53 protein-coding genes and 2 tRNA genes (2 of these 55 only partly in view) are annotated in these 57,671 nt (G+C 39.9%); 31 read left to right on the top strand and 24 right to left on the bottom strand.

Features of this window, described 5'->3' with window-relative positions:
* The 3 genes from ACMX3D_RS28465 to gmk form a co-directional block, all read left to right on the top strand.
* Nucleotides 1-546, top strand: the 3' end of a protein-coding gene (locus ACMX3D_RS28465) for a transglutaminase TgpA family protein (RefSeq protein WP_482749116.1). It extends 1,767 nt beyond the left edge of the window; the window shows 546 of its 2,313 coding nt (coding positions 1,768-2,313); its start codon lies beyond the left edge, outside the window; its stop codon occupies nucleotides 544-546.
* A gap of 284 nt (nucleotides 547-830) precedes the next feature.
* Complete coding sequence (gene remA, locus ACMX3D_RS28460; protein WP_193883334.1) at nucleotides 831-1,097, top strand: extracellular matrix/biofilm regulator RemA; 267 nt, start codon at nucleotides 831-833, stop codon at nucleotides 1,095-1,097.
* A gap of 165 nt (nucleotides 1,098-1,262) precedes the next feature.
* Complete coding sequence (gmk, locus tag ACMX3D_RS28455) at nucleotides 1,263-1,862, top strand: guanylate kinase (RefSeq protein ID WP_482749115.1); 600 nt, start codon at nucleotides 1,263-1,265, stop codon at nucleotides 1,860-1,862.
* A gap of 256 nt (nucleotides 1,863-2,118) precedes the next feature.
* Here the strand turns inward: gmk and ACMX3D_RS28450 are convergent, their stop codons facing one another.
* Genes ACMX3D_RS28450 through ACMX3D_RS28440 form a run of 3 tightly spaced genes read right to left on the bottom strand, consistent with a single transcriptional unit; the run spans nucleotide 2,119 to nucleotide 3,376 of the window.
* Nucleotides 2,119-2,637 (bottom strand): photosystem I reaction center protein subunit XI, encoded by a 519-nt coding sequence (locus ACMX3D_RS28450; RefSeq protein WP_482749114.1) that lies wholly within the window; start codon nucleotides 2,635-2,637, stop codon nucleotides 2,119-2,121.
* A gap of 56 nt (nucleotides 2,638-2,693) precedes the next feature.
* A complete protein-coding gene (gene psaJ / locus ACMX3D_RS28445) occupies nucleotides 2,694-2,843 on the bottom strand; it encodes a photosystem I reaction center subunit IX (RefSeq protein WP_015112405.1) in 150 nt (49 codons plus the stop codon).
* 38 nt (nucleotides 2,844-2,881) lie between these two features.
* The gene (locus tag ACMX3D_RS28440; protein ID WP_482749113.1) at nucleotides 2,882-3,376 is read right to left on the bottom strand and encodes a Photosystem I reaction center subunit III; all 495 of its coding nucleotides are present in this window, start codon (nucleotides 3,374-3,376) and stop codon (nucleotides 2,882-2,884) included.
* A 176-nt stretch (nucleotides 3,377-3,552) separates the two neighbouring features.
* On the opposite strand from ACMX3D_RS28440, the gene tsaD reads away from it, so the two are divergent.
* Nucleotides 3,553-4,599 (top strand): tRNA (adenosine(37)-N6)-threonylcarbamoyltransferase complex transferase subunit TsaD, encoded by a 1,047-nt coding sequence (gene tsaD / locus ACMX3D_RS28435; RefSeq protein ID WP_482749112.1) that lies wholly within the window; start codon nucleotides 3,553-3,555, stop codon nucleotides 4,597-4,599.
* Between the two features lie 73 nt (nucleotides 4,600-4,672).
* On the opposite strand, the gene ACMX3D_RS28430 is transcribed toward tsaD, so the two are convergent.
* Together ACMX3D_RS28430 and ACMX3D_RS28425 are read right to left on the bottom strand one after the other, a co-directional pair.
* Nucleotides 4,673-5,605: an alpha/beta fold hydrolase gene (locus ACMX3D_RS28430; RefSeq protein WP_482749111.1), complete on the bottom strand. Its 933-nt coding sequence runs from the start codon at nucleotides 5,603-5,605 to the stop codon at nucleotides 4,673-4,675.
* A 146-nt stretch (nucleotides 5,606-5,751) separates the two neighbouring features.
* On the bottom strand, nucleotides 5,752-6,471 hold the full coding sequence (locus ACMX3D_RS28425) for a hypothetical protein (RefSeq protein ID WP_062296711.1): 720 nt from the start codon (nucleotides 6,469-6,471) through the stop codon (nucleotides 5,752-5,754).
* A gap of 345 nt (nucleotides 6,472-6,816) precedes the next feature.
* Here ACMX3D_RS28425 and ACMX3D_RS28420 point away from each other — a divergent pair, with 345 nt between their 5' ends.
* The 7 genes from ACMX3D_RS28420 to ACMX3D_RS28390 all read left to right on the top strand — a co-directional run bounded on the left by ACMX3D_RS28420 (nucleotide 6,817) and on the right by ACMX3D_RS28390 (nucleotide 11,803).
* Nucleotides 6,817-7,362: a GNAT family N-acetyltransferase gene (locus tag ACMX3D_RS28420; RefSeq protein ID WP_482749110.1), complete on the top strand. Its 546-nt coding sequence runs from the start codon at nucleotides 6,817-6,819 to the stop codon at nucleotides 7,360-7,362.
* A gap of 342 nt (nucleotides 7,363-7,704) precedes the next feature.
* Nucleotides 7,705-7,778 (top strand) — tRNA-Pro (locus ACMX3D_RS28415).
* 178 nt (nucleotides 7,779-7,956) lie between these two features.
* Nucleotides 7,957-8,118, top strand: a complete 162-nt coding sequence (locus ACMX3D_RS28410; RefSeq protein WP_482749109.1) for a hypothetical protein — start codon at nucleotides 7,957-7,959, stop codon at nucleotides 8,116-8,118.
* A gap of 313 nt (nucleotides 8,119-8,431) precedes the next feature.
* Entirely contained in the window at nucleotides 8,432-9,241 is an 810-nt protein-coding gene (locus tag ACMX3D_RS28405) for a Tic22 family protein (protein WP_482749108.1), read from the top strand.
* Between the two features lie 3 nt (nucleotides 9,242-9,244).
* Nucleotides 9,245-10,165, top strand: coding sequence for a peptide chain release factor N(5)-glutamine methyltransferase (gene prmC, locus ACMX3D_RS28400; RefSeq protein WP_482749107.1), 921 nt, complete (start codon nucleotides 9,245-9,247; stop codon nucleotides 10,163-10,165).
* Between the two features lie 85 nt (nucleotides 10,166-10,250).
* Nucleotides 10,251-10,838 carry an L-threonylcarbamoyladenylate synthase gene (locus tag ACMX3D_RS28395; RefSeq protein WP_482749106.1) on the top strand — a complete coding sequence of 196 codons (588 nt, stop codon included), beginning with the start codon at nucleotides 10,251-10,253 and terminating at the stop codon, nucleotides 10,836-10,838.
* Nucleotides 10,839-10,903: 65 nt separating this feature from the next.
* On the top strand, nucleotides 10,904-11,803 hold the full coding sequence (locus ACMX3D_RS28390; RefSeq protein WP_482749105.1) for a sensor histidine kinase: 900 nt from the start codon (nucleotides 10,904-10,906) through the stop codon (nucleotides 11,801-11,803).
* 29 nt (nucleotides 11,804-11,832) lie between these two features.
* Here the strand turns inward: ACMX3D_RS28390 and ACMX3D_RS28385 are convergent, their stop codons facing one another.
* The 6 genes from ACMX3D_RS28385 to ACMX3D_RS28360 all read right to left on the bottom strand — a co-directional run bounded on the left by ACMX3D_RS28385 (nucleotide 11,833) and on the right by ACMX3D_RS28360 (nucleotide 16,650).
* On the bottom strand, nucleotides 11,833-11,979 hold the full coding sequence (locus ACMX3D_RS28385; RefSeq protein ID WP_482749104.1) for a hypothetical protein: 147 nt from the start codon (nucleotides 11,977-11,979) through the stop codon (nucleotides 11,833-11,835).
* 76 nt (nucleotides 11,980-12,055) lie between these two features.
* The gene (locus tag ACMX3D_RS28380; RefSeq protein ID WP_482749103.1) at nucleotides 12,056-12,517 is read right to left on the bottom strand and encodes a GNAT family N-acetyltransferase; all 462 of its coding nucleotides are present in this window, start codon (nucleotides 12,515-12,517) and stop codon (nucleotides 12,056-12,058) included.
* A gap of 121 nt (nucleotides 12,518-12,638) precedes the next feature.
* Entirely contained in the window at nucleotides 12,639-13,031 is a 393-nt protein-coding gene (locus ACMX3D_RS28375; protein WP_482749102.1) for a hypothetical protein, read from the bottom strand.
* Nucleotides 13,032-13,106: 75 nt separating this feature from the next.
* Complete coding sequence (gene secF, locus ACMX3D_RS28370) at nucleotides 13,107-14,093, bottom strand: protein translocase subunit SecF (protein ID WP_482749101.1); 987 nt, start codon at nucleotides 14,091-14,093, stop codon at nucleotides 13,107-13,109.
* On the bottom strand, nucleotides 14,090-15,514 hold the full coding sequence (gene secD / locus ACMX3D_RS28365; protein WP_482749100.1) for a protein translocase subunit SecD: 1,425 nt from the start codon (nucleotides 15,512-15,514) through the stop codon (nucleotides 14,090-14,092). Before secD ends, secF begins: the two co-directional genes overlap by 4 nt.
* A 152-nt stretch (nucleotides 15,515-15,666) precedes the next feature.
* On the bottom strand, nucleotides 15,667-16,650 hold the full coding sequence (locus tag ACMX3D_RS28360) for a pyruvate dehydrogenase complex E1 component subunit beta (protein ID WP_482749099.1): 984 nt from the start codon (nucleotides 16,648-16,650) through the stop codon (nucleotides 15,667-15,669).
* 285 nt (nucleotides 16,651-16,935) lie between these two features.
* Here ACMX3D_RS28360 and ACMX3D_RS28355 point away from each other — a divergent pair, with 285 nt between their 5' ends.
* Nucleotides 16,936-17,082, top strand: a complete 147-nt coding sequence (locus ACMX3D_RS28355; RefSeq protein WP_482749098.1) for a hypothetical protein — start codon at nucleotides 16,936-16,938, stop codon at nucleotides 17,080-17,082.
* Between the two features lie 147 nt (nucleotides 17,083-17,229).
* On the opposite strand, the gene ACMX3D_RS28350 is transcribed toward ACMX3D_RS28355, so the two are convergent.
* Nucleotides 17,230-17,520, bottom strand: a complete 291-nt coding sequence (locus ACMX3D_RS28350; protein WP_482749097.1) for a helix-turn-helix domain-containing protein — start codon at nucleotides 17,518-17,520, stop codon at nucleotides 17,230-17,232.
* Between the two features lie 169 nt (nucleotides 17,521-17,689).
* Nucleotides 17,690-18,640, bottom strand: coding sequence for a hypothetical protein (locus ACMX3D_RS28345; RefSeq protein WP_482749096.1), 951 nt, complete (start codon nucleotides 18,638-18,640; stop codon nucleotides 17,690-17,692).
* A 155-nt stretch (nucleotides 18,641-18,795) separates the two neighbouring features.
* Between ACMX3D_RS28345 and ACMX3D_RS28340 the strand changes: the two genes are divergently transcribed.
* The 3 genes from ACMX3D_RS28340 to ACMX3D_RS28330 all read left to right on the top strand — a co-directional run bounded on the left by ACMX3D_RS28340 (nucleotide 18,796) and on the right by ACMX3D_RS28330 (nucleotide 21,840).
* Entirely contained in the window at nucleotides 18,796-19,698 is a 903-nt protein-coding gene (locus ACMX3D_RS28340) for a metallophosphoesterase family protein (protein ID WP_482749095.1), read from the top strand.
* Nucleotides 19,699-19,804: 106 nt separating this feature from the next.
* Complete coding sequence (locus ACMX3D_RS28335; RefSeq protein ID WP_482749094.1) at nucleotides 19,805-21,178, top strand: AAA family ATPase; 1,374 nt, start codon at nucleotides 19,805-19,807, stop codon at nucleotides 21,176-21,178.
* Nucleotides 21,175-21,840 (top strand): retron system putative HNH endonuclease, encoded by a 666-nt coding sequence (locus tag ACMX3D_RS28330; RefSeq protein ID WP_482749093.1) that lies wholly within the window; start codon nucleotides 21,175-21,177, stop codon nucleotides 21,838-21,840. Before ACMX3D_RS28335 ends, ACMX3D_RS28330 begins: the two co-directional genes overlap by 4 nt.
* A gap of 98 nt (nucleotides 21,841-21,938) precedes the next feature.
* Here ACMX3D_RS28330 and ACMX3D_RS28325 read toward each other — a convergent pair whose 3' ends face one another.
* A complete protein-coding gene (locus ACMX3D_RS28325) occupies nucleotides 21,939-22,349 on the bottom strand; it encodes a HetP family heterocyst commitment protein (RefSeq protein WP_482752447.1) in 411 nt (136 codons plus the stop codon).
* Nucleotides 22,350-22,748: 399 nt separating this feature from the next.
* The gene (locus tag ACMX3D_RS28320; RefSeq protein ID WP_482749092.1) at nucleotides 22,749-25,862 is read right to left on the bottom strand and encodes a cysteine peptidase family C39 domain-containing protein; all 3,114 of its coding nucleotides are present in this window, start codon (nucleotides 25,860-25,862) and stop codon (nucleotides 22,749-22,751) included.
* A gap of 656 nt (nucleotides 25,863-26,518) precedes the next feature.
* On the opposite strand from ACMX3D_RS28320, the gene ACMX3D_RS28315 reads away from it, so the two are divergent.
* On the top strand, nucleotides 26,519-26,848 hold the full coding sequence (locus ACMX3D_RS28315) for a hypothetical protein (protein ID WP_482749091.1): 330 nt from the start codon (nucleotides 26,519-26,521) through the stop codon (nucleotides 26,846-26,848).
* 550 nt (nucleotides 26,849-27,398) lie between these two features.
* Nucleotides 27,399-28,226 carry a hypothetical protein gene (locus ACMX3D_RS28310; protein WP_482749090.1) on the top strand — a complete coding sequence of 276 codons (828 nt, stop codon included), beginning with the start codon at nucleotides 27,399-27,401 and terminating at the stop codon, nucleotides 28,224-28,226.
* A 68-nt stretch (nucleotides 28,227-28,294) separates the two neighbouring features.
* On the opposite strand, the gene ACMX3D_RS28305 is transcribed toward ACMX3D_RS28310, so the two are convergent.
* Together ACMX3D_RS28305 and ACMX3D_RS28300 are read right to left on the bottom strand one after the other, a co-directional pair.
* The gene (locus tag ACMX3D_RS28305) at nucleotides 28,295-29,026 is read right to left on the bottom strand and encodes a peptidylprolyl isomerase (RefSeq protein WP_482749089.1); all 732 of its coding nucleotides are present in this window, start codon (nucleotides 29,024-29,026) and stop codon (nucleotides 28,295-28,297) included.
* Nucleotides 29,027-29,268: 242 nt separating this feature from the next.
* Nucleotides 29,269-30,834 carry a beta-barrel domain-containing protein gene (locus tag ACMX3D_RS28300; protein WP_482749088.1) on the bottom strand — a complete coding sequence of 522 codons (1,566 nt, stop codon included), beginning with the start codon at nucleotides 30,832-30,834 and terminating at the stop codon, nucleotides 29,269-29,271.
* 615 nt (nucleotides 30,835-31,449) lie between these two features.
* Here ACMX3D_RS28300 and ACMX3D_RS28295 point away from each other — a divergent pair.
* The 3 genes from ACMX3D_RS28295 to ACMX3D_RS28285 all read left to right on the top strand — a co-directional run bounded on the left by ACMX3D_RS28295 (nucleotide 31,450) and on the right by ACMX3D_RS28285 (nucleotide 37,318).
* Nucleotides 31,450-33,861 (top strand): sucrose synthase, encoded by a 2,412-nt coding sequence (locus tag ACMX3D_RS28295; protein WP_482749087.1) that lies wholly within the window; start codon nucleotides 31,450-31,452, stop codon nucleotides 33,859-33,861.
* Nucleotides 33,862-33,930: 69 nt separating this feature from the next.
* The gene (gene pgmB / locus ACMX3D_RS28290) at nucleotides 33,931-36,843 is read left to right on the top strand and encodes a beta-phosphoglucomutase (protein WP_482749086.1); all 2,913 of its coding nucleotides are present in this window, start codon (nucleotides 33,931-33,933) and stop codon (nucleotides 36,841-36,843) included.
* 247 nt (nucleotides 36,844-37,090) lie between these two features.
* Entirely contained in the window at nucleotides 37,091-37,318 is a 228-nt protein-coding gene (locus ACMX3D_RS28285; protein WP_482749085.1) for a hypothetical protein, read from the top strand.
* Nucleotides 37,319-37,412: 94 nt separating this feature from the next.
* Here the strand turns inward: ACMX3D_RS28285 and ACMX3D_RS28280 are convergent, their stop codons facing one another.
* The 4 genes from ACMX3D_RS28280 to ACMX3D_RS28265 form a co-directional block, all read right to left on the bottom strand.
* Complete coding sequence (locus ACMX3D_RS28280; RefSeq protein WP_482749084.1) at nucleotides 37,413-37,655, bottom strand: DUF7219 family protein; 243 nt, start codon at nucleotides 37,653-37,655, stop codon at nucleotides 37,413-37,415.
* 627 nt (nucleotides 37,656-38,282) lie between these two features.
* Complete coding sequence (locus ACMX3D_RS28275) at nucleotides 38,283-39,053, bottom strand: SDR family NAD(P)-dependent oxidoreductase (protein ID WP_482749083.1); 771 nt, start codon at nucleotides 39,051-39,053, stop codon at nucleotides 38,283-38,285.
* A 239-nt stretch (nucleotides 39,054-39,292) separates the two neighbouring features.
* Nucleotides 39,293-40,687, bottom strand: coding sequence for a tRNA uridine-5-carboxymethylaminomethyl(34) synthesis GTPase MnmE (mnmE, locus tag ACMX3D_RS28270; protein WP_482749082.1), 1,395 nt, complete (start codon nucleotides 40,685-40,687; stop codon nucleotides 39,293-39,295).
* A gap of 96 nt (nucleotides 40,688-40,783) precedes the next feature.
* Entirely contained in the window at nucleotides 40,784-41,446 is a 663-nt protein-coding gene (locus tag ACMX3D_RS28265; protein WP_482749081.1) for a class I SAM-dependent methyltransferase, read from the bottom strand.
* Between the two features lie 524 nt (nucleotides 41,447-41,970).
* On the opposite strand from ACMX3D_RS28265, the gene ACMX3D_RS28260 reads away from it, so the two are divergent.
* Nucleotides 41,971-42,837, top strand: coding sequence for an SDR family oxidoreductase (locus ACMX3D_RS28260; RefSeq protein ID WP_482749080.1), 867 nt, complete (start codon nucleotides 41,971-41,973; stop codon nucleotides 42,835-42,837).
* A gap of 585 nt (nucleotides 42,838-43,422) precedes the next feature.
* Here ACMX3D_RS28260 and ACMX3D_RS28255 read toward each other — a convergent pair.
* A complete protein-coding gene (locus ACMX3D_RS28255) occupies nucleotides 43,423-44,604 on the bottom strand; it encodes an RtcB family protein (protein WP_482749079.1) in 1,182 nt (393 codons plus the stop codon).
* Between the two features lie 398 nt (nucleotides 44,605-45,002).
* Between ACMX3D_RS28255 and ACMX3D_RS28250 the strand changes: the two genes are divergently transcribed.
* The 4 genes from ACMX3D_RS28250 (at nucleotide 45,003) to ACMX3D_RS28235 (ending at nucleotide 46,580) form a co-directional block, all read left to right on the top strand.
* Complete coding sequence (locus tag ACMX3D_RS28250) at nucleotides 45,003-45,755, top strand: HAD family hydrolase (RefSeq protein ID WP_482749078.1); 753 nt, start codon at nucleotides 45,003-45,005, stop codon at nucleotides 45,753-45,755.
* Nucleotides 45,756-45,842: 87 nt separating this feature from the next.
* A tRNA-Ala gene (locus tag ACMX3D_RS28245) sits at nucleotides 45,843-45,915 on the top strand.
* Between the two features lie 167 nt (nucleotides 45,916-46,082).
* Nucleotides 46,083-46,235, top strand: coding sequence for a ribbon-helix-helix domain-containing protein (locus tag ACMX3D_RS28240; RefSeq protein ID WP_482749077.1), 153 nt, complete (start codon nucleotides 46,083-46,085; stop codon nucleotides 46,233-46,235).
* 93 nt (nucleotides 46,236-46,328) lie between these two features.
* Nucleotides 46,329-46,580, top strand: coding sequence for a hypothetical protein (locus tag ACMX3D_RS28235; protein WP_482749076.1), 252 nt, complete (start codon nucleotides 46,329-46,331; stop codon nucleotides 46,578-46,580).
* A gap of 269 nt (nucleotides 46,581-46,849) precedes the next feature.
* Here the strand turns inward: ACMX3D_RS28235 and ACMX3D_RS28230 are convergent, their stop codons facing one another.
* Nucleotides 46,850-47,983 (bottom strand): ISAs1 family transposase, encoded by a 1,134-nt coding sequence (locus ACMX3D_RS28230; RefSeq protein WP_482747696.1) that lies wholly within the window; start codon nucleotides 47,981-47,983, stop codon nucleotides 46,850-46,852.
* A gap of 167 nt (nucleotides 47,984-48,150) precedes the next feature.
* Nucleotides 48,151-48,609 carry a helix-turn-helix domain-containing protein gene (locus ACMX3D_RS28225; RefSeq protein ID WP_482749075.1) on the bottom strand — a complete coding sequence of 153 codons (459 nt, stop codon included), beginning with the start codon at nucleotides 48,607-48,609 and terminating at the stop codon, nucleotides 48,151-48,153.
* Nucleotides 48,610-48,876: 267 nt separating this feature from the next.
* Here ACMX3D_RS28225 and ACMX3D_RS28220 point away from each other — a divergent pair, with 267 nt between their 5' ends.
* The 6 genes from ACMX3D_RS28220 to ACMX3D_RS28195 form a co-directional block, all read left to right on the top strand.
* Nucleotides 48,877-49,446 carry a hypothetical protein gene (locus ACMX3D_RS28220; protein WP_482749074.1) on the top strand — a complete coding sequence of 190 codons (570 nt, stop codon included), beginning with the start codon at nucleotides 48,877-48,879 and terminating at the stop codon, nucleotides 49,444-49,446.
* A gap of 396 nt (nucleotides 49,447-49,842) precedes the next feature.
* Nucleotides 49,843-51,666, top strand: coding sequence for a response regulator (locus ACMX3D_RS28215; protein ID WP_482749073.1), 1,824 nt, complete (start codon nucleotides 49,843-49,845; stop codon nucleotides 51,664-51,666).
* 17 nt (nucleotides 51,667-51,683) lie between these two features.
* On the top strand, nucleotides 51,684-55,610 hold the full coding sequence (locus ACMX3D_RS28210) for a PAS domain S-box protein (RefSeq protein ID WP_482749072.1): 3,927 nt from the start codon (nucleotides 51,684-51,686) through the stop codon (nucleotides 55,608-55,610).
* Complete coding sequence (locus ACMX3D_RS28205; RefSeq protein ID WP_482749071.1) at nucleotides 55,607-55,984, top strand: response regulator; 378 nt, start codon at nucleotides 55,607-55,609, stop codon at nucleotides 55,982-55,984. Before ACMX3D_RS28210 ends, ACMX3D_RS28205 begins: the two co-directional genes overlap by 4 nt.
* Nucleotides 55,985-56,133: 149 nt before the next feature.
* Entirely contained in the window at nucleotides 56,134-56,538 is a 405-nt protein-coding gene (locus tag ACMX3D_RS28200; RefSeq protein ID WP_482749070.1) for a response regulator, read from the top strand.
* Between the two features lie 231 nt (nucleotides 56,539-56,769).
* On the top strand, nucleotides 56,770-57,671 hold the 5' portion of the coding sequence (locus ACMX3D_RS28195) for an AAA-like domain-containing protein (RefSeq protein ID WP_482752446.1). The gene runs 496 nt beyond the window's last position; the window shows 902 of its 1,398 coding nt (coding positions 1-902); it begins with the start codon at nucleotides 56,770-56,772; its stop codon lies beyond the right edge, outside the window.

Below are 57,671 nucleotides of genomic sequence, written 5' to 3'. Positions count from 1 at the left end.
CCCAATCATCCTTTAATTCCGCCTTCAATTGAAGACTCGCAAACTTTTAGTGTTTTGCGCCAATTTTGGAATTGGGTGGCTGGATGGCTACCTTCCCCTGTGACTGGGTTATTTAACAATGTATTTGGCACAATATTTAGTTGGATAACAAGAGCGATCGCTTGGTTTTTTGCTTTATTCGCTCAAGGTTGGCTAGGTGTACTAACTGGTTTAACTTTAGGCACTACAATTGCTTTCTTTGGTTGGTTCGGTTGGGTACAGTGGCGCGGCTGGTTAAAGCGTCGGTGGTTGAATAAATTACCACCGATGGAAAGGCTTTATCAACAAATGCTGCAATGGACTGCGACAAAAGGTTTAGGTAAGCATCCAGCACAAACACCCTTAGAGTATGCCAAAGTTTCATATCAACATCATCCTCCAACCACAGCGCAAGTAATCGATGAAATTAGTCAAGCTTATGTTAGCTGGCGTTATGGTGGACATACTCCCAATTTGCAACAATTACGGCAAAAATGGCAGGAATTAAAGAAAGTCAATAGTCAATAGTCAATAGTCAATAGTCAAAAGGCAGGAGGTATAGGGATGAAATTTCATACTTCATACTTCACACTTCATACTTCCTACCGACACTAGATTACATTCTCTCAGTTCTGCATATCTCTTTGGGAAGATTTTCAGTATATTTGGCAGATAAATAGCTAAAAAAAGCATTTGCTGTCTAAAAACTAAAGCAAGCTAGATGTGATGCGTTGTAACTCCAATTTTTTAGGGATAACATGGAAATAAAATCCTTACTGGATTCTCGTGCCACATTTAATGTCAGTTAATTTATGGAAATTCAATTAATCAATATCGGTTTCGGCAACATTGTGTCAGCTAACCGAGTAGTTGCGATCGTTAGTCCAGAGTCTGCCCCAATTAAGCGGATCATCACCGATGCGCGGGACAGAGGTCAGTTGATTGATGCAACTTACGGTCGTCGGACAAGGGCTGTAATTATTACTGATTCCAGCCACGTAATCCTTTCAGCAATTCAACCAGAAACGGTAGCAAATCGTTTCGTGATTTCTCGCGATCATCATGCTGTAGATAATTAACTAAGGATAGTTGACAAACGACTATTCTATTTGCACCATATCGGCAGTACCATGTGAATTAGACTGGTTTTCTGTCACCAGTGCTACAAATTCGTTAGTCGAGGTCGCCCTGGCAACGAACACACTTACGAATCATGTTTATTGATTAATTCACAGGTTGAACGGATGATGCAAGTTTTACCCATCCAGGCTAGTGCTATTACCAAAGAATGCCCATCGACTGGCAAGTTAATTGTTTTAACTGGCCCCAGTGGAGTAGGCAAAGGCACCTTATTGCGAGCGCTATTGCAGCGTCATCCGCAACTTTATTATTCTGTATCCGTGACAACTCGTTCTCCGCGTCCGGGAGAAATCGATGGCAAAAATTATTACTTTATTAGCCGTAGTAAGTTTGAACAACTGGTTGCTCAAGGTGAGTTCTTAGAGTGGGCGGAATTTGCTGGTAATTATTACGGCACTCCGCGTGAAGCTGTGGTAAATCAAATTCAGTCTGGTAAGTTAGTTGTGCTGGAAATTGAGTTAGAAGGGGCAAGACAAATTCGCGCTTCCTTTCCTAATGCCCTCAGCATTTTCATTTTGCCACCGTCCTTTGATGAATTAGAAAAACGGATACGTGGTCGTGGACAAGACTCACAAGAAGCGATCGCTCGTCGCCTAGACCGTGCTAAAGCAGAAATTCAAGCAGCCGATGAATTTGATATTCAAATTGTGAATGATGATTTTGAAACGGCACTTGAAGCGATCGAAGCGGCCTTATTTGAATAATCAAATCCAAGCATTTTTATCACCAAATCATAAAGGACACATATTCCTATGTGTCCTTCAAATGTTTTTGTTGTGAGAATACATTTTTAATTGCTCAAAGCTTGGATTTAACAAGGCTATACTCAGCACTTTGCCATACATATTGGTAAGTGGTAATCAGTAATTAGAAAGTTATAATCTAAAGTTTTTTGGTCAAAAATAAACTTATGATTGCCAACTTTAACTAATCACTAATTACCAATTACCAGAAACCAAATTAGCCGATTAGACCTTGAATAAGCGCGATGTTGCTAGTCAAGAAATAAGCAACTACTGCACCACCAATGCCACCAATTAAGAAAGCACTGGCAAAATTATTCCAACCTTCTTTAGATTGAAAAGCATCTGGAGGGTTGGGTACAGTCACACTAGCCAGGGCTTTTGGAGGATTGCTATTGGCATATAAAGATAAAGCACCTGTCAGCAGAATTACTAGGCCGATAGCTGCTAGTAAGCCTGCTAGGTTAGCGTTTTCTGCATTACGCAGGGGGCCATATTTAGCGAAGGGGCCAAATATCCAGTAGCCATGTGCCATACCAACTTCTAGCCCGCGTCTGAAAGGAGTTAGACCTGGACGATAAGCTGGTAAGTTATTGATGAACCACTTGACCAAAGGAGAAGAATTAATTGGAGTTTCGAGATTGCCCACTTGAGGATCGCGTCCTGCGGGAAATACTACTTCCCGGTTTCTAGGATCACTGGGCAGATTCTTGGATGCATCTACTGCTTGCGCCATAATTTTATGTTCGCCTCTCAATTACACATGCAACAGTCTTAAATCCCAATGCTTACTTATGGCAGTGGGTGGAACAGTAGGTCGGGGAAAAAGCGGTTAAACTCAATCAAAATGCCTGCTGTAATTGTCAGCCAGATGGTAGCTGCCACTGGTGCTGTGGAAATAAATTTAATCAAATAGGATGATTGATCGCTTTTTTCAGCCATGTATTTAATCTCCAAAACAATGAATCAGTTGAGCTGAACTAACGAGGAGAAACGGGGATCTCTGAATCCTTAGCAGTTAATTCGCCAGAAAGAAATTCTTTCAAAGCAGCTGCTGGCCAAGCAAAACCTGAAGCCATGATTGGTAATGCTGTACCTAAATCAATTTGGATTTCTTTTTGTTCGGAGTCAGATTCTTTTCTAACTGCGATTAGGTAAGCACGACCTACCCAACCAATCCAACCTGCAATATAGAGAAACAGAATGCTGGGAATCAAAAAGTCACCAGCACGGTCTAGACGACCATCAACAATCAAGTGAGGATAACCTTCAGGGCCGCAAAGTGCTTGAGAATAACGCTCAAATCTCTTTTGACCGGATTGAGGATCAGCAGTAGTATTCCGAGCATTTTTGGCTAGTGCTTGAAATGCGGGGTTTTCTGCGCAAGGTGTAAGATTAGCTCCGAGAGCTTTCGCTGGCGGAGCAAAATTGAACCAAAGGCAGATCGCTAAAATCAAAGCAAACAATCGTCGCATGGAGTTGTTTCCTTTTATTACAAAAGAAAAAGTTTTTTGTACAAAACGAAGCGGCTTGTACATTCTTTATTTGGCTAACTAGCAAGTCATCATACTCTTGCCTGGGAACCGAGTAAAGTTTAAGTAAATAAAAGTTAAAGCTTCTCAAACAAATCGTTATTTTGCAGAACCCTCAGATGGCAACCGTTTTAGCAATCGAAACCAGTTGTGATGAAACTGCCGTCGCAATTGTAAACAATCGTCAAGTTCGCAGTAGCATTATCGCTTCTCAAATCCCAGTCCATCAGCAATATGGTGGAGTTGTACCAGAAGTGGCATCTCGCCAGCATTTGGAAACGATCAACGAGGCGATCGCTCAAGCTCTAGAACAAGCTCATTTAGACTGGTCAAAAATCGACGGCATCGCGGCCACCTGCGCTCCTGGTCTTGTGGGAGCGTTGTTGGTGGGATTAACTGCTGCCAAAACTTTAGCGATCATACACAATAAACCATTTTTGGGAGTTCATCACCTCGAAGGCCACATTTACGCGACTTACTTGAGTGAGCCAACTTTAGATCCCCCTTTTCTTAGCTTACTGGTTTCAGGCGGACATACAAGCTTGATTTATGTTAAAGACTGTGGTATTTACGAAACCCTGGGAGAAACTCGTGATGATGCTGCCGGGGAAGCTTTTGATAAGGTGGCACGGTTGTTAAATCTAGGTTATCCAGGCGGCCCAGTGATTGACAAGTTAGCACAGCAAGGTGATCCCCAAGCTTTTACCTTGCCAGAAGGCAAAGTTTCGCTTCCTGGTGGAGGGTTTCATCGCTATGATGGCAGTTTTAGTGGCTTAAAGACAGCCGTACTCAGGTTGGTACAGCAATTAGAGAAAGATGGTGGGCAAATCCCTGTGGCAGATGTAGCAGCAAGTTTTCAGGCAACTGTAGCCAAAGCACTAACCAAACGTGCGATCGCCTGCGCCCTTGACTACGGTCTCAATACCATTGCTGTTGGTGGCGGGGTAGCTGCAAATAGCGGGTTAAGACAACACTTACAGGCCGCAGCCAGTGAACATAATCTGCGTGTTTTATTCCCACCCCTGAAATTTTGTACCGATAACGCCGCTATGATTGCTTGCGCCGCAGCTGACCATTTATCTCGCGGTCATATTTCGCCATTGACTTTAGGTGTTGAGTCACGGCTATCACTGAGCCAGGTGATGAAGTTATATCAAACCGTGTAATGGTCAATAGTCATTTGTCCTTTGTCATTCGCCATTTGTGATTGATTCAAAACTATTGACCATTGACCAATGACTATTGACTAATAACAATTGACTCATGACTTTTGACTATTGACTGGATATGATTAGCAACTGCATCTGGTTGTTCTAACATTGCCAAATGACCACAATCAGGAATTTCAATCACATTGTCGCCACAGTATTGAAACAGTCGATGAAAGCTGGCTAAATGGCGAACATACTTGGGTTCCATCACCTTGTCATCGGCACCAGCTAAAAAGTAAACTGGCTGCTTCAACTGCGAGACTAATTGGGGTAATCGGTTAACTTCCTCTTCAGTTGTGGATTCTAAGAGTGATCCCAAAGCAGCTTCTGGGTCAGCAACCACGAAATCTATTACCCGTTGACGCGCCCAATGACGGTCTAAGGGGCGGGATACACTAGCTCTAGTGAATAGCAAATCAATCAAAGGTAGCTGTGATAGCCAGCGCGGACGAACTTGTAAAAAACGTTGACCTGCTGAACGAAATTGTTCAAAAGCTTCTTTGAGATAAATACCACCACCAGCGTTAATACAGATCACACCTTGAACACGTTCAGGCATAAGGGCAGCAGCCCAAAGAGCGATCGTACCCCCCAAAGAGTGTCCAATCAGCCAAGCGCTGGTAATATTTAGCTCTTGTAACAATGCTGCTAAGTCTTGAGCATAAGCAGTTGGTGTATACAGAGAATCAAATTGTGAGCTAGACCTATCAAGCAAATGGGATGTCAGACCAACAGTAGTTTGTATATGATTTACATCAGTTTCGGGCTGGGACTGAGACTCACCAAAACCTCGCAAATCATAGGATAGACACTGTAAATCTACAGACAGACGGGAAATCACAGGTTGCCAGTATCCACGGCTATTTAGCCAACCGTGGATGAACACCAAAGCGTGGGGGCAGGACGTGGGAGCGGTTAACTCGTATGCGTGTGGAACGCCCAAGATTTCTATGGTTGCCATACTTATATCGTACCCTTAAGGATGGGTACGACTAAATACAGAGTACAAAAGGTAAAAAATAGAGACGCTTAGCCTAGATCTGAGGAACTAGTTTTTTACTCAGCATCTAGCACATTCAAGTCAAAAGGCAGAAAAAAATTTCATATTTATTTACCTAACAATCGCTGGCGAACTCCTTCAGCAATTTTGTGTCCTAAATATTCAGGAATCAAGCTTTCATTCGGCCCCAACAAATAAAGAATCAGGCGCGTTCGTCCCCGCCAAACTAGCAAATTAGCATTGACCACTAGCAAATCTTCCTGCCAGATGGCGTACATCACTTTGTAAAATAATCCTGGTTGGTTATCCGCTTCAATGACCAGCGCTGGCAGATGAAATACTGGATCAACATAAAATTCAGTTTGTACTTGTTCTAAGCCAGCATCTAAATTAAATTCTACAGCCAGCATTTCTTCTACTTCAAAGCGCCCTCCTAAAGCCTCCCGAATAGCCCGACAGACATTTTCTGCGGTTTTCTCTGTTAAAGCTTTACTACCACGAGATACCAAAAGTTTGATGAAAACTAACATTGGAGGTCGGATTTGACCGTACAGACTAAGGCCGTGAATAGTCAAACCGTAAGCTGCCAACACACCAAAAATATCACTAAGGAGAAATGACTGGTTGCGGTAGGCAAAGTGCAGAGCGCTTTTGCTACCTTCCGGCTTCAACTCTATAACGGCGCGTCTGGTTTTATATAGACGGTAAGCTAATCGGAGATTTTGCAGTTGAATCTCACTACTGACAAATTGCTCATAAAACTGGGGAAACGCTCGATTAAAGCGCTTTAGGAGTTCCAGTGTCGAAGATTTTAAACCAGAAGCCATTGTTGGGGTAAGACTCGCTTGCTGTTGTCACCTGGGGACTGAGGACTAGGTACTAGTAAACATTATTCCCAATACCCAGTACTTAATACCCAATCTCCATATATACAATTGACTCTCAAAACTTTGTCTTTTGGGAAATTTCTCCTAGGCTTTACAACAAAATGCTAAAGTTGAAAATGATTGGTATAAAACACGCAATCAAAAGCTGTTGCCATTGACTATCCCGACAACATCCGAAAAAAAATCAGTATGTAGGGTATAAAATGGTGTTAGCTTGATAAAACGTGCATCATCACTCAAAAAGAGTGGTAGCCAATTCAGTTATACTACCCGAACCGCGTTGGCATGGGTTTTTGGAAAACTTGGTTTAGTACTCCTGAATCTGTAGCGACAAGTAAAACAACCTCCTTTGAAGAGCATACAGGAGAAATTGGTGGCTCAAGTGCCAGTGGCGATGCTGCGGCGCGAAACGCGGAACGCATCGTTTTTAGCACAGAGCGAGATATTGACCTGTATGAATTAGAAGAACTGTGTGATGCAGTGGGTTGGTCGCGTCGTCCCTTGAGAAAAGTAAAAAAAGCTATTGAGCATAGTTTTCTCGTCGCCTCGATGTGGCAAGTGCGAGGGAACCAAAGGCGGCTCATTGGTTTTGCCCGTGCTACTTCAGATCATGCGTTTAATGCCACGATTTGGGATGTAGTAGTTCATCCAGACTTTCAAGGTAAAGGACTGGGTAAAGCCTTGATGAAATACGTACTCAAAAAACTCAGAAGCGAAGAAATTAGTAATGTAACTCTCTTTGCTGATCCCCATGTGGTAGATTTCTACCGGAGTATGGGTTTTATGGCAGATCCTGAAGGCATTAAAGGAATGTTTTGGTATCCTCACTAAAATGCTGTGAACAAAATAACCAAAATCAAAGCGAGTCTTTTTAATTGGAACAGTTAAGTAGATATTGAGGCTCAGCACTCAGCACTTTCAGAGCAGGAGGCAAAAGCTAAAAACATTACTGTTCCTAATATTCGCTCTTTTACAATCTCCTAACCTATATGCTTTTGGCTAGAAAATATAGAATTTAGTTGGCAAATCTATGTTAAGCCTGCTATAATAATAAAGCTGGTGTGTTAAGATGATTATCTTGGAATACTCAAGCTAATCATAAATTGCTGTTATTCTTGGTTTAAGTTTTGTACAAACCAAAAAGCAGAATCAGCAAAAGTTAACTGAAGTATCCGGGATGTAGCGCAGCTTGGTAGCGCGCCTGCTTTGGGAGCAGGATGCCGCAGGTTCAAATCCTGTCATCCCGACTTAAATTAATGATTTGCGAAATATCCTATCTGTTCGTAATTAATAGATAGGATATTTTTTTATATTGTGAAGTAGCAATTAGAATTTACTATCGTTGAACTTTGTTGGGAATAGGATTGGTGTAGTAAGTTTGACAATTAAATTTTCAATACTACAGGAAAAAATCATTTCATTTGTTTGGTGTCGTCAAAGGTTGAGGAATTATCTACTGAATTGTGGAATCAGCCGGCAAGCATTCTATGTATTGATTTAGGCAGTAATCAACTCAATGGAACAATGGAACGAATTATTTTGCGATCGCGTCACCAGTTTTTGAGAAAGACAATAAAATGGCATTAATCGTCTCGACGGTCGGCAAAATTTTTCATTCTTTGAGATCTGTCTATAATAGGCATCTATAATTTTTGTGCAGGAATCAGGCAAAGCGAAATAAAAAAATCAGGTTGCGGCACAATTGACTGTGAAAAAATCCCGTAGGAGTTCTCAAGAATTTAGAAATATCCCATTTTGTGAGTTGATTGTGACCATTTAACAGCCATTATGGCTTTTTTACATCTCAAATGGATTGCTATATAACTAAAACAAGTTAGTGCTGTGCAAATCCAACCAATTAGTCTGATTTAATTAAAAACCATTGACACGAGGAGTAGTCATGAAAGCATTAGTTCGCTGGGGCGCAACATTGGGTTTAGTCGGGAGTACTCTGCTAGGCACAGTTTTTATCGGCAACGTCCCAGTGCTGGCATTGTCAGAACAACAAATCAAAGAAAAACTAGACTCTGTACCCGTATATCTAATTACCAATGAAAAAGGATTACCCTTGAGTCGTCCTTTACCAGAAGGTCAAAACGGTCAAAAAGCTGGTGGTTCAGTTACAGGTGTTTACCTCAGCCGCCAGGAAGCTCAAGCCTTTATCAACCAACTGCGGAGTACAAACAACAAAGATCCCAAAATGGCCGAAATTGTCAAAAGTCTACAGGTAACAGCTGTACCTTTGGGAATCATTTATCAGCAGTTGCAAGAAACCAAAAACCAGCCAAACCGTTTGGTATTTGCATTTAAACCAGTAGATCAGGATGTTAAAGGAGCGCTGGAATTACTTAACCAAAGTGGTCAAAAAGTAGAACAGTTCCGCAGCGTGCCAATTTTTGCAGTTAGATTCGCACCTGATCAAGGCTATGTATCCATCAAATCGGCAAACGGTAAAGACCAACTTGTACCTCTGTTTGTTAGTAAACAAGACGCACAAGGTTTGTTAAGCCAAGTAAAACCAAAGTTTCCCAAGGCTGATATTCAAGTTATAGATATAGATGGTGTGATCAAAACTCTACAAGACAAAAACGAAGATTGGCTAAAACAAGTTGTTTTAGTGCCATCCCGAGAATCAAGAGAGTATATTCAGACTCTACCAAAGAATTCAGCTAGTGGTAATAATGCACAGCCTGCAAAGCCAAAACGTTAAAGCATGGCGAATCAACAGCCACAAGTAGTTTCTGGTTTACAACTTTGGCAGTGGCGCAACCAAGCAATGCAAACTGCGATCGCCACTGCTGTGCCACCATATGAAGTTGACTGGCTGCTACAAGAAATCGCTGGTTTAGACCGCTTGGCACTGCGTTTAGAGTTTTTCAAAGACTGGTCTGAAATACCAATGGCAATGTCTTTGGCAGATTTAGAGCAGCTTTGGCAGAGACGATTGCACGATCGCTTACCAGTGCAATACATCGCCGGAGTTACACCTTGGCGAAAATTTAAGCTGGTGGTGTCGAGTGCGGTGCTAATTCCTCGACCAGAGACAGAGTGCTTAATTGATTTAGCAGTAGCAGCTATCTCTCAAAGTCAGACCATACCTCCTTTAGACCAAGGACATTGGGTAGACTTGGGGACTGGGAGTGGTGCGATCGCTATTGGACTGGCAGACGCGTTGCCAAAAGCCACAATTCATGCTGTTGATTACAGTGCCGCCGCCTTGCAAATTGCCCAAGCCAACGCCCAAAATCTGGGATTTGCCGACCGGATTCATTTTTATCAAGGTTCTTGGTGGGAACCATTAACACCTTTGAAAGGCCAATTCAGCGGTATGGTTTCCAACCCGCCATATATTCCGACTGAGACTGTGGCTACCTTAGAACCAGAAGTGATGCAGCATGAACCACATTTGGCATTAGATGGTGGTGCTGATGGTTTAGAGGACATTCGCCATTTAATTGAAGTCTCGCCTAGTTATTTGCGACCTGGTGGCGTGTTGCTGATTGAAATGATGGCAGGACAAGCGGGTGCAGTGCGAGAACTTTTACAAAATCAAGGTAGCTATTGCAATATTCAAATTCATACTGATTTAGAGGGAATTGAACGTTTTGCCTTAGCTTTCCTGAGTGGAGAGTAAGGGCAACAATACACCCTTACAGGAGTTATGAGTGAAAATACAAAAATTACACGTTTTCATTCATAACTTCTCATTCCTATTCAATATGCCTCAAGTTTCTCTAGAAGTCCTTATAGCTGGCGCACAGGCTGGTTGCTTAGTGAGTTTTCCGACTGATACTGTGCCAGCATTGGCAACTTTACCAGAAAAAGCCGGGTTAATTTTTGCAGCCAAGCAGCGCAGTCAGGATAAACCTTTGATTTTGATGGGTGCTAGTGCTGAGGATTTATGGCCTTATGTCAAAGGTAGCGCACAGGAGTATGAACTTTGGCAACAAGTAGTCAATAAATATTGGCCAGGAGCGCTAACCTTAGTGTTACCAGCCAGCGATCGCTTGCCGCCAGAGATGAACCCTACTGACCCAACCACAATTGGCATCCGAGTGCCTGATAATGCGATCGCTCGTTCTATTTTGGCGAAAACAGGCCCCTTAGCAACAACCAGTGCTAATTTTTCTGGTCAGCCGCCTTTACAAACAATGGCAGAAATTACGATGCAATTTCCTGAGGCTTTAACCTTGGCAACTACAGAACTTCTTAGCGAAGTTTCTGGGGTTGGTGTACCTTCCACCGTTGCCAAGTGGACAGGAACAAACTGGCAAATTTTGCGCCAAGGAAAAATCACACTGGATTGATCAGGAAATCCGTAAATTAGTTTTTTACCATTGTGGTCAATTAAAAAGTTAATAATTGCCAAATTATGAATTGGAGCAACTGGGCATATCTCGGAGCGGGAATAATATTAGGAATAAGTTTTCGTTGGTTATTTGCCAAGTCGGCAAACACCAACGCTAACTTATCTCTAGTAGGGTCAGAAGAGCCAGAAAATCTGCCAAAACTGCTGCAAGAGATCAAGAAAACGCAACTGGCGTACCAAATGGCACAGGAAATGAGCCAGTTTAAAGCGGGTTTTTTAGCGCGGACTACCCATGAATTGCGATCGCCACTGAATAGTGTAATTGGCTTGCATCAATTAATTTTGTCAGACTTGTGTGAAAACCCTGAAGAAGAACGAGAATTTATTGCCCAAGCTCACGAAAAAGCGTTGAAATTGCTCAATTTAATGGATGAAATTCTCAGCATCTCCAGAACTGAATACGGTACGAACAAATTAGATATTCAACCCCGCTCTTTAGACACGGTTTTTCAAGAAGTTAAAGACTTAACTTATATGCTGGCGGCGAATCGCAATTTTTCGTTGCAGGTGTTACCAATAAACCCAGAAATTCATGTGTTGGCAGATCACCGCTGGCTGCGCCAAGTATTAGTAAATTTAGTAGACACTGCAATCCTGCAAATGCAGGAAGGTAGCATCTGTGTTTCTGCTAGTGTCTCCGATACTACTAATAAGGCTCATATTTATCTGGATGTTCCTTCCCATGCGCTACCTGAAAGTGAGCCGATAGATTTAATTAAACATAATAATCAGCCTCCTCAAATTCACGATGAGAAGGCCAATCTTTCTCCAGGAATGAAATTATTACTCAATCAAACATTGTTAGAAGTAATGGGAGCGAAACTAGAAATCCTCCCCAATTCAACAATATCGGAATCAACTGAACCGCTAACTAGGCTTCAAATTTCCATTCCCTTAGCTTGAAACAGTTATGAGTTAATCAATTTTGGATTTTAAATTTTGCGAAAAGTTGAGCCAGTGCGTTGGGGAGACAGTGCGTTGCGGAGGTTCCCTCCGTTGTAGCAACTGTCGTCGGGTTTCCCGGCTTGAAGCATCTGGCGTTGCGTGGGCGGGTTTCCCGACTTGAGCAAACTTTTCAAGACGGATTTTAGATTAGGAAAATCTTTCAATCTAAAATCGGCAATCTAAAATCTAAAATTTTTTAGTCCCTAGCCTTTATTGCTGAAATTGTAGTTCCGCTGCGGATAGAGAATCGAGGTGTTCAGATTGGTTATGTAGCACCATAGTCGTGGTGGTATTGGGGGTGAAACCAATTTTTTTGTAGAATCCCTGCTGATGAGTGGTCATTAAATATACTCGCTCAACCAACTTCATCCGGGGATGGCTCAAAACAGTTTCGACCAACTTGCTGCCGAGTCCAGTGCCTTGGTAGTCTCGGTGAATTACCACATCCCAGATTGTAGCGCGATAGATTCCATCAGAAGTTGCTCTAGCAAAGCCAATAAGTTTTGTGTCATCCCACAGAGAAATTACTGGGTCACTGTTGGTAACAGCTATGCTTAAATCCTCAATACTACGTCCTTTTGCCCAAAAAGCTGAAATATTAAATAACTCTTGGAGTTGGTAAAGGTCGACATCAGAATGGCGATCGCTAAATCTAATCTGAGGATAGTTCATGTGTAGGACTCAATTACAGCAATAAGTATCTTTGCTTTTATTTAGTCATATTGTGCTAGAAATTTCTCCATACGTATACCTACCTGCAACTATATCCAAATTTATTTATCTAAGCTTAAACTTACTGACAAATTAATTTCCACAGTGGATGAGTTGGCCCTTGCTTGCGGATGCGACAAACTTGTTTTTCTAAACGTTCCTTTTCTTGCTGTGGTAACCCCATCAAAATATTCCGGCTTTGCCAAACTAAAACTGAAACAGTCATGGCAATACAAAAACTTAAACCTAGGGTAGACAGTGGATGGTATATAAGTCCATATCGCACTGCTACCCAGGTAAAGTATTGTTGCCACAAAGCAATTTCTGAGCGTAAATCCCACAGACAAACAGGTGAAATGAGCAGCCATAAACAGCTCACAAACAACCATCTGCCATATACAGTTAGCTGATGTAGTTTCTGAACTTGTTGGGCAAACAATGGGTCAGTGATGGACGGCTGTTCAGATTGATCCATATTCAAGATGAGAAGCAGAAAATGAGGGAATAGGGAGAGTAAAAAAGACAAGGAGAAGCTACTATTGCCTCTTGACTAATTCTCCGCAGTTGTGTCTATTGCTTCGTTGCTTGTTACTAGGGTAGATTGAGCTTTACGTTCTCGCCACCAAGTCAGGAGAGTACTAGCAATAAAAATACTGGAGTAAGCTCCTGCTGCAAAGCCAAGAATGAGAGCTAAGGCAAAGTTTTTTAGAGTTTCTCCCCCAAACAAAAAGATAGCAATTAAAGTTAACAAAGTTGTTAATGTAGTGTTGATTGATCTAGCCAAGGTTTGATTGACCGCATCATCTACAATCTCAGCTATTGGGCGGTTGGGATTAATTTTGAGGGTTTCTCGAATGCGATCATAGATGACCACTGTATCGTTGACTGAAAATCCTGTAATTGTCAGCAAAGCAACAATGAACAGGCTATCGACTTCAGTTCCCAAAACCAGACCCAAGATTGAGAATATGCCTACTGTAATCAGTACATCGTGAAACAGAGCGATGATCGCAAAGATGGCATAGTCCAACTGGAACCGGAAGCTCAAGTACAAGACAATCCCCGCAAAGGATACAATCAGGGCGACCATCCCAGAGGTAAATAACTCTTGTCCCAAGGTTGGGCCAACAGTGTCAATTTGGTTTTTCTGTTGGTCAAAAGTCCCGACTTTTTCGCTTAAAGCATTTTGCAACTGGGTACGCTGGTCGCGGTTTAAGTTTTTTGTCCGAATTAGTATGCCGTTTTCTTTGCCTGTTTCTTTGTCAGCAACAATTTGGATACTACTATCACCTAGCCCTTGTTCTTTGGCGACTTCCCGAACAACATTGATATCAATTGGCTGATCACAGTTCTGCGGTTGAGTACAATCTCGTTCAAACTGTAATCTTGTACCACCCACAAAATCTAAACTGGGACGTAGAGGCGCTCGAATATTTGGGTTTTGCCAAGAAATGATCATTGAGATGATCCCCGCCAGGGTCACAGCACAAGAAATAGTCCACCAAAGCGATCGCGATTTATTTATACTCAGTTTCATTGAGCTACCTCAGCCTTATTAGATGCTCCTGATGCTGACAGGTTCGGACAGAAAAATTCTGGTTTCCGCAGTGCAGGAATAGAAATTGCCAAAAACATGAAGGTACGACTACAGGTAATGGCAGTAAACATACTTACTGCTACGCCCAAAGCCAAAGTTAGGGCAAAGCCTTTGACTAAACCAGCACCTAGCCAGAATAGCGCAGCACAAGCAATAACTGTAGTGACGTTGCCGTCTAAGATACTAGAAAAAGCACGGTAAAAACCTGATTCCACAGAACGATACAGTGATTTACCTGCTTTTAACTCTTCTCGTGTGCGCTCAAAAATTAACACGTTAGCATCCACTGCCATACCAATACTGAGGATAAAACCTGCAATACCTGGCAGTGTCAGTGTTACACCCAACAAAGAAAAACTAGCCCAAGTCAAGATAGCGTAGATAATCAAAGCAATATCTGCAATTAATCCTGGTAGCCTGTAGTACACAATCATAAATATTAATACTAAAAGCAGACCACCACCGCCAGCATATATACTGCTGGTAATACTGTCTTGACCCAAAGTTGCCCCAACAGTACGGATTTCCGCAATTTCTACAGGTACAGGTAACGCGCCACCCCTCAGTTGCACACCTAAATCGTTAGCTTGTTGTGCTGTAAATGTGCCTGTAATCACAGCTGAACCACCAGTAATCCCAGTAGCAGCGAATTGCGGCCCGACTGTCGGCGCACTGATAAGCTCGTTGTCTAGAAAAATACCAATACTACGACCTGTACCAGCTAAGTTTTTGGTTAATTCTGCGAATATTTCACCACCCTTTTGGTCGAAGCGAATCGCCACATTCCAATTGTTACCTTGTTGAGTAGGTTCACCGTAAGCATCTTTGAGATATTTACCGTCAAGTGGTGGCTTGGTGCTTTCAAACAATTCAGCGATCGCTTGATTATTTTTCTGTAACTCTTCTTGATTTTTGGCAATTGCTGCTTTATCTTTGCTGTTGCGTAATTCTTGCTGCTTTGCTTTTAGTTCGGCGCGTGAGGCTTGAAACGCAAACAGTTGAGTTTCTGTATTTGGTTTTTGTTGGCGGAATTCTAACTGTGCAGTACCACCCAACACTCTTTCTGCTTGTTCAGGATCGTTTACTCCTGGTAGCTGTACAAGAACTTTATCTGCACCTACGGTTTGAATTACTGGTTCAGAAACACCAAGGCCGTTAATTCTACCTTCGACGACTTTTTTGACGGCTTCTAATTCACGGTCGGTGATTTGTGGGATTTCTGGCGTTGGCTTGACTTGAATTGTCAGTTGGGAGCCTCCGCGCAAGTCCAGTCCTAAAGGCACAGGAATTTGGACAATTGCCACAATCGCGGCAATGATGAGGACAAAAATTAAAGCTAATATTGAGCGCTGTCTTTGCATACCATAACTCGCATCTGACAAACGCTATAATAGCGTTCTTTGAAGTATGAAGTATAAAGTATGAAGTTTGAAAGGTGTAGACGCGAAGCGTCTTGCTGTCAGCTTGGCTGAAATTCCAATTTCAGACTTCAGACTTCACACTTCATACTTTTTTAGACGCGCATTGCGACCATTTTCTGAACAGCTTCGACGATTTGCTCTGGCTGGACGATGGTGAGACGCTCCAGAGTACCGTTATAAGGTGTGGGTATATCTTGAGAAGATAGACGCAAAACAGGTGCATCTAATTCATCAAATAGGCGATCGTTAATTGAAGCAGTTAATTCTGCGCCAATACCCCCAGTCCGCATACACTCTTCTACCACAATTACGCGGTGGGTTTTGCGTATAGATGCACCGATGGTATCAAAGTCTAGTGGTTTGAGGGATATTAAATCAATTACTTCGGGATCGTAACCTTGTTTTTCTAAAGTTTTCACGGCTTGCATCACATGATGGCGCATCCGTGAGTAAGTCAAAATTGTGACATCTTTACCCCGACGCACAACCTCAGCTTTATCCAAAGGCAGGAGGTATTCTTCTTCTGGTAAATTTTCTTTTAAGTTATACAAAAGTACGTGTTCAAAGAACAGGACTGGATTGTCATCGCGGATTGCTGATTTTAGTAGCCCTTTGGCATTGTAGGGTGTGGAACAAGCGACAATTTTTAATCCAGGAACGGCTTGGAAGTAAGCTTCTAGGCGTTGGGAGTGTTCTGCACCTAACTGTCTACCTACACCACCAGGGCCGCGAATCACCATTGGAATTTTAAAGTTACCGCCGGAAGTATAACGCAGCATCCCGGCGTTGTTGGAGATTTGGTTGAAGGCTAAGAGCAAAAAGCCCATGTTCATACCTTCTATTATCGGTCGCAACCCAGTCATGGCCGCCCCTACTGCTATACCAGTAAAGCTGTTTTCGGCGATGGGAGTATCTAAAACCCTCAGTTCACCATACTTTTTGTACAAGTCTTTGGTGACTTTATAGGAACCGCCATAGTGTCCTACGTCTTCACCCAGAACGAATACACTGGAATCACGCGCCATTTCTTCATCAATGGCTTCCCGCAGAGCGTTGAAAAAGAGTGTTTCTGCCATTTAAACCTTTAGTTACGACTGTTGTTTTAGAATCTTATCGCGCTGCCGTGACCAATACGGTGAGCGATCGCACTAGTTGGGGATGAGTTTTTGAAATATTAGTAAATCTACTGAATTTTACCCTAAATAATGTTTATTTAGTATATACATAATTTGTCACGCTTACGATTATGTCCGGCGATTATTCAGCTGATAAAAAACATGAGTAGATTTTGATTTCCTAGTTTACTGACATCTGCTAGAGCGCTCATTATTGTACTTTGTAGTCTGTTTACTTTGATGATCTTGGGATACACATCCTATCGAATTTATCAAGAACTATTGCGACAGCGTAACGTTTCTAACATAGTTAATACAGAGAATAACTCTAATGTTCAAGTCAAAATAAATTTAGGTTTATTTGAATCACTCAAAGGTACGCCTTGGTGGTAACGCGACAATTACCACCTTTAGAGTGAAAAGTGCTGAGTGCGGAGTACTAATGAGTAAAGTTAAGAAACTAGTGCAGTTCAGCTTTACAGTAAAGATTTCTTCATTTCACACTTCACACTTCACACCTCACACTTCAGCCTTTTTGTACTAGCTGCAAACAGGCGAATCTGTTACCTGAGCTATCTGATTTTCAGGAAAGCGTTTTGGTCTTCCGGGTTTACGTTTATGTCGTTGATTGATAGATTTTTCGCTGGCGGCTGCCAATTCTTCTGGTGTACATCTGAACAGACGTAAAGCCTCTAGATATTTTTTGGGTGTCATTGTAGGTTCAGTACGCCCAGCTTCCCAGTTACGCACACTGGTTTCACTAATTGCAAGCCTGAAGGCCACCTCTGCACGGCTAAGTCCAGCACGTTCTCTCAGGACTTGCATATCCATAGTTTCATGCTCCCCTTAAAAATAATTTAGAATTTATTTATTAAATCGATTGGCGTTTAAGCCAATTGCAAAGAATTTATTAACTATCTTATTTTATAAGCGATCGCCTGATCCTCTAGCAAACGAGGTATAACATTCATAATGTAGAGGTTTTAATGTACAAGCAATTTCAGCTAGAAGACGAAATAGTAGAATTTGCTGTGCGTCGTTTGAAAATAATAATCTGATTCCCCACTATCGGATTTCGGGCGATTAATCTATCTTGAGAATCGACAATTTCTAAATGACTAAAATTTAGTTCTTGAGAACGTTGTAATATTTCAGACGCGAGTTTATCTTGTTGAGATTCTTTAAGAGTATACCAATCTTCATTAATTTTAATAATTAGATTGCTAGTGCGAAAATTAGCTTGAATTGACTTTATCAGGCCAGAGGCAAAGCGATCGCTAATTTCTGCTACTTGATTCTCAATAGCTGCAATCAAAATTTGTTCTGGTGTCAATTCTACTGCTGGTGTTGGTGTTGGTTCAGGTTCCGGTGTTGGCGTGGGAGTGACTTCTGCTTCCGGTTCTGGTGTTGGTGTGGGAGTGACTTCTGCTTCCGGTTCCGGTGTCGGTGTTACTTCTGGTTCTAGTGTCGGTGTCGGAGTGACTTCTACTTCAGGTAGTGGCGAAATTTCTTCTGGCGGCTGAGGTTCTGGTGCAGTTGACTCTGGTGGAATAACTGTTGGCGTAGGTACAGGAACCTCTTCAACTGGGGGAATTGTTGCTATTTCAGTCGGTTTACTAGTAAAGACGCTAGAAGTTGTCCAAACCAGAACCACAGTAATTCCAGCAATAATTCCTGTCAAAGCCGTGTCTGACAACTTTCTTGAGAAACTTGTTGGTAAAAAAGACCGAATTTTAGCTAACAGTCCACGCCAAATCAACTGTAACTGCTGCCAAAAACCTGAAGCTTCCTCTGTTGCAGATGACTCAGCCTCTAGTTTGACTACAGCTGTCTCTAAAACCCCAATTGTTCCCCTCAGAATTCGGATAATACCCGCCTTCCAAATTGGCTGCTTTCTCTGGGAGGGTTCTTGGGGAGAAGAAGATTGTGAATTTTGATTGTCTTGAGACATGGAACTTTCACCAAAAGCAGCGAATCAAAGAACCAAACCGTATTGAAACAGCATCTGTCTGTTTTGCCTTAATGTATCTTATACTGCGTGCTTGTATGAAACTATTGCTGCGTTGAGACAGCCTTCATACTTCACACTTCATACTTCATAAAATTATGAACCTGAAACGCCGTCAATTTTTATTCTTAGGTAGCCTGGGAGCTACAGGACTTCTTGGTTGGAATTTAGCTCGTCAAAATAACTATACCGATGATTCAATAGCAATAGCTGCCAAACCAGGGAAAAAAGACTTACTATTGCGTTTTGTTTCTGTTGCAGATACAGGTACTGGTGCGAGAGGACAATATGCAGTAGCTGAGGCGATGAATTTTTATCACAAGCAAAACCCATATAATTTAGTCGTTTTAGCTGGTGATAATATTTACAACAACGGCGAAATCGAAAAAATTAATGCAGTTTTTGAACGTCCTTATCAACCTTTACTAAAAAAAGGTGTAAAGTTTCAAGCGTGTTTAGGTAATCACGATATTCGTACTGCAAATGGTGAATTGCAACTTAAATATCCCGGCTTTAATATGCAGGGAAAACGTTACTATACATTTCGCCGCAATCAAGTGCAGTTTTTTGCTTTAGATACTAACAGTAATGCTGATTGGAAAAAACAACTACCTTGGTTAGAACAAGAATTAAGCCGTAGTGATGCACCTTGGAAAGTAGTATTTGGGCATCATCCAGTTTATGCGTCTGGTGTTTATGGTATTAATCCAGAGTTTATTAAGACTTTTACTCCTTTGTTTCAAAAATACGGTGTGCAACTTTATATTAATGGTCATGAACATCACTATGAACGCACTAAGCCTATTAATGGTACAACTTACTTAGTAACTGGTGGTGGTGCAGGCACTCGTCCTGTAGGGCGTTCTGAGTGGACAGAGTATTCTGCTTCTAGCTTGAGTTTTGCGGCTTATGAAGTGTATCCAGATAGAATAGAAGTTAAGGCTATTGGTACTGATAAGCGGGTTTTTGATCAAGGTATTATTCAGATTAAAACTGTTTAATCAATTCAGTTAATTTTTTGTGCAAAGGCGCGAAGACGCGAAGGCATTAAACTAAAGGTGGGTATTCCCCACCCTATCAATTAATAAGTTCTATTTGGTGATAGCTATGAGAGTCAAGCGCCTGAAAATGCAGTCATTTCGTGGAATTGGCGATTTGACCTTGGAGTTTGATGAACGGGAGCCAACTGTGCTTATTGGTATTAATGGTGTTGGTAAATCTAGTATTCTTGATTGTCTGGCTATTCTTTTATCACAGCTTACTGGTCAAATTCAAGATTCATTAGAATCTATACGTTTTTTTAGTACACAAGATATTATGAGTGGTTGTGATATAACTCATAACCAGATTACTCTTGAATTAGAAATGCAAGAATTTAAGTGGTCATTAGCTAATGCTATTGATTATGATTTACAAGCTCTTATTAAAGAAACATTGATTGTAGAAAAAGAATTAAGAAGTAATTTTAAAACTTATAAAAATGTTGATAATATTTTGATGCGGCTTAAAAATGCTCGGACAATAATAGAAACTGAAATAATGGACAAATTGTCTGAAGATGTGAAAACAGTAATTGAGAAACTAAATAATCTTTTAAGAACTATTCCGGATACTAATATCCCTTTAGTAGTCTGCTACAATGTCAATCGTGCTGTTATTGATATGCCTCTAGAAATTTCAGATGTATATTCTTTCAAACAAGTAGACGCTTATGAACAAGCACTTAATGGCGGAAGAATCGACTTCAAAATATTTTTTGAATGGTTTAGAAATCGAGAAGATTTAGAAAATGAAATACGAAGAGATAATTCTGAGTATCGAGATAAACAATTAGAAGCAGTAAGACAAGCTATATCTTCATTAATACCAGATTTTTCAAACCTGCGAGTTCAACGTTCACCTCTGCGAATGACTGTACAAAAACACGGTGAAGAACTTATGGTTCATCAACTATCTGATGGTGAAAAATGCTTGTTAGCTATGGTGGGAGATTTGGCAAGACGTTTAGCAATTGCTAACCCAGGTTTATCAGATCCCCTTCAAGGTAGTGCGGTAGTTTTGATTGATGAAATTGAACTACATTTACACCCAAAATGGCAAAGAGGAATAATTTTAGATTTGACAAGAACTTTTCCTAATTGCCAATTTATTATTACTACTCATTCTCCCCAGGTAATAGGTGATGTTAAACCGCAGGGAATTTATATTTTAGAAAAGACTGATAAAGGTGTTATTGCTAAACGCCCAGAAAGCTCTTATGGCAGAGATAGTAACTATATATTAGAAAATATCATGGATGATATAAGTCGTCGTCCAGAAATTAAGGAAGGTCTTTTAGAATTATTTCGGTTAATTGATGCAGGAGATTTGACAGGTGCGAGGGAATTACGTCAACAGTTAGCAGCAGAAATTGGTACAGATGAACCAGAGTTTGTGAAAGCAGATGTACTCATTCGACGTAAGGAAATTATCGGTCGATGAAGTCTATCAAAAAAGGTGAGGAGCCAGAAAAATTTGCAGCTTGGAAGGCTCTAGCAAATGATGATTGGCAACCTAGCTGGGATAATAATTTTCAAGCGCCAGAAAAACCGATTGTACATAATGCACTTCTAAAAGAACAAGGGTATATCTGTTGCTATTGTGGAATGCAAATAACTAGAGCAACTAGCCATATAGAACACCTCAAACCTCGAAGTAATTATCCTCATTTAGCGCTGGAATACACCAATCTTATCGCTTCATGTCAAGGAGAAAGTGAAGAACCTCCTCCTGTACCTGTGCATTGCGGACATCATAAAAAGTATTGGTATGATGAAAAGCTGATGGTTTCGCCTTTAGAAATGAACTGTGGCGATTTTTTTAAATATTCTGCTTCTGGTGAGATTTTAGCAACAGATGATTTAGATAAAAAAGATGCTGCTAATACAACTATTGAGAAGCTTGCACTGAATATTGATAAGTTGCAAAAAATGCGTGAGAAGGCCATTGACGCTGTATTGTTAGATATTGATGAGTTGACTGAGGTAGAAATACAGCTGCTAGTTCAAGGTTATGAGCAGCTTGATGCTAATGGGCAATATACTCCGTTTTGTGCTGCGATCGCTTATTTACTGAAAAACTATTTCTGCAATAGCCAAGTGTGATGCACGAATCAAATAATCACACTAATTTATTCCATATTGAAGATAAATCAGCAGGGAAGGCTTGAGAGCAATATTTCTTCCTTGCTGTTTTTTTGAGATTAGTTTTGTAGCTCTTTTATGTTTGATGCATAGAGTTTATCCATATTAGACTTTAAATAAAATGGAACATTGACACTTTGAATATTTCCTTGTTTTGTGTCAGATTTATCTAAATAATTTGATTTATTAAGATTATCAATTTCTTCTTGGCTGTCAGCACTATGTATTGAGCCATTTTCAGATGTTTCTGAGTCTAATTTTGCCTCTGTAAATTGGCTATGCTCTTTCATTAAACGACTGTAAGTTCGTTGAGGAATAAAGTGAAGCGGATTGTATCCAATAAAACGTAAAATTAACACACAAGCCCAAGAATATCTACCATCACTAATAGCTTCGATTACTTGAGTTAACTGTTCATGAGTAATGGTGCTGTGCAAATTTTTTTGAGAAGAAGGTATCTGGTAGTTCATGGCTAACCCTGTAGTAGTGCTTAACTGAAAATTAATAAGTAAATTATGGCTGGATTTTTGAAGTTTGATGAGTTGCTTGAACAGCAATATTGCTGAATCAATAACATTTATCTCTTGAGGCAATTGGCAGAATTTTCATCTACAATTTGCCTTCGTTAATTTTCTACAAACTGAACAAACTTTGGATTAAAAATCCAGATTCGATATCAGAAATTTGCCTAATGAATAGTTACCTAATACACAGAATACTCTTGAATTTGCTGCCAATTTAGCCAAAATGGCACTTTTTTAGAGACAAGACCAAGTATTTTGGGTAAAAAGTAAACAGATCTATTATTTGTTTACTTTTTACCCATGATGCGCAAGATTTAGTTTGACAAAGCAGCAGATTGCTGTTATTTACGTATTAATTTGCTGGTTTATAAGGTGATAGTAAAGTCCTTGAAGTGCCATAAGTTCTTCGTGAGTGCCTTGTTCAGCAATAACACCTTTATCTAGGACAATGATGTAGTCGGCATTACGCACCGTTGAGAGGCGGTGAGCAATAATAAAAGTGGTACGAGCCTCTGTTTGGCTCACACGACTGATGCGGCGAAGATTTTGTTGAAAACGTCGCTCTGATTCGGTGTCTAAAGAACTGGTAGCTTCATCTAAAATGAGAATGCGGGGATTACTTAAAATAGCACGAGCGATCGCAATTCTTTGGCGTTGTCCCCCAGAAAGACTAGAACCGCGTTCGCCGACTTTGGTGTTGTAACCTAGGGGTAAAGTTTGAATAAAAGCGTGTGCTTCTGCCAGCTTACTAACTTCAATTACCTGTTCTAAACTATACTCTGGACGATATAAGGTGATATTTTCGAGAATCGTCCCAGAAAATAAAAAGCACTCTTGGGGGACAACGCCCAATTGGCGACGCAAAGATTGAGGCGAAACATGACGGATATCATGTCCATCTACTAAAATTTTGCCATTAGTGGGATAATATAACCCCTGCAATAGATTGACCAATGTACTCTTGCCAGAACCGCTACGACCAACAATGGCAACAGTTTGACCAGGGTTTGCTTCTAAAGAAATATTTTGCAGGATATTGCGATCGTCATCTGCACTATAACGAAAAGTCACATTTTCAAATCTTATTTCTCCTCGAATTTGCGGTAGAACCAACATAGATTTTTCCGCAGTTTCTTCTGGTTGAGTGCTAAAAATATCATCTAAACGCTCTACGGAAACTAGCACTTCTTGAAATTCATCCCAAAGATTCACTAGTGATAAAACAGGGCCAATTACGTTACCAATCAGCATATTGAAAGCAACTAATTGACCTATGCTGAGTTGGTCTTGAATTACTAAGGTTGCTGAATACCACAGTAATGCTGTACTCCCCAATGTATTAATTAATCCGCTAATGACTTGTAAAGTAATCGCTAATTTCTGACCGCGAAATTTAGCATTGACTGTACTTGTAAAGTGGTCTTCCCATTGCCAGCGCAATTCGCGTTCGGCGGCGGCGGCTTTGACTGTGGCCACGCCTGTGAGCATTTCTACTAATGAAGAGTTTTGTTTGGCAGCTTCATTAAAAATTTCCCGCGATACCTGACGTAAAATCGGACTGGCAATTACTGTCAACAAAATAATCGGTGGTAATAGTGCCAGTACTAAAAAAGTTAATTGCAAGTTGTAATATGCCATGAGTCCGACATAGACAACTGCTGTTAGTGCATCTAGCCAAGCTGCAACTGCTTGTCGTGTAAGGAATACCTGAATTTTTTGGTTTTCTTGAACGCGGGTAATAATATCCCCTACGTGGCGAGTAGCAAAAAACTGAAGCGGTAAATTCAGGGTATGAGTAATAAAGCCAGTAATCAAACTCAAGTCTACTCGGTTGGAGAAATAGTCGAGCATATATTGGCGAATACTTACCAAACCAATGCGCCAGAGACTAAATACCAACGAACCGATGATAAAGACGTGTAAAGTGCTGAGACTTTTATGAACTACCACCTGGTCAAGAATGACTTGAGTTAACAGGGGAGTTACCAAACCAAACATTTGCAGCAGCAAAGAAGCAACGATAATGGGTAGCAACAGTGAACGGTAAGGTAAAAATGCGCTCCAAAATCGCCCTAATGATGGTTTGGTAGATTGTACAGCTTGGAATTGAGGTGTAGGCGTTAGTAAGAGTGCGTATCCAGTCCAGCCAGCTTGAAACTCTTTGATATTTAGCTTTTTACGCCCAATAGCAGGGTCAGAAACAATAACGCAATTTTTCCGCACTCGGTAAACAACTATATAATGGTCGCCTTGCCAGTGAGCAATCCAAGGATGTTTTTGATTGGCTATCCGGTTGAGACTGGCTCGTACTGGCCGAGCTTGAAAACCTATACTTTCTGCGGCGTTGGCTAAACTTCTGAGGGAGGCTCCGCCACGACCAACATTTGAGATATTTCGGAGAATATTGATACTAAATTTTTTACCCCAATAGCGGCAGATCATCGCCAAGCAAGCTGGGCCGCAATCAGCGGTACTTTGTTGCTGAATGAATGGGTAACGCTGGCCAAACAAGGGACGGCGTTGTTTACTGGGTAGGGGAAAGGTAATGAGGTTAGACTGGGTTTTTGCAGATGGCTGTTGCAGATTGGTGGTGGGTGTAGTTGCGACAGAATTTTTGTGGCGTTGACGAGTAACTGTCGCTTTGTCTGCGATTATCTGCTCGGAAGATACACCTAATAATTGTGGAGCGATCGCTTTAGCTTTTTCCCATTGTGCGATCGCTAGTTTATAAATTACTAAATCAGTTTTAGCAATCCAATCAGCTGGTATTGGCTCAGGATATCCCCAACTGTTACCAATACTAGGAAATGGTGTTGAGGGATTTTCTAGACTGTGAATTTCGCCACTACGCAGCCAGAAACGTCCATTCTCACTGGGGGTTGACTGTGACAGTACTGAACCAGCACTGACTTTTATTTGCTCTAAGTAAGGTACAAATTCTTTGAGGGTATGACTGGAAAGTTTGATCTGCGGTATATTAACAGCCGTTTTGAAAAATAGCAGAGTTTGCCGAATCGCTGTGATGTGACTCAGGTAGTCTTGCAGTTGCGCTAAGCGATTGCACCACTGTTTGAGGTTGGCTGTGGGGATAAAAGCCAGCGTACCTGGACTAGCTGCGATCGCACGATAAGCTAAAGGTTCATCGCTAAACAGTTCATCTGCACCGTAAGTTTCTCCAACTCCTAATAATGAAGTTGCTACTTCTTTTTGTAAGGTTGCATTCCAACTGACTAGCCGCACTTGGCCTTGGCAAATGATATAACAACCTGGAGAATTTTCGGCTTGATCAACAAGCTCATCTCCGAGGTTAAAATCCCGGATTTCAAAAGCTGGCGATAAGTTCCGCACTAACTTTTCATTGTTAGATAACCAACTCGAAAGAATATCAGATAACAGTTGGCGATCGTTGCGAGGCTGTACTGAAAAGTTATATTCTTCAGTTCCTAATACTTGTTTCATATTTTTTTTTAAAATCTTCTTCAATACTTAAAATTCATAGTTCTTATATATAGAAGTAGTGGATGAATAACCATGCTTCTGAGAGGATGTTTGAAAAGTATTATTGTTAATAACAAAATTTTAAAACCTAACCCCGTGAGCCTCCCCTTCCCTACAAGGAAATCGGGATTTCAAAGCCTCTCTCCGCTTCGGGGAGAGGTTTGGAGAGGGGTTTTAGTATCTTTCATGACTTTCCAAATATCCTCTGAAATGCTATTAATAGCAATTAATTTTTTAAAGCAATTTTGATTATTGATTTTCACTAATTACTATGAATCTTTTTTTGTTTATCAATCTGATTTATATATTGATATTTATATTATTCATGACTTCAATGTATACAAGTTTACTAGCCAGATATAATAGCAATTCTTGCTTAAACAGTATTGCCAGTTTGGCAAAAATATTTCGGTTTTAGCTTCATTAGCAAGGTGAATTAAAGAAAATCATAAATTCAATATTTGGTTGAATATTTTGCAGCCAAAATGGCAGTAATTTAGTCTAAATATATTGACTCTAATTAAAAATGCTTTATCTTAGTTAATGTGACCAAACAAAAGTTGGTTGCAGCAAAAATTCCCAAGAATTGATTCCAATTTCATTCCCAGGAGAACACAATGATTATTACTGATTTAGAAATTTTAGAAGTTGTTGAAGTTGCTAACGTTCAAGGTGGTTTAGTAACTCGTGGCTACCTTCAAAACGATCTTGTTAATGTAAATTTCAATTCCTTCAATCGCTTCCAGACTGTTGTTGTTGATCCTAGAACTTTCAACAACTCTGCTGCTGCTGGTGCTAAGGGTGATGCTCAAAACAACAGAAGAAACTTCTTGGGTCAAACTGATCCTACTTATTCCTACACCAAGGCTGATACTTTAGCTGTAACAGAATATCTAGGAGAATCCTTCTCTGGTAGTACTTCCGTTTCTGTAATTAACAGAGCTTAATAGCTAATTCAAGATAGGTTTTGAAAGCTTCTGCTTTTTACATTGCAATCTAATAATTTCAAGGAGAAGGTAGCAAAGTCACTATATTTCCTTGTTGAATTTTAATGAAAGCAATGTAATGCCTATTTTTGAATTGACTGGCTAACTTATTAGTCTATCAGCCAAAAACTGCTTGTTAAAAATAGTTTTGTAGTAAGTGTTAAAGCATTATAGACTTTTAGCGTCTTTTCCAAGGATAGCACTTACTACAAACTATCTTACATCATCAAAATTGATGACAGCAGATTACTAATCGGAAACCACTGAAAACTCAAAATTTAAGAGTTATCAGTGGTTTTCTAGTTCAAAAGAAAAGTGCTGAATATATTTGTTGCATTTTTTAAAACTGAATATTAAGTTTTCAGGTTGTAATACCATTTCACGAAAATCCTGATACAAATTCATTGCTTGTTTAATCTTTCCCCCTGCGCCCTGCTCCCTTGCGGTCTATTTGTATCAAACTTAAAGTGAAACGGTATAAGGTCGCTCTACCAGCTTCATTGAGGATTGTATGCAGAAATATTTGGGATTCACACACCGCTTTTTATTACTTACTACATCTTGGTTAGCTAGTTCAGTTTTATTAACTTCACCTAGTCAAGCTGCCACTATTGCTTTGTCTCAAGGAAGGTTATTATTTACCAACATTAGTCAAAGCCCTACAAGCACTTTTACTAATACCGACACTAACGCTACATCAATTTTTAATGGGGGTAATGTAGCTACTAATGCTGATGCGATCGCTTATCTAGGAACTACCCCACCAGTAGGATATAGTTTAACGTCCAGTCAAGCTTTTGGTGAAAACAATGGTTACTTAGGGATAGGAAAAAGCAAATCTACAATACAAGGTATTTTTGATGTAAATAAAAATACCAATTTTTTCTTTAATTTCACAGGCGATTTAAATCTAGCAACTTTTACAGATAATTCCAACAAGGAGAAAGCAAGCGCTAGTGGAAATCTAGGTTTTGCATTAATTAATCTTGCTAATAACAATGTCTTAGATTATTTCCTAGTTGGCGGAAGTTTAACAACAGCAGGCAATGATAGTCTGATATATCAAAACAGCAAGAATGTCAAATTTGGTGCATTTACTATGTCTAATAGTACTGGAGAACAAGAATTTACAACAACAATTTTTAACGGTTATTTAAACCATTATTTTCAGGATCAAACTACTATAGCTTTAGTAGCATTCAATTCAACTCAATCTAGAGTTTCAGTGCCTACACCTTCTATGTTACCTGCGCTAATTTTTGGTTGGGGTGCAATTAGTGTCGGACTAAAAAGAAAGCGTCAAAAAAGTAGCGAAACTTATTTATCAGAAAAAAAGTAGGATCAAAGTATTAAATTAATCTTTTTTCTGCATTAGAGGAGATGGCGATCGCTATCTCCTTTAATGTCTTAAGCATACAGCAGATAATTTAACTCTGCCGCCAACCATTCCTGAAACATTTTATTGATAATTTCTTGATGTCTTTCAGGGGTTAATTCAGCAGGCATAAAATCTTCTACCATAAAAATATAACTGCTTTGCTTGATTGCGATCGGGCCAAGTAATTCTTTTAGTTGGGCGTTAAATATGACTGCGGCTACATCTGGCTCAAAACTCCAACGGTAAAATTTGCCTTCATAACCACAGCGATTTCTGCGTGTTTCATCAATATCATAAATGTGAGCAGCTTCATAAAAGCTGAGTTCACCTTCTTCGATTTGATAGTAAATCTCTTGGGCTAAGTTTTGAGATGGTAAAACTATTTGATAAAGTAAAACCTGATCGTAATTAAGTTTATTTTCCCAAAAATATTTTTCTACTTGTTGACCAAATAAATGTTCAGCTAATTTTTTCTGCAAAAGGTGATCACGAATTCCTGCTTCCCAATCTTCAGAGGAAATCAGATTATCGGCTAACCATGCTAAAGTTTCACTAGCTTTAACTAAACGTTTTTCATAACGTAGTCTCTCAGCTTCTATTTGAATTTCTTCTGGGCTTACTTGGATGTTTTTTTCTTCAGCAGCTTTATTAATAATTTTTTGACATAAGATGTGATTACATAATTCTCGGATTTGCAGATTATTTTTGAGATATGTAATAACTTCTTTGGGGGAAATGAATTTACCTTTAAATTCAATCATATAAACAATGCTTTATATTTCTAGCATTTAAAGTTTTGAGTTGTTGCAAATTTAACGTGAGTTCGATCAATGCTTTTTTGACCTCACCCCCAACCCCTCTCCTTGTAGGAGAGGGGTGTCAAACACTCATTTTTCATTGCTCCTCCCTCTCCTAAAAGGCGAGGGAGGCTGGGAGGGAGAGGTCTGTCGAATTCACGTAAATTTATAGGATGGGCAAGATACCCAACCTACAAGAATGACCATTACAAAGTGCTTCCGCCTGCTTGCAGTTCTTTCAGTGGTTCAAGAAAAATATCTATAATGCGTCGGCGACGAATGATAATTTCAGCAGTAGCTGTCTGTCCAGCCTGAAATTTAATTGTTTGATGATTAGCTTTGACGTAGTTGCGATCCATCGCAATTTCTAACCGATAGACTGCACCAAGTTGTTCATTAACTGTGCTATTTGGTGAAATTGATATTACCTTGCCAGGGATAATACTATAGTCCTGATAAGGATAGGCATCAAATTTAATTTTGACTTCGTTTCCGACTTTGACAAAGCCTGCTTCTTTTGTAGGTAAAGTAGCTTCCAGAATCAGGGGCGCATTTTCAGGTGCTAATTCAGCTATTGTTTGCCCTGATTGAACTACTTCTCCACTGTTGCGGACATTGAGTGATAAAACTGTGCCATCAACAGGAGCAGTGAGAGCAAGTTGTTTTAACTTAGTTTTCGCTTCTAGGATGAGTTTTGCAGTCTGTTGAACTTGAGCTTGCAGTTGAGTTTTTTGGACTTGCAATTTTTGAATTGCTTGTTCAGACTGTAACTCTACTGTTTTACCTTCGGCTTGCTTTTGGGTTAACTCAGCTTGCAATCGCTGTGACTCTGCCAAAACTTGTTGCAGAGCCATTTGCTCTCGTTGGGATTCTGCTAGAGTTTGTTGGATATCACCACTTTGTTGGGTGATAGTACGCTGGCGATCGCTCAAATTTTGTTGAGCTTGAAACAGTTGTTCTTGGGAAAGCGCCCCTTGTTCTACTAATACTTTTAATCTTTGTAATCGTTCTGTTTGCGCTGTCGCATCTGAATACAATTGATCAAGCAGTGCTTGACTAATTTTTACTTTTTCTTCACCTTGGGCGATCGCTACTTTTTGACTTTGAATTTTGGAGATTGCTTGAGCGATCGTCGCTTTTTGTCCTTGAATTTCTGCCTGATTAATCGCCATCCGCGTTTTAGTCTCTAAGCGAGTTTTATCAATCAAGGCTTGTGTTTGCAGAACTTGAGTTTGGTAAGCTGTTAGTTCTTGCTTGAATCTTTCTAATTCATTCAAGGCAATTTCTTGATCGAGTTGGGCTAGTACTTCGCCAGCTTTAACTGTTTGACCTTCTTGAATATAAAGGCGAGCAACCTTACCAAAAATTACAGGATGAACTTTATATACCTCTCCTAAAGGAACTAATCTCCCTCTAGCTTTACCAACTTCGTCAATGTGTCCCAAATTTGCCCAAGTAATAATAGCTATACAAAATGCAATTCCGCCTGCAATAAGTTGATAAGGAAGATATGAAGGTGGTTGGTCAATTAATGTCTGCAACGATGTTGACCATCTATCACTTTTGACAGTAGTCGTCTGTAACCTTAATGATGTATCTGCATCGACTAATTTACCTTCTGGCAAAGCAGCAGACTCTTCGGCAATAACTTTTACAGATGTTGCAGTACCACCAAATAATAAAGCCGCTTCAATACTGGCATCTATAAATTCTTGAGAACTCGCAAGCGGAGACTCTGGAATTTGTGGCAGAGATTTGGATGATAATTTCATAAGAATTGGTTGACAATTAATAATTTTGTTGTTTTTAGTTAACCCTAACTAACGAAAAATATTTTTCTTGCACATGAATATTTATTAGATTAATCACTGGCTGACATATAGGAATCCGATTTGATTACTGAAAATTCTTGTGTAGGTAGGGATCTCTTAACAAAGAACGGGGAACAAATAACAAGAATATTAGTAGATTATCCTGATTTTTTCACTAATCAAATATGAGTCCTATATTAAGTGATTTGATTGATTTAATTATTTTGAAATTATGCTAATAAATATGTGTAAATTAATTTATCACCAATAAATTACTAATAAAGATAATACTCTTTATTTGTATTTGGTCTAGCCAAAATGGCATTTTTTACTAAAAAGTATTCTGTGTTATGAGGAGTCGGTAAAGAAACAAGTACTTGTCAGTTTGAAGATAATTGATACATTACCAAGATTTTTTGCATAATTCATACCAAAGCTAGAAGCCAGAGTCTGAAACGCTTATCTACCATAAAAAAGGTAAGAACGGTAATGTACCTCTAATAACCTACAGATAAAATCATTATTTTTGAGGAGGAAAAAATGAGGTCGTGACCTAATAGAGTGGTGGAATTCATTATGAATGAATTGCTACAAGCTGTGCTGAACAGTGACGAAAAAGCTGATTTACAGCAATTGATATTGTCATTAACTGCCTCCGGTAAACAATACTTCCTGAGGAATGAAATTCTGCAAGTATTTGCAGATTATTGTCATAATTCCCAAAAGCCTGCTTATTTTTACTACTCTTCTTCCATTGGCAAATTCATTCAGTATACGCATGAAATAGTTTTGTCAGAGGAAAATGCTTGGTTTGTGATTCGACCGAAGATTGCTAGTCAAGAAGTGTGGCGGTTGAATGCTGACTTGAGTGAGTGTGAGTTAATGTCACCGCAGGCGTTTTTAGATGTGTGCGATCGCTTAGTAAATCGCTACCAACCCCATATTCTCGAAATTGACCTCGGCCCATTTTACAAAGATTCCCCCTCCATTGATGACTCTAGAAATATTGGTCAAGGTCTAGCCTTTCTCAACCATTATCTGTGCAATCAATTGTTGAACGATCCGCAGCATTGGTTAGAGGTATTGTTTCAAGCATTGCGGCGAGTGCAATACGATGGGAAACGTTTGTTAATTGGCGATCGCATTCGCTCAGGTATTCAATTTACCAAACAAATCAAAGAAGCAATCAAGTTCTTAAGTGACAGACCAGCTAACGAACCCTACGAAAAACTTCACCTTCATCTTCAAGACCTCGGTTTAGCACCGGGATGGGGAAATACGGCGGCGCGAGTCAGTGAAACTCTGGCATTACTTGATAGGCTGATTGATACTCCCCACCCTGCTATCTTAGAAGCATTTGTGGCGCGTGTTCCGGCAATTTTTCGCGTCGTCTTGATTTCCATTCACGGCTGGGTTGGACAAGAAGATGTGATTGGACGTGATGAAACCTTGGGTCAAGTCGCATACGTTCTCGAACAAGCACGCAGCTTAGAAAACAAACTCCACGAAGAAATCCAACTTGCTGGACTTGACGTGTTAGGTATTCAACCCCATGTCGTCATTCTGACTCGACTGATTCCCAATTGTGAAGGTACGTGCTGCGGACTGCGCCTAGAAAAAGTCGAAGATACAGAAAATGCTTGGATTTTACGCGTTCCCTTCGCCGAATTTAATCCAGATATTACTAACAATTGGATTTCTAAATTTGAGATTTGGCCTTACTTAGAAAGCTTTACCTATGATGCTGAAAAAGAACTACTCGCTTTATTTAAAGGTCGGCCAAATTTGATCATCGGCAATTATAGTGATGGGAATTTAGTAGCTTCACTTTTATCTCGTCGGTTAAAAGTTACTCAATGTAACATTGCTCACTCTTTAGAAAAACCGAAATATCTATTTAGTAATTTATATTGGCATAACCTAGAAGACCCATATCATTTTTCAGCCCAATTCACTGCTGATCTAATTAGTATGAATGCAGCTGATTTTATTATTACATCATCTTATCAAGAAATTGTCGGCACGCCTGATGGCATGGGACAGTACGAATCTTATAAATGTTTTACGATGCCTCAGCTATATCATGTAGTGAATGGCATTGATTTATTCAGCCCTAAATTTAACTTAGTGCCACCAGGAGTTAATCAAAAAATCTTCTTTTCTTATACCCAAAAAGAAAATCGCAATTTTTATCAAAGCAAACAAGTTGAAAACTTACTATTTAACCGCCAAGACCCACAAATCTTAGGTAGTTTAGATGACCCAAGCAAGCGACCTATCTTTGCTGTGGCTACGATATCATCGATTAAAAATTTGACTGGATTAGCGGAATGCTTTGGTAAAAGTCAGGAATTACAAAAGCGGTGTAATTTAATTATCTTAACAAGTAAATTACATCCATCGGCAGCGGCTAATGCAGCAGAAGCAAAAGAAATTCAAAGGCTGCATGACATTATTAATCAGTATCATCTCCATAATCATATTCGTTGGTTAGGAATGCGTCTTCCATCTGGGGATGTTGGCGAAGCCTACCGTGTGATTGCCGATCACCAAGGAATTTATGTGCATTTTGCTCGGTTTGAATCTTTTGGCAGAAGCATTTTAGAAGCGATGATTTCTGGCTTACCAACTTTTGCTACTCAATTTGGGGGTGCTTTAGAAATTATTGAAAATCGAGAAGATGGATTTATTATTAACCCGACTGATTTAACAGGGGCAGCAGATAAAATTGTGAACTTTCTTGATGAGTGTGAACGCAATCCTCAACATTGGCAGGAAGTATCTGATTGGATGAGCCAGCGAATTATTAATAAATACAATTGGTCATCACACACGAGTCAATTATTAATCCTGGCAAAAATGTTTAGCTTCTGGAACTTTGTCGCTCCCGACAATAATGAAGCTCGCGATCGCTACATGGAAAGCTTATTCCATCTCATCTATAAACCTAGGGCAGAAAAGATTTTAGAACAACATATTCACAGGTAAAAGTAATCGATTTTTTCAAGTTTTATCTAAATCCAAAACTCCAACTTAAATTTGGAATTTAGCCTAACGATGAATACAAAAACTATTACTGGAAATTTTATCTATACAGACTGGACATTAACAGAAACTCAGTTTGACCCTGAGCAAATACATTCTAGAGAAACTATTTTCACAATTGGCAACGGCTATTTAGGCACACGCGGTAGTTTTGAAAGAGACTATCCTCATGAATTGCCAGCTACTTTTATCCACGGTGTCTATGATGATGTGCCTGTGGTGTATACGGAACTTGCTAACTGTCCTGATTGGCTACCAATGGTAGTGATTATCGATGGTAATCGCTTCCGTCTCAACGAAGGAGAGATTACACACTATGAGCGACGGCTTGATGTGCGTCGTGGTCTCCTTAGCCGTTCCTTACGTTGGCGTACTCCCAGTGGCAAAACTATAGATATTCACTTTGAACGTTTCGCTAGTCTTGCAGATCAGCATATCTTGGCACAACGCTGTCAATTAACACCGTTAGATTTTGATGGGCTAATTGAAGTGCAAGGTAGCATCAATGGCTATCCTGAAAATCAAGGATTCAATCATTGGGTAGATTTAGACCAAGGTAAAACTGAAAACGGCATTTGGTTCCATAGCCGCACTCGTACCTCTCGAATTACGATTGGTATGGCAGCCAAGATGAACGTATCAGGAACGGAAGCATCGATCCAAGTTAACACCGCACCTGGTTATCCTTCCTTAAATGCTTCTTTTCTCACCAAATCACACCAAACTGTGACTGTGGAAAAAATCATCACAGTGTTTACCTCGCGGGAAGTTGATACACCAGTCAAAGCAGCGCAGGAAAAACTTGCTCAAATTTCAGACTACGAAACCCTATTTAATGCTCATACTCAAGCCTGGGATGAAGTTTGGCAGCAGAGTGATATCTTGCTGGAAGGCGATAATACAGCAGCTTTTGCGATTCGTTACAATCTTTTTCAGTTATTAATTGCTGCGCCTCGGTCTGACGATAGAGTGAGCATTCCCGCGAAAACTCTTTCTGGGTTTGGCTATCGCGGTCATATTTTTTGGGATACAGAAATTTTTATCTTGCCATTTTTTACATTTACTCAACCAGCGATCGCCCGCAACCTACTCAGTTACCGCTACCATACTTTACCAGGAGCTAGACGCAAAGCATTGCATTCTGGTTATAAAGGTGCAATGTATGCTTGGGAAAGCGCAGATACTGGGGATGAAGTTACACCCCGGTGGTCGCTTCCCAATGATTATTATGGTGAAGATATACGAATTTGGTGCCGCGATCGCGAAATTCATATCAGTGCAGATATAACCTATGCTGTTTGGAATTACTGGTTGGTAACTGGTGATGATAATTGGATGCGCGATTGCGGTGCAGAGATTGTTTTAGATACTGCAATCTTTTGGGGTAGCCGAGTTGAGTATAATTCACAACATCAACGCTACGAAATTCGTGGGGTAATTGGAGCCGACGAATATCACGAATTAGTTCACAACAACAGCTTTACTAACCGCTTGGTGCAATGGCATTTAGAAAAAGCATTGATTATTGATGATTGGCTGCGACAAAACTTTCCCGCACGCGCAGCAGAATTAGAAGAGAAACTGCAACTCACATCCGAAGTGCGATCGCACTGGCAAGACATTATCGATAAAATCTGGATTCCCTACGATTCAGAAACCGGATTAATTGAGCAGTTTGAGGGATTTTTCCAACTCCAAGATATTAATTTAGCCGAGTACGAACCACGTCAGCGTTCCATCCAAGCTATTTTAGGCATTGAAGAAGGCAACAAGCGGCAAGTTTTAAAGCAGCCAGATGTGTTGATGCTGCTTTATTTAATGCGGGAGTCGGCAGAATTTCCTTACAACCAAAAATCCTTACAAGCAAATTGGGACTACTACGCACCACGCACAGATATTACCTACGGTTCATCCCTTGGCCCAGCAATTCACGCCATCTTAGCTTCAGATTTAGGTAAATCAACCATTGCCTATAAACAATTTATGCAAGCCGCAATGGTTGATTTAGAAGACAGTCGCGGGAACACCAACGACGGAATTCATGGCGCAAGTGCTGGCGGTGTGTGGCAAGCAGTAGTTTTTGGATTTGGTGGAATTCAGTTAACAAAAAATGGCCCCGTAGCCAACCCGCATCTACCTTCTCACTGGACGCGCCTCAAGTTTAAACTCCACTGGCGCGGTGAATGGCATGAATTTGATTTGCGTCCACAACCAGGAACAGAGAAATTGGAGAAACAAGGGAGATTAAGGATAATGCCTGATATTCGTGGAGTAATTTTTGACCTTGATGGCGTGCTGACCGATACAGCAGAATACCACTACCAAGCTTGGCAGAGGTTAGCTGATGAAGAAGGTATTCCTTTTAATCGCCAAGCTAATGAAGCATTGCGCGGTGTGTCTCGGCGTGAATCTCTTATGTTAATTATTGGCGATCGCAAGTATTCCGAAGTGCAAATTCAAGAAATGATGGAGCGTAAAAATGGCTACTATGTAGACTTGATTCACCACATGACACCAAAAGATTTATTACCAGGTGCGATCGCACTTTTGGATGAATTAAGGCAAGCTGGTATTAAGACAGCTATTGGTTCTGCTAGTAAAAATGCTCGTACTGTAGTTGAGCTATTGGGAATTGCTGATAAAGTAGATGCGATCGCTGATGGTTACAGTGTGCAACAACCCAAACCCGCACCTGATTTATTTTTATACGCCGCCCAAGAACTCGGACTGCAACCAGCACAATGCGTAGTCGTAGAAGATGCCGCCGCCGGAATTGAAGCCGCTTTAGCCGGAGGTATGTGGGCAGTCGGAATAGGCCCAGTTGAACGCGTCGGTGCAGCCCATGTAGTATTACCTAGCCTTGCAGGTGTGACATGGGAGGATTTGAAAGCCAAGTTGAGTGAAAAAGTGGTGAGTATGGAGTAGTGGGTCAAGTGGCATGGTCATAGCCAATCATGCTTAAAGAGAGGGACAATAAAAGAGGACGAACTCAAGTCGGTATGTCCGAGTTAAAAAATGACCCGTCCTCAGAAAGAACCACTACGAGACTTAACGCCTCAAGAAAAAGAAAGATTAACACAATTGAGCCGTTCCTTGAGGCAGTAGCTGGTGAGCCAGCGCGTTGCGGGGGTTCCCCCCCGTTGTAGCGACTGGCGAACCCGAAGGGCTTAATATGGCTGAGTCGATTCAAAGAATCCTCAAGCATCGGGCCTTGGATGGAACTCACCCTACTTGGGTGCCAGAAATTATCGACTGCTTGGAAGCGACTGCTCGTGCCTGGAATGCCAATCCCACTCCCTTTGAATGGGGAGGTAGACGTGCAGCTCGCCGAATTCGAGAAAAACAACATCGATTGGCTGGTTCGGGGGCTTATACCCGTCGTCCGATTAAACGCATTTAGACTCTTCTTGAGCATTGGCTATGACCATGCCACTTGACCCACTACTATTGTTTCAAAAATAAAATATGAATCCGATACCAACTAATTGCTTATTTTAATTCGATAGATTGGAATTATCTACAATTCCTAACTTTACTTTAATAAGTTGCAGTTGTTGCCAAGCTAATTCTAGTTTTGTATCAGCCATTATTTTAGTGATTTTCCCATCAGATTGTAAATCATTAACATAATTGATGTATCTTAAAAATCCTTGCAAATGTGCTTCAAAAATTACTTCATGTAATTTTTCTTGATTATACTCTTGATGGTAGAGAGAAATAAAATACTCCAGATTCATGATTTTTTATTTGGCGAAATTCAATTTAATATGTAGCTATTGTTTAAGGTTGATAAAGTTAACGTAAAATATAAATATTTCTAGCATAAATATTGGTACATCATTAGTGTATTTGGCTAAATCATGACTGTGGATATACCTTTTACAATATTATTTTTCTTAACAGCCTGTAAACTAATAAAGGTAGTTTTTATTAACTTAAAAATCTGACTTTTTAGTTTTGATTGATTGAAAATAAGTTATTTTGCATTACTCAAATATGTTCTATTGAAGGAGAGTCATTGATGATGCTTTCTCTTTCAGGGCGAGTTTCGCTAACACGCTATTCATCCTCATTACTCACAATGGCTCAAACCTTGATCAATAGGAAGTTTCATATTAATTGTTTTTTGTCAATCACCTGGTATAACTTTTTTATTACTAAAGTTGACAGCTTAGTTAAAAAAGAGGTTAACTTTTGACAACCAAAAAATGTTTGCAACAATAACCCTACTCGCGCAGCCTCCCGCCACTGGCTACTCCGTCGTTGTAGCAAGTGGTGAGACAACGCGTTGAAAAAAGCTATGATTTGAAGCAGCACTGTAAAAAAACGGTGTTAACTAGTCAGCTATATTTATACCGATCTAATTACCAAGGTAACTTGCTTCCATCCCAGGAAAAAAATTGCCCACTATCGCCTGCTTGAAGTTGTTCAATTACAGTTAATAATTGGGTAACAGTACGTTCTACTGAGAATAACTTTTCTGGTGGTACATTGCGCTGGAATGGACGAGAAAGGCGTGTATCAGTTGTGCCAGGATGTAAAGTTACAACCAAAGTTTGAGGACAACTTCTCCCATACTCTATTGCGGTTGTTCGCATAAACATATTCAGCGCCGCTTTAGAAGCACGATAACCATACCATCCTCCTAATTGGTTGTCGCCAATACTGCCCACTTTTGCAGATATAGTGGCAAACACACTGGGTTCTTTATGGCGGAATAAGGGTAATAAATGTTTAGCTAGTAACACCGCACCAATACTGTTAATTTGAAAATAGCGCAGTAAATTTTCTGAGTTAATGTGTCTTAAGCTTTTTTCTGGTTGTAAATCATCATCATGTAGCAGTCCTACACAGTTAATTACTAGATGCAGTTTATTAATGTGTGTGCTGATATTTTTTACAGTTTCAACAATTTGTACTTCATCTGTAATATCCATCTCTAAACAAGTTAATTTGTCAGAATATTCATCTGTTAAAGCTAGTAATTCTCCAGCAGTTTGCTGTTGACGATAGGTTGCATAAATTTTAGTAATTCTCATATCTTCAAGTAATTTTTTGACAAAGCCTAAACCAATACCTTGGCTGGCTCCGATAATCATAGCGTTGGCGTTTTGAAGATTATCTTTAAAAAACATTTTGTTGAATTGGTAAACTGATCAGTTAAATATTATCCTGACTTTTCACGGGATATGCAAAACCTTTCTCTAAATCTCTCTCCTACGAGGAGAGAGACTTTGAATTTCTGGTTTGGAAGTGAGATTTTCAGTGTAATTTTCCTCATGACGTGAAAAGTCAGAAATATTATCAAAATCTTTAGTCAATACTTGTATAAAATATAATAATCTGATATTTTGATATCTACTGTATAAATATTTTATTTTCCAATACAGAAGCGGCTGAAAATTCTATCTAAAACTGACTCGGTAACTTCTTCGCCCGTAATTTCTCCTAATGCTTGAATTGCTCCGCGCAAATCAATTGTCCAAAAGTCAAGGGGTAATTGTTGGTCAATTGTAGCTTGCACTTGTTCTAAAGAAATTTTAGCTCTAGTTAAAGCTGCGGCTTGTCTTTGATTAATTGCTAAATCTAAGTCAGCAGCTTGGATTTTTCCTAGGTGAACTTTTTCTAAAATAGCTGTTTCTAAATCATCAATACCTTGATTTTGAGACGCGGCTGTGAAAATTTTAGATTTTGGATTTTGGATTTTGGATTGGAGAATTTTTCTTTCAGTTTCATCGACTAAATCAATTTTGTTAATTACTAAAATCAAGGGACGGTGTTGCACTTGTTCGTAAATTTCTTGGTCGCCTTCAGTCCAACCTGCGGTAGCATCAATGGTGAATAAGACTAAATCGGCTGCACTGGCTGCACGACGCGATCGCTCTACGCCGATTTTTTCAACTTGGTCTGCGGTTTCTCGAATGCCTGCGGTGTCTAGCACTTGCACGGGAATTCCACCGACAACTAATTGCGATTCCACAACATCGCGGGTTGTGCCAGGTAAGTCGGTGACAATGGCGCGATCGCTCCGGCTCCAAGCGTTCAACAAGCTCGATTTACCCACATTTGGACGACCAACAATTGCCACTTTCAAGCCTGTACGCAAAAGTTCGCCTTTATCTCTTGTCTCTAATAAGCGGGTAATTTCTGCGGTAATGTTGGCAATTGCTGATATGATGCTCTTATCATCCAGCGGAGGTAAGTCTTCTTCAAAATCGATTCGCGCTTCAATTTCTGCCAAAATATCCAAACAGTTGGCGCGTAACTGGCGGATAGGATGAGCTAATTTTCCTTGTAACCCAGCTAAAGCCGTTTGAGCGGCTTGAGGAGATTTCGCACCGACTAAATCAGCAATACTTTCGGCTTGGGTTAAATCTAGTCTGCCATTCAAAAACGCCCGCAGTGTGAATTCTCCCGGTTGTGCTAATCTTGCACCATTTTCGAGACATAACTGCAAAACTTGCTGCACAGCAATCATCCCCCCATGACAATGAAATTCCACCACATCTTCACGAGTGTAGGAACGAGGTGCTTGCATAATCAGCAGTAAAGCTTCATCTATTAGTTGTTGCGTTTGGGGATGGCGAATGTAACCGTAGAGAATGCGGTGACTTTCCCAAATTTGCCTTCCTGGCGCGTGAAATAATGTTTTTGCGATCGCTATTGCTTCGGAACCAGACACGCGCACAATACTTACACTACCTTGTTGGGGGACAACAGCAGTAGCGATCGCCGCGATAGTTCCAGTGGTGGCAAAGATTTCGGACATTGTTTATTTATCTCATGAAAAGGCAAGGCAGCGCGTTGGGCGGCTTTGCCGACTTGAAGCGACTGCCGCGCAAAGATGCAAAGGTATTGTTTATCTTTAATTCTTACGTGCCAAGGTCAAGCCGTCGGCAATTGGGATTAAACTAAGAGTCACGCGAGAATCTTGATGCAGTTTTTGATTGAAAGCGCGAATTTTCTTGGTGCGATTATCTTGTACTTGGGGATCTGCAACTCTACCCGACCATAAAACGTTATCAATAGCAATTAAACCACCCGGACGTACTAGTTGCAGCGATCGCTCATAATAACCATCATAGTTGCTTTTGTCCGCATCAATGAACGCAAAATCAAAGGTTTCTGCTTCACCACCTGCTAACAGTCGGTCTAAAGTTTCCATTGCTGGAGCGATATGTAGGTTAATTTTCTCAGCTACGCCTGCTTGTTGCCAATAACGACGAGCGATCGCGGTAAACTCTTCACTGATATCGCAAGCTACTATTTTGCCTGTTTTTGGCAGTGCTAACGCCACAACTAAAGTACTATAGCCCGTAAATACTCCGATTTCTAAAGTTTTCTGCGCTTTGATTAACTGAACTAGCAAAGACATCAACTGTCCTTGTTCGGGAGCAATTTGCATCCTTCCCATCGGATGTTGGGCGGTTTCTTGGCGTAATTGCGTCAATATTTCTGGTTCGCGCACCGAAACAGAAAGCAAATATTCATATAAATTTTGTTCTAAACCCAATGTTTGAGTAGTCATCAATATGAAAAGTGCTGGGAGAATACATAGTAATTTTAAATGACTATTAACAAAATTCTTTAATTTTTCTTTACTTAACTCTTATACCCTTGACTTCTACACCCGTATGTTTTTTGAGAATTTATCCTTTAACTATAGGCAGATTATAAAAGTAATTTTGCTGAATTTATTTCCACCTTCAGATTGAGCATCCTTGCAGTCGGGTTCCATCTCAAGAGCGATTAATACGTACAAATTAATAGTTAACTTAAAAACAGATAAAGAGACTTAAATTCTTTATCGACAGTAAAGTTGTGTACTTTGTTTTCCGTGGTCAGATTAAGAGCGTGTTTGCGGTGTGGGGAGAGTTAACATCAGTTGATTATATTTGGCTAATATCCGGGGTAAAATGCCTCAACTTGCCTATGGTAAGTGAAAGCAAAATTTATTAGTAAACCTTGGTTTGAATTTTCGAGCCAAGGTTTATTTGTTTGTAGGCATTTTTCATCAAAGAAACGCAAAAATATATTATCAGGAAAAATCCAATGCCAGCATCAACACAAAAAGAAAAATTACAACCACCACAGCAGCAACAACCACCTGGTACTGAATCTCAAATGCAGCCAAAACCTAAAGCTGAGGATGAGCAGCATCGCGGTAGTGGTAAATTAAAAAATAAAGTTGCATTAATTACAGGTGGAGATAGTGGTATTGGTCGTGCTGTAGCGATCGCATTTGCCAAAGAAGGTGCAGATGTAGCAATAGTTTATCTGAGTGAACACAACGATGCAACAGAAACAAAAAAATTGGTAGAAGAACGCGGACGAAGGGCTTTAACCATAGCAGGAGACATTACTAATGAAGCTGTTTGTCAAAATGCTGTAGAACAAACATTAGGTGAATTTGGTAAGCTTGATATTTTAGTAAATAATGCCGCCGAACAGCACCCGCAAAAAAGCATTGAAGATATTACCAAAGAACAATTAGAGCGGACTTTCCGTACTAATATTTTTTCAATGTTTTACCTGACAAAAGCAGCCTTAAAACATTTGAAAAAAGGCAGTGCTATCATTAACACTACATCAGTGACTGCTTATAAAGGCAATCCCCAACTATTAGATTACTCTGCTACCAAAGGTGCGATCGTTGCTTTTACCCGTTCGTTATCACAAAATTTGGTAGAAAAGGGAATTCGGGTAAATGCTGTAGCCCCAGGCCCCATTTGGACACCATTAATTCCCTCAACTTTCCCCGAAGAAAAAGTCGAAACTTTTGGTAAACAAGTACCAATGCAAAGGGCAGGACAACCAGAAGAAGTAGCACCTAGTTATGTATTTTTAGCCTCTGATGACTCTTCTTATATATCTGGTCAAGTAATCCATGTAAATGGTGGAGAAGTTGTTAATGGTTAGTTAAGAAGTATCTAGAAAAGAATCTAGCTATTTGTTTTGATTTAGCTAGAAGTTTAAATTTAAAAAACCCTTGTAATTTATAAGTGACAAGGGTTTTTTATTTCATATCATATTCGCCTGATCATATTAAGTTGCGTTCAGACATAATATTTTACTCACTACTCCCAGCCCAAGTTACTATAGCCGTTTGTAGTTGAGTCTAATACAAACCTAACCCCCAACCCCTTCCCTACAAGGCTACGGTGTACACACAAGTCAAAAATTTTTATGTTGAAGCCATTCCCGCCTGTAACTTTAGTTCTAGGCTCATAGCCAAAGTCCACTTAAGTGAACTGAATTTTTCTTTGAGTCCTCTTTAGAGGACTTTTGCTATGAGACGCGGAATTCATTCCGAGGCGGGATAGGCATTCTAGCAACATTTGTGTGTACACGGTAGCCTTACAAGGGAAGGGAAGTAAGACTCAAAGCCTCTCTCCTTGTAGGAGAGAGGTTTGGAGAGAGGTCAAAAATGTACTGTACCTAACCAAAAACTGCTATATCTTTGATAGCAACTCGTTATCACTCATGATTCAAATTCTTATTCAATTAACCCTTTACACAAACAACTTGCTTGAGTGTTGCCACCACTTCCACCAAATCTGATTGATTTTCCATTACTTGCTCAATCGGTTTATAAGCACCTGGAATTTCATCTAAAACATCATTATCTTTGCGACACTCTACACCTTTTGTCTGCTCAATTAAATCATCAAGGGTGTAAACATTTTTGGCCTTATTTCTGGATAATAATCTGCCTGCACCATGACTGCAAGAACAGAAACTATGAGCGTTACCTTTACCTTTGACAATAAAAGATTTAGCCCCCATCGAACCAGGAATAATACCATAATCTTCAGTTTGAGCGCGAACTGCACCTTTACGAGTTACATACACATCCTCACCAAAATGAACTTCTTTTTCGGCGTAATTATGATGGCAATTTACTTGCAATAAAGGTTTAGTAACTTTCCCACCCGCCAGATGTTTTTCGATGATGTGCTTGAAACGCGCCATCATCACATCGCGGTTAAAACGTGCATAGTCTTGCGCCCACTGCAAATCATTCCAGTACGCTTGGAATTCTGAAGTATTAGCAACAAAGTAAGCTAAATCAGGATCAGGTAAATTATTATCCGCCATTTTTGCTAATTCTTTAGCAGTATTAATATGACATTGAGCTAATTTATTGCCAATATTACGCGAACCAGAATGTAACATTAGCCAAACTTGGTTCTCTGTATCGAGGCACACTTCAATAAAGTGATTCCCTCCACCGAGAGAACCCATTTGTTTCATGGCTTTATTTTGTAAGTCTTGCACACCAGGATGCAAATTTTGAAAATCATGCCAACGTTGCCAATTAGTTACTGATTTCTCAATATCTTTGTTTTCGTTGAAACCTGTAGGAATAGCTGCTTCTATATCCTGGCGAATTTTTTTGAGTTTACCTTCTAATTTGTCGCCATTAAATGGCATTTTAATTGCACACATACCACAACCAATATCTACGCCCACCGCCGCAGGAATGATTGCATCTTTTGTGGCAATTACTGAACCTACTAAAGCACCTTTTCCTAAATGCACATCTGGCATTAATGCTACGTGTTTAAACACAAATGGTAGCGATGCTACATTTTTTGCCATCTTGGTTTCATCACTTGCTAAAGGATGATTTGCCCAAGATAAAACGGGTGTTGGTGCGTTAATCTCTAAGTTTTCGTAGGGCATAAGTTTTTTGCTTTTGGATATTTTTCGTGTTGATTGTATGACATTAATTTATTAGCCATTTGTCCTTTGTGGTGAACAATCATCATTTTGATAAGTCCATACATCAACTAAGTTTTTCATTAAGTTGAAATTAGTTGCCTGCATAATTTCTTGTGTATTATATTTGTAATACATTTTTTGGATGAGTGTCAATTTGTTTAGTACATTATTCTGTGTTGACTGCTGGCGGTTAACAGTCAACAGTCAATGAACCTCACAAGTGATTGTGTAATTTAAAGGCGTAATCTGAGATTTGTCCATACCAGCAGAATTCCGCTAGTAGACTAAGGGGTCATTAGACAGCACAATAGATAATAATAATTTGGAGGATTTAGGATCTCCAGTATTGGCATAACGGCATGAGTTTAAAGGCAGTTCTGTTTGATTTTAATGGTGTCATCATTAACGATGAACGCATCCACCTACAACTAATAGATGAAATTCTCATTCAAGAGAATCTCCAACCCCAAAAAAGCCAAGAGCGACAGAGTTCTTTGGGACGAAGCGATCGCGCTTGTTTTCAAGAACTACTGGCAAATCGCGGTAGAGTAGTTACAGAAGAGTATTTAACGCAATTGCTTAACCGCAAAGCCGAAGCTTACGTACTAGAACTAGAAAAATTAGACAAACTGCCGATATATCCAGGTGTAGAAGATTTAATATATCAGGTGCGATCGCGCAGCGTCTCTGGAGGAGATTCGCAAAATCTCAAACTCGGTTTAGTCAGTGGCGCACTCCGCAAAGAAATAGAATTGGTACTGAATCGCGCCAAATTAGCAGAATACTTTAAAGTTATTGTCGCAGGTGATGACATAACTACCAGTAAACCCAAACCAGATGGTTATTTACTAGCTGTAGAACGATTCAATCAACAATATCCCGAATTAAATCTACAACCGCAAGAATGTTTAGCAATTGAAGATACTCCCGCAGGTATCCAAGCCGCAAAACAAGCACAGATGCAGGTAGTTGGTGTAGCAAATACCTACCCTTTCCACATGCTTCAGCGCTGCTGTAACTGGACTGTGGACTATCTTACTGATTTGGAATTAGACCGAGTTCAAAATGTATTTTCTGGCTTAGAACCGCAGCCAACCGTCGGTGAGTGTTAGAATGTCCTATGGTAGCAGAGCGTTGATTCAATAGCTGATATTATCCTTAACTCAGCACTCACAACTCAGCACTCAGCACTATTGTAAGGGGAATTAGCTCAGCTGGTAGAGCGCTGCGATCGCACCGCAGAGGTCAGGGATTCGAGTTCCCTATTCTCCATTAAGGCTTTGCCTTCTAAGATTACTAAGGCTGTCCTAACTGTCCTAATGCTGTCCTAATGGTATTTCATGCTTAGGACAATAACAAGTAGTGTCTAAGTTATCCCTTTGACTAGTATGAGTCATTATTAACCCTGACACTTTATAGGTATCTAACTGATATCTCCTATGAAATCTAAAAGGATACCTATAGCCCTAAATGATAAACTCTATTCCCAACTACAAGACTTGGCTAACTCCCATAACATCTCTATGGCAGCCCAGATTAGATTACTCATCAGTCAAGCAGTCTCAGATAACTCTAGAGTCTACCCTGAGTAACTTAAATGCAACCCTGGAAAGGATTGATAGCGCGGTTGAGGAGAATACTAAGGCGATCGCTAAGTTAACTAAGTATCTGGAGGATAAAGGATTATGAATAAGGACAGTATTTGGAAAGCCTTAACCCCAGAACAAAGACAGAGGCTAAAGGAAGTATTAGCTAAGAAAGGTCATGTTAGAGATACTACTGCGGCTAGAGTAGACTTTGTAGACAGCCTAAGCCCAGAGCAAAGGGCAGATTTTATAAAACTTCAGCAGTTAGAGCAATCCGCCAAGAGGGATAGCCAAGCGCCTAAGTTAAAAGTCAAATACCATAATGGCTCGGCTACTAGACCACCTAAATAAACCCTTAAGACCCTTTAGGTTAACCCCAGGGAAAACGCACCTTATTTCCTAACAAAAACTAATAAGGATTTCAAAATCATTTTCATAAGTGCAAAACTTGACCAAAATATAAATAGAACAAATCGATTTTTTTGCTAACAAGTAAATTAGCTTATCGCTAATGAAATAACTCTTGTTTAAAGATAAATTAGCTAACTATTCAGCTATAAATAAGTAAGCTTACCCTTAAAAATAAGCAACAATCTTAACCAAATTATTGACAAGCTAGTTTACGCTAAAGCTAAAACTCTTTCTAAATAGTTATTATCCATTGCTGCCAAAAACTGTTTATTTTTGATTCCCCGCTTCACACGTTTCTCTTTACCTAAAAGATTTACTGCTATCTGCCGCATCACTGCAAAATTTTGTGGAGCATTATCTTTCCTAATCCGGCAGTCATCTTCTTTTAAAGCTACATCTAATACCCAATGTAACGAATTTTCTATGCCCCAATGACTGCGAACACAATTAGCAAATTTTTTCGCATCATTCTCAAGACTGCTAATATAATAACGAGTCTCCACTGTTGTTTTACCATCTATTTGTCGAACAGACTCTACCATCCCAACACTTTTTAAGTTTGACCAAACTGAATCTGGGTCAAGCTGAGATTCAATTCCAGATAACATCACATAATTGCGGATTTCATCACGACCATGCCCCGTTTCTTCTGTTTTATATGTGCTATGGTGAAGCCCTTCAAACCCTGTGCTTATTCCTGTTCTTAATAGTTCTTCTACTAACTCATATAGATTACCCTGATTCTTTTTTAAGGTGATTACATAATCTGCGTTTTGTTGCGTAATTAACTTCACAATTTCTTTTTGGCAACCGATTGCATCAATTGTCACGATACAACCATTCAACTCTAAAACATTCAGTAGTTCTGGGATAGCTGTAATTTCATTAGATGCTTCGTTTACTTTTACCTGTCCCAACACTAATTTATTCGTAGTTGCCCATGCACTTACCATTTGAATCGCACTCTGACCACTACTTTTATCATAAGAACCACATAAAGTTTTACCGTCAATTGCTACAACTTCACCATTTGTTATCTTCTGAGTTGATTTTATCCAGTTTAAGAAACATGACTGAAATTGCTGTGGATTCAATTGTGCAAACACTCTTGCAAATGTATCGTGTGATGGTATTCCGTTTGGTAACTCCAAAAATGTTTTTAACCACTCATACTTTGTGCAGCCATACAATTCTATTGCCACCCAACTATCTGCTCCACAGATTACTGCACAAATCGCAATTGTCAAAATATCAATTAGCTTATGTAATCTTGTGCGGTCTACTCTTGGATCTGACATCTGTGCAAAATGGTCAGCTATTGTGATTTTGGGCTTGAGCTTCATCCAAACGTCAGTGTAGCGTGCTTTTTTTCTTGAGGATACTTTTTGACAATACCATACCGAGTTTATGTTCTGTATCCCTACTCTCTTCTCAACCGATCAGTTCTTATTGTTACTGATGGCTTACGGTTGTACTTCCAAGCCTCTTCTTTCGTTCTGTGCATCAATATTTAGATGCGTTTGCCCTGTTCTTCCCCTACAACAACTACGCTACTACCACTGTTAAAAATTTCAAATATCCGATGTATTTCCTGCTTCCGCCCGAAGAATAGTTGTGCATCTTTCACTCTCCCTTGTAGAGGAATAAATGGGTTTTTAAGTTCTAAAGTTGATAGTGGGGTGATTGGAATCTGTGTATATTGCTGTTTATATATTTTCTCTATTGAAGTTTTAAAATTATTTTTCTGAATTTTAATTTCTGTTTGAGTAACTTCAGAAATTTTATTAAATAGCCTACCTCCTATTTCTTTTACAGATTGCTCATTATAATTTATTTCTTCAGCAATGACAGGATAAGTCTTTCCTTCCCAGATTCCCAGAAACACAGCCTTTTCAGAATCACTAAAACCAGCGCCTTCTGTGGAAGCAACCAGGCGATAAATAAAATCAAATGCGTCTTCTCCGCTCATTAGTGGCTGTAAATGACTGGTAATTATTCATACTATCCCAAAATTGAGAATATTTTTGCACACAAAAGGATACATATAAAGATACCCGACTTCTTTAAGAAGTCGGGTATCTGATACTACCTGAACCTACTTGAACCTACTTTGACCTACCTACTTTAAAAATTAACACCAATAATTATTCCTACATCCACATACCGACAAATGATAGTTGCCTAGATAACTTAATAAATAACAAATAAAAACGTTGTTCTCTGGAGTTATCTAAATATGAAACTTTCTACACTAAAAGTCATGACTCCTATTTTAGTTGCTCTTATCACTGCTGGTGCAACTTTAGGAGTAGCTTTAATCAATAGAACTAGTCCACAACAAAGTACTTCTAATATTCCCACGACTACAAATACATCAAATTCTACCGTTTTAGAATGCCATCAAACTACAAACAAAGTATGTGTTGATCATTTGACTGTGCAGATAAACAGCGATGAAACTCAACAAGTAAAACATAATCAACGTTTACCTCTAAAATCTGGGGAAACAATGAAATTGTTAAACTTAACTTATTGCATCCCACCTCAAATAAAGCTCAATAAAATCGAAGCAAAAGCAGTTTTATTTAACAAAGGCATTGAAAATTATCAAAATGTGCTGTTAAGTCCTAGCGATTTTCCAATTAATACAGGCTGTCACAATATCAGCAATTTTCAAAAATCATGGCAACTAGAAGCAGGACAACACAAAGTTGTGATTCCGATTATTAAATACGATGGCAGCTACAGAGTAGTTGACAAAAGTTTTTACCTGAACTTAGATGTTGGTACAGCAGGTGACAGGTGATAGGTGACAGGGGACAGGGTAAAAAGTCTTTCTATGTCTACGTTTTATCATTTGCTGATGTTATAACTGTCTTGGCTATTGCTGTAATTAATTAAAAAAATATGCAGTAACAGGTATTACCCACGGAATTTGCGGTATTCAGAAATAGAGTAGTTGCGATCGCACTTGCAAAATGTGAACTTTTGCCTACTTCACAAGAATCATTCCTTAATTCACCAACGACGGTTATTCTTTGTAGCCTGGGCTTGCTGTATCAAGCAAACGGATGTATTTTAAAAGGTGTCTACGAAAAAAGCCATCACCGCCAAATTAAGAAACACTATTCCAGTGTAGGCTTGATTTTTTTGTGGTTGTGCTGAATAACGTGGATTATTGGTTAGTAACATAGTAGAAGTTGTGAAAATTCTGCTGGTAGAGGACGATTTACCAACGGCGACTGTACTAAGTGAGGTTCTCACGGCGGAGTACTACACAGTTGAATTGGCAACAGATGGTCAAAATGGCTTATCATTGGCAATTTTATCCAACTTTGACTTGATGTTGTTGGATTTGTTGATTCCTAAACTTGATGGCATTAACCTTTGCCGACAACTTCGCGCTCAGGGAATTAAAACACCAATTCTGTTAATAACTGCCAAAGATCAAAGTGCTGATGTTGTCAAAGGATTAGATGCAGGTGCGGATGATTATGTTACCAAACCATACGATATCTCGGAATTGCTGGCAAGAATACGAGCATTGCTGCGCCGGGGACAGACTGAACTAACACCCAGCTTGCTCTATTGGGAAAATCTCTGCGTTAATACCGTCTCCGCAGAAGTTACCTATAAAGGGCAACCTTTATCTTTAAGCCCCAAAGAATATAGCTTGTTAGGGCTGTTCTTACGTCATCCACAACGTGTATTTAGTCGAAGTGAAATTATCGATCGCCTCTGGTCTATTGATACCACGCCCAGTGAAGGAGCAGTGACTAATCTAATTAAAGACTTGCGGCACAAGCTCAAAACTGTCGGTATGTCTGCCGAATTGCTGGAAACTGTTTATGGCTTGGGCTATCGACTAAAAATTCCACCTCAAACTCAACAAACAGACAGCATTAGCAAAGCAAAACCTCAAACCGCGATCGCTTCTATTAATAAAACCATAGAACGCTACAAAGATACGTTTACCCAACGGCTAACTTTGCTAGAGCAAGCCGCACAAGCCTTACATCAAGGAAAATTGTCATCCGAACTCCAACAGCAAGCCGCGTTAGAAGCACACAAACTAACAGGAACGCTAGGCTCGTTTGGCTACACAACAGGTTCAAAGTTAGCTCGAACCGTTGAACATCTGCTGAGCAAAGATCAAAATTTAACGTCAAAAGAAGCTACTCAACTGTCACAACTGATTGCTCAACTCCAAGATGTTCTCAGTCAACCTCTGATGCCTTTAACTGTTGAACAACTTGAGCTAATTCAACTTCCTTTGGTGCTGGCTATTAATAATGAATCTTTTAGTAAGCAACTGAAAATGGCAGCTGTTAGTTGGGGCGTGCAGATAAAAGTAATTGCTTATTGGGAAAACAAGCAACAAAAGCTTGATCAGTCACCCAAAGTAATTTTATTCAATTTGCAACAGCAACAATCAATGCAAAAGAACTTAAAATTACTACAAAAACTCAAACAAGATTTTCCCACTACGCCAATTCTCGTCATCGCAGAGCAAGATAATCTCACTCAGCGAGTAGCTGTGGCTCGTTTGGGAGTACAAGGATTTTTGAGCAAGCCTACTATTACTGAAGTATTTCAGGCAATTACTCAAGTTTTACCGCCAACGCAAGCTAGTACAGCCAAAGTCATGATCCTAGACGATGATCCGGTAATGCTTGATATCTTGAGCAATCTACTACAACCTTGGGGATTGGCAGTGAAAACCTTGCAAAACCCCCAAAAATTTTGGCAGGCACTCACTTCTACAACACCTGATTTGTTGATGATCGATTTAGAAATGCCAAGATATAGCGGTATTGATTTGTGTCGGGTAGTCAGACAAGATCCTCATTGGGGCAAATTGCCTATTTTAGTAGTTACTGCCCATACAGATATAAAATCAGTTCAACAGGTGTTTGCAGCAGGAGCTGATGATTTTATTGGCAAGCCTGTGGTGGGTCCAGAGTTAATTACTCGTGTGATTAGCCGCATTGATCGTTCTCGTGTACAGCAAACTCTCAAAACCTAAAAGCGGAGGATGCAAAGGTGCGGCTCTCCAATCTTTTGAGGACAAGGCCAGCTAATCACAAAAAGCCGAAAATTTCCTTACAAATCATCCTCACCGTTCCCTTTGTGCTGTTAATTGGGGGAACCACAGGCTTAGTAAGTTTTATATCACTGTGCAATTCCCAGCGCTCAGTCAATAGCTTGGCATATCAGTTGATGAATGAAATGAGCGATCGCATTCATTTATATCTAAGTAATTATTTAAAGACTCCACACTTAATTAATCGTCTCAATGCTCAAGCCAGCCAACTAAAACAGATAGACATCACCAATCCTCAAAGTTTAGAACGCTATTTTGTTGGTCAAATTCAAGAATTTAGTTCAGCGAGAGTCCATTTCATTAATCCTCAAGGTGGACTTGTGGGAGCCGGAAACGATGAACGAGGTCTTACCATTTCTTCAACCAAAAATTTTCGGAAAGGTAAGCTTTATGTATATAGCGTAGATAGTCAAGGAAAACGGAAAAAATTATTAGTTAATCAGCAAAACTATGATGCAACTAAAAGACCTTTCTATCAAAAGCCAATCTTAACAGGCAAACCAACTTGGACACCGATTTATTTATACGTACCAGCTTCCAGAGGTTTAGGAATTGCCACCAGTTACCCCATTTATAACCAAAAACAACAAATTCAAGGCGTTTTCTCTAGCGATATCAGGCTTGTTACCATTAGTGAGTTTCTCAAAAAATTGCGGGTGGGTACTCACGGACAAGTGTTTATTGTTGAGCGTTCGGGTTTGATGGTTGCGTCTTCAACTTCTGAACAACCCTTCATGATAGATGCTGATAAAAAACTCTATAAACGTCTCAAGGCAATAGAAAGCAAAGAACCCCTGATTCGTCTAGCCAGCGAGCATTTGCTCTCGCGCTTTGGTCATTTAACTCAAATCCAGACAGCACAGCAACTCGACTTTGACATCAAAGGCGAAAAGCAATTCTTACTCGTCATTCCTTATAGTGATCAATTAGGACTTGACTGGTTGATTGTGACAGTCGTGCCAGAATCGGACTTTACGGCAGAAATTAATGCCAATACACGCCTAACTGTAATTTTTAGTGTCTTGGCCTTGGCGAGTGCGATCGCTGTAGGATTGTTACTGACCCAATTGATTGTCCGACCTATGCAAAAATTAGGTCAATCTAGCTTGGCGTTGGCAGAAGGACAATGGAATCAAGGCATTGAACAAGACAGCCTGATTGCAGAAATTCAAGTCCTGAAAAACTCCTTTAATTGGATGTCTCAGCAACTGAGACAGTTATATAATTCCGTCTCAACTGCGCTCCAGCATTCAGAAGAACGCTTTACCAAAGTATTTCGGACTTGTCCTGAAGCAATGGGGATTTTTACCCTCAAAGGACAATGTTTAGATGTGAATGATGCCTTTGTTGATTTATATGGTTATTCTCGCGAAGAAGTTATTAATCATTCTGTGACAGAGTTTAAATATTGGGTCAATCTAAAAGATAGGCAACGCTATTTGCGAGATTTGCTCTCTGGGAAAAAAATTTGTCATCAGGAATTGGCAATTCTTCACAAAACAGGCAAAGTGATCACAGTCTTGGTTTCCGCCGATATTATCGAGCTTCAGGGACAACCACATATCATTGTAGTTACTCAAGATATCAGCGATCGCAAACTTGCAGAATTAGAACTGCGACAGCAAAAAGACCTGCGTGAGAGCATTTATAATGAATCTGCCGATGCTCTGTTTCTGGTTGATCCCGAAACCTTATTAATCACGGATTGCAATTATCGAGCAGTAGAACTGTTTGAAGCCAGCAGTAAAGCCGAACTCATTGGTATTCAAGGTCACACGTTTCAGCTTCATTCATTCACCTCCGATGAACTGAGCGAAATCATTGCCGAGATGGATCGAAAAGGTGTGTGGAGTCAGGAAATCGAATACACAACCCGAAAAGGAAATCTTTTCTGGGGTAACCTGGCGGCAAAGCGCGTTTCGATTGCTAATCAAGTCGTCAATTTAGTGCGGGTAACGGATATTACTGAGCGCAAACGAGCCGAGGCCGCTTTGCGTCAGAGTGAAGCAGCTCTGCGGCAAAGTGAAGCTCGATTCCAGCAGTTAAGCGCGGCTTCACCCGCAATCATCTACACAATTGAGGAATACCCTGGTAGACCTGTCCGGTTTGAATATCTCAGCCAAGCTTTTGAGGAAATCCACGAAATTCCATTGGCTGAAGCATTAAAAGATCCAATGGTTGCATTTGACGCTTTTCATCCTGATGATCGCGAAGGACATCAGCAAGCAGTTATCCGCGCTCTTGAAGCTATGCAACCGTTTCAGCATGAGTGGCGAATTATTACTCCCTCTGGAAAAATCAAGTGGGTTCAAGCCAATTCTCGACCGGAACTCCGGGACAATGGCGTGCTGGTTTGGCATGGTGTACTGTTGGACATTAGCGACAAGAAACACATCGAAGAAGCTCTACGGCAAAGTGAAGCTCGCTTTCAAAAAATTGCCGCCGCTTCACCCGCACAAATTTACATTTTGACTTATTACCCAGATACAAAGGAAATGCATTATGAATACATCAGTTCCGGCGTGCGAGAAATTCAGGAATTAGAACCGCAACAAGTTTTAGACAATGCCTTACTTACTTATCAGCAAGTGCATCCTGATGATCTGGATCTGTATAATCAACTAACAACTCAAAGTCTCAGAACTTTAGAACCCTTTGCTCACGAATGGCGAATTATTACTCCCTCTGGCAAGCTGAAGTGGGTACGTGCTAACTCCCGTGCAGAACGCCGACAGAATGGTGAAGTTGCCTGGTATGGAGTGCTGCTAGATATTACAGATCTCAAACAAACCGAGTTAGCTTTGCGTGAAAGCGAAGAGCGATTTCGCCATGCGTTTTATGATGCTCCCATTGGCATGGCACTGTTGGGATTAGATCAGCGCTGGCTGCAAATAAATCCCATGTTACGTGAGATGCTTGGCTACTCTGAGTCAGAGTTTTTCAACTTGAAGGCATTTGAAATTTTTTACCCAGAAGATGCACATCAGTTTCAGGACTGCATCAAGCAAGTTTTGTCTCATGAAAATCGCAATGCACAAATAAAGTTGCGTTATTTGTGCAACGGAGGACGCATTGCTGAAGGATTAACGAGTTTGTCGTTGGTAAGAGATTTTCACAGCCAACCATTGTACTATGTGCTGCAAATCCAAGATATTACTGAACAGCAAGCTATTGAGCAAATGAAAAATGAATTCATTTCCATTGTTAGCCATGAACTGCGTACCCCACTCACAGCCATCCAAGGATTTTTAGGTTTATTGAATACTGGTATATACGACAACAAACCAGAAAAAGCCAAACGGATGATTCAGCAGGCTTTAACTAATGGCGATCGCCTCGTGCGTTTGGTAAATGATATTTTGGACTTAGAGCGATTGTCTTCTGGGCGAGTGCAGCTGGTAAAAGAAGTCTGCAATGCCGCAGATTTAATGCAACGAGCGGTGGAAGGAGTACAATCAATCACACTAGCCGCCGCCATCACAATTTCTATTACTCCTACTAATGCTTGCGTGTGGGCTTCCCCCGACTTAATCATTCAAACTTTAACCAATTTGTTGAGTAACGCCATCAAGTTTTCTCCTCGTGACTCAGAGATTACTTTGTCTGCCCAACCTCAAGGCAACAGGGTGTTGTTTCAAGTTAAAGACCAAGGTAGAGGTATTCCTGCTGATAAACTAGAAACTATCTTTGAACGTTTTGGGCAAGTGGACATCTCTGATGCTCGTGCTAAGGGAGGCACAGGTCTTGGCTTGGCAATTTGTCAAAGTATTATTCAACAGCATAATGGTAGTATTTGGGCAGAAAGTACCCTCGGTGAAGGCAGCACATTTTATTTCACTTTGCCAATCCCACCAAGAGAACTATGAGCAAACGCATCCTTGTTATTGATGATGAAGAATCTCTCCGAGACCTTGCCTGCACATGCTTAGAAGATTTGGGCGGCTGGGAGGCAATATCTGCTGAATCGGGTCATGATGGAATTTTGCAAGCCCAAAAGTACGTTTTAGATGTAATACTCCTTGATGTGTCCATGCCTGACATGGATGGCTTTCAATTTTACGAGAAAATCAAAGCAAACCCACAGACTCAGAATATTCCGATTATTTTGCTCACTGCCAAAGTATTACCAGATGATCACAAGCGCTTTGCCCAATTGCATCTAGCCGGAATCATCACTAAACCATTCAATCCAGTACTAATTTGCGCACAAATAGCCCAAATGCTTGGTTGGAGTGATTAGAAAAAGTATGAAGGATGAAGAGTGAAGGATGAAATTTTATACTTCATACTTCACACTTCATACTTACTATGACATTCTTATAAGTTTCTTATTTTTTTGATTTAAGCTGAATTCATCAATTTCCTTCAGCTTTCTCAAGTATTTTAATCATGACAATCAAGACCATATTATTGATTGACGATGAACCCACGATTCGAGAGCTTGTACAAATTTGTTTAAACGATTTGGTTGGATGGAAGGTCGTAACAGCTCCCTCAGCCCAAGCTGCCCTGCAACAGCTAGAGATAGAAAGTCCTGATGCTATCTTGCTTGATGTGGTTATGCCAGGTATGGACGTTAGCACATTCCTGTATAGATTCCATGAAAGACATTCAACTAAATTTATTCCAGTAATTCTTTTGAGTGTGATAGCAGATTGGTTTACATCACAACAACTTCAGCAGCTTGGAGTTGTTGAGGCCATCGCTAAACCCTTCAATCCCTTAACTTTACCTGAGCAAATCACTCGCGCTTTAGGATGGAGTGTGCAGCCTGAGTGTAAATCTTTGATCTAAATAATAGCTAAATGAGAAAATTTATAACATTTTTCTATCATGTGAAAAACTTGAATTTGAAAAATAGCAAAAAACATCTTTTACGTAATAATTAGCTAAGATATAAATACTAAAGTGTTAGCAATCATACTCAAATCTCATAAATTGTTTCCCTTAAATTCTCGGCATAATTAAATCATTACAATTTAACAGGTAGATTTTATGTATGCAAAAAATATTGCTACTCAACCGATGAAGTTACAACAAATTAAATCAAAGAGAAAAAGAGGTGTTGTACTAACTTCTATAGGACTACAACGTTTACAAGAAGCGATTCTATCTTGGGAGATTTTAAAAAATAAAGGAGAGCGCTTTACTCTAGAAGAACTGAGCAGACAAATCAATATATCCACTAAAACTTTGAGTCGATTGTGGTCTTTGAGTAAAGGCGTAGATCAAAAAACTCTCAAATTGTGCTTTAGCGCTTTCAATATCAAATTACAGGAAGAAGATTACACAATTTTGAGTGGAGATGATGCAACAGAAGTATCAGGGTATCCCTCAGAAGATTTATATATACAAGAAGAAAATTTTGCGCAATTTTCTAACTACGAAATCGAACACCGTTGGTCATATCCAGATGGGCCTGTAGCTCTAAATTCTCCCTTATATATTGAGCGCCCTCCAATAGAAGAATTAGTTTATCGAGAAATTACCCGACCAGGCTGCGTAATTCGGATTCGTTCTCCCAGACAAATGGGAAAAACTTCTTTAGTGCTGCGTCTTTTAGCCTATGCAAATACACAAAGATATCGCACTGTTAATATAAATTGCTATCAAATTGATGACCATTGTTTGACTGACTTAAATAAGCTTTTGCGTTGTCTTTGTTGGCAAATTGCTCAACAATTAGAAATTGAACCCAACCTGGATGAGCAATGGGATGATGAGGTTGGTTACAAGTTAAGTTGTAGCTTCTACTTGCAAAAGTATATTCTCAAACAGAGTGATAGTCCTATAGTGTTGGTGTTGAGCGATGTTGATCGCTTTTTTGAGTATCCACACATTGCTCAGGAATTTTTTGCATTGTTGCGTTCTTGGTGTGAAGAAGCACGACAAAATCTGAATTGGCAAAAGCTGAGGTTAGTAGTAGT

This window comes from Anabaena sp. TISTR 8404 (assembly GCF_056847745.1).
The sequence above is the reverse complement of the archived record's forward strand: the minus strand, read 5'-3'. Positions and strand labels throughout refer to the sequence as shown.

What these genes read in the sequence shown, in the direction of transcription:
- remA (WP_193883334.1), top strand. Translation starts at nt 831, where the DNA reads ATGGAAATTCAATTAATCAATATCGGTTTCGGCAACATTGTGTCAGCT.
- gmk (WP_482749115.1), top strand. Translation starts at nt 1,263, where the DNA reads ATGATGCAAGTTTTACCCATCCAGGCTAGTGCTATTACCAAAGAATGC.
- ACMX3D_RS28450 (WP_482749114.1), bottom strand. Translation starts at nt 2,637, where the DNA reads ATGGCGCAAGCAGTAGATGCATCCAAGAATCTGCCCAGTGATCCTAGA.
- psaJ (WP_015112405.1), bottom strand. Translation starts at nt 2,843, where the DNA reads ATGGCTGAAAAAAGCGATCAATCATCCTATTTGATTAAATTTATTTCC.
- ACMX3D_RS28440 (WP_482749113.1), bottom strand. Translation starts at nt 3,376, where the DNA reads ATGCGACGATTGTTTGCTTTGATTTTAGCGATCTGCCTTTGGTTCAAT.
- tsaD (WP_482749112.1), top strand. Translation starts at nt 3,553, where the DNA reads ATGGCAACCGTTTTAGCAATCGAAACCAGTTGTGATGAAACTGCCGTC.
- ACMX3D_RS28430 (WP_482749111.1), bottom strand. Translation starts at nt 5,605, where the DNA reads ATGGCAACCATAGAAATCTTGGGCGTTCCACACGCATACGAGTTAACC.
- ACMX3D_RS28425 (WP_062296711.1), bottom strand. Translation starts at nt 6,471, where the DNA reads ATGGCTTCTGGTTTAAAATCTTCGACACTGGAACTCCTAAAGCGCTTT.
- ACMX3D_RS28420 (WP_482749110.1), top strand. Translation starts at nt 6,817, where the DNA reads ATGGGTTTTTGGAAAACTTGGTTTAGTACTCCTGAATCTGTAGCGACA.
- ACMX3D_RS28405 (WP_482749108.1), top strand. Translation starts at nt 8,432, where the DNA reads ATGAAAGCATTAGTTCGCTGGGGCGCAACATTGGGTTTAGTCGGGAGT.
- prmC (WP_482749107.1), top strand. Translation starts at nt 9,245, where the DNA reads ATGGCGAATCAACAGCCACAAGTAGTTTCTGGTTTACAACTTTGGCAG.
- ACMX3D_RS28395 (WP_482749106.1), top strand. Translation starts at nt 10,251, where the DNA reads ATGCCTCAAGTTTCTCTAGAAGTCCTTATAGCTGGCGCACAGGCTGGT.
- ACMX3D_RS28390 (WP_482749105.1), top strand. Translation starts at nt 10,904, where the DNA reads ATGAATTGGAGCAACTGGGCATATCTCGGAGCGGGAATAATATTAGGA.
- ACMX3D_RS28380 (WP_482749103.1), bottom strand. Translation starts at nt 12,517, where the DNA reads ATGAACTATCCTCAGATTAGATTTAGCGATCGCCATTCTGATGTCGAC.
- ACMX3D_RS28375 (WP_482749102.1), bottom strand. Translation starts at nt 13,031, where the DNA reads ATGGATCAATCTGAACAGCCGTCCATCACTGACCCATTGTTTGCCCAA.
- secF (WP_482749101.1), bottom strand. Translation starts at nt 14,093, where the DNA reads ATGAAACTGAGTATAAATAAATCGCGATCGCTTTGGTGGACTATTTCT.
- secD (WP_482749100.1), bottom strand. Translation starts at nt 15,514, where the DNA reads ATGCAAAGACAGCGCTCAATATTAGCTTTAATTTTTGTCCTCATCATT.
- ACMX3D_RS28360 (WP_482749099.1), bottom strand. Translation starts at nt 16,650, where the DNA reads ATGGCAGAAACACTCTTTTTCAACGCTCTGCGGGAAGCCATTGATGAA.
- ACMX3D_RS28350 (WP_482749097.1), bottom strand. Translation starts at nt 17,520, where the DNA reads ATGGATATGCAAGTCCTGAGAGAACGTGCTGGACTTAGCCGTGCAGAG.
- ACMX3D_RS28345 (WP_482749096.1), bottom strand. Translation starts at nt 18,640, where the DNA reads ATGTCTCAAGACAATCAAAATTCACAATCTTCTTCTCCCCAAGAACCC.
- ACMX3D_RS28340 (WP_482749095.1), top strand. Translation starts at nt 18,796, where the DNA reads ATGAACCTGAAACGCCGTCAATTTTTATTCTTAGGTAGCCTGGGAGCT.
- ACMX3D_RS28335 (WP_482749094.1), top strand. Translation starts at nt 19,805, where the DNA reads ATGAGAGTCAAGCGCCTGAAAATGCAGTCATTTCGTGGAATTGGCGAT.
- ACMX3D_RS28330 (WP_482749093.1), top strand. Translation starts at nt 21,175, where the DNA reads ATGAAGTCTATCAAAAAAGGTGAGGAGCCAGAAAAATTTGCAGCTTGG.
- ACMX3D_RS28325 (WP_482752447.1), bottom strand. Translation starts at nt 22,349, where the DNA reads ATGAACTACCAGATACCTTCTTCTCAAAAAAATTTGCACAGCACCATT.
- ACMX3D_RS28320 (WP_482749092.1), bottom strand. Translation starts at nt 25,862, where the DNA reads ATGAAACAAGTATTAGGAACTGAAGAATATAACTTTTCAGTACAGCCT.
- ACMX3D_RS28315 (WP_482749091.1), top strand. Translation starts at nt 26,519, where the DNA reads ATGATTATTACTGATTTAGAAATTTTAGAAGTTGTTGAAGTTGCTAAC.
- ACMX3D_RS28310 (WP_482749090.1), top strand. Translation starts at nt 27,399, where the DNA reads ATGCAGAAATATTTGGGATTCACACACCGCTTTTTATTACTTACTACA.
- ACMX3D_RS28305 (WP_482749089.1), bottom strand. Translation starts at nt 29,026, where the DNA reads ATGATTGAATTTAAAGGTAAATTCATTTCCCCCAAAGAAGTTATTACA.
- ACMX3D_RS28300 (WP_482749088.1), bottom strand. Translation starts at nt 30,834, where the DNA reads ATGAAATTATCATCCAAATCTCTGCCACAAATTCCAGAGTCTCCGCTT.
- ACMX3D_RS28295 (WP_482749087.1), top strand. Translation starts at nt 31,450, where the DNA reads ATGAATGAATTGCTACAAGCTGTGCTGAACAGTGACGAAAAAGCTGAT.
- pgmB (WP_482749086.1), top strand. Translation starts at nt 33,931, where the DNA reads ATGAATACAAAAACTATTACTGGAAATTTTATCTATACAGACTGGACA.
- ACMX3D_RS28285 (WP_482749085.1), top strand. Translation starts at nt 37,091, where the DNA reads ATGGCTGAGTCGATTCAAAGAATCCTCAAGCATCGGGCCTTGGATGGA.
- ACMX3D_RS28280 (WP_482749084.1), bottom strand. Translation starts at nt 37,655, where the DNA reads ATGAATCTGGAGTATTTTATTTCTCTCTACCATCAAGAGTATAATCAA.
- ACMX3D_RS28275 (WP_482749083.1), bottom strand. Translation starts at nt 39,053, where the DNA reads ATGTTTTTTAAAGATAATCTTCAAAACGCCAACGCTATGATTATCGGA.
- mnmE (WP_482749082.1), bottom strand. Translation starts at nt 40,687, where the DNA reads ATGTCCGAAATCTTTGCCACCACTGGAACTATCGCGGCGATCGCTACT.
- ACMX3D_RS28265 (WP_482749081.1), bottom strand. Translation starts at nt 41,446, where the DNA reads ATGACTACTCAAACATTGGGTTTAGAACAAAATTTATATGAATATTTG.
- ACMX3D_RS28260 (WP_482749080.1), top strand. Translation starts at nt 41,971, where the DNA reads ATGCCAGCATCAACACAAAAAGAAAAATTACAACCACCACAGCAGCAA.
- ACMX3D_RS28255 (WP_482749079.1), bottom strand. Translation starts at nt 44,604, where the DNA reads ATGCCCTACGAAAACTTAGAGATTAACGCACCAACACCCGTTTTATCT.
- ACMX3D_RS28250 (WP_482749078.1), top strand. Translation starts at nt 45,003, where the DNA reads ATGAGTTTAAAGGCAGTTCTGTTTGATTTTAATGGTGTCATCATTAAC.
- ACMX3D_RS28240 (WP_482749077.1), top strand. Translation starts at nt 46,083, where the DNA reads ATGAAATCTAAAAGGATACCTATAGCCCTAAATGATAAACTCTATTCC.
- ACMX3D_RS28235 (WP_482749076.1), top strand. Translation starts at nt 46,329, where the DNA reads ATGAATAAGGACAGTATTTGGAAAGCCTTAACCCCAGAACAAAGACAG.
- ACMX3D_RS28230 (WP_482747696.1), bottom strand. Translation starts at nt 47,983, where the DNA reads ATGAAGCTCAAGCCCAAAATCACAATAGCTGACCATTTTGCACAGATG.
- ACMX3D_RS28225 (WP_482749075.1), bottom strand. Translation starts at nt 48,609, where the DNA reads ATGAGCGGAGAAGACGCATTTGATTTTATTTATCGCCTGGTTGCTTCC.
- ACMX3D_RS28220 (WP_482749074.1), top strand. Translation starts at nt 48,877, where the DNA reads ATGAAACTTTCTACACTAAAAGTCATGACTCCTATTTTAGTTGCTCTT.
- ACMX3D_RS28205 (WP_482749071.1), top strand. Translation starts at nt 55,607, where the DNA reads ATGAGCAAACGCATCCTTGTTATTGATGATGAAGAATCTCTCCGAGAC.
- ACMX3D_RS28200 (WP_482749070.1), top strand. Translation starts at nt 56,134, where the DNA reads ATGACAATCAAGACCATATTATTGATTGACGATGAACCCACGATTCGA.